This window comes from Paenibacillus harenae DSM 16969 (genome assembly GCF_000422465.1).
GTDB classification, from domain to species: domain Bacteria; phylum Bacillota; class Bacilli; order Paenibacillales; family Paenibacillaceae; genus Pristimantibacillus; species Pristimantibacillus harenae.
Window position 1 is genome coordinate 112,475 of sequence record NZ_AULV01000018.1, and the last position, 57,671, is coordinate 170,145.

Genomic DNA, 57,671 nt, shown 5'->3' on the forward strand with positions numbered 1-57,671 from the left:
TATATTTACCGGATTCGCGAGCATGGGCAGCCAAAATTATTTGAAAATCGGAATCATGCTTGTGTCCTGCGGTTTGCTGACCCATATGGTTATGTTTATGAGCCGTCAGGGCGACATGCAGGGAAAAGTGCAAAATAAAATCGCATCTATATTAACCGTAGGCGGCGTCGTTAATATGGTGCTTCACTCTTTTCTCGTGGTCGTGCGAGAGGGTGTGGAAACGGTCTTTTTCTTTGCCGCGATTACGGGAGGGGATATCCAGAAAGCGCTTGAAAGCTGGGGCGCGCTGGGAGGACTTGTTTTAGCCTTGGTCGTCGGGTATCTTTTTTTCAAAGGAACCAAAAAAATCAGCCTGCGCACGTTTTTCAGAATTACGTCCGTGTTTCTCATGATGATTTCGGCAGGGCTTCTGGTGCAGGCAGTCGGTATTATGCAGGATATTGGCATGATGGGCAGCATTTTTCGGACAGCTGGAGGGGAGATCGGAGAGGTTTATAATATTACGGCATTCATGCCGGAGCATCCGATCGACGAAACGCAATATATCCGCGATACCGGCAGCCGGCCGTTAATCAACGGACAAGTCGGAATTTTCATGAAAGCTTTTTTGGGTTATACCCAGAATCCTTCCGTGGAGGAATTTTTGTTGTATTGGGGTTATTATTTCTTTCTGTTTGTTCTGTTGGCCGTTCAGCGAAAACGGATTGTGATAGAAGCAGTCGAAAAATCAGCAGCCTAATATGGAGCGTGAACTGAAAATGAAGGTCGGCATTGTCGGATATGGTCATGTCGGAAAAGCGATGCACGTATTGTTCCCGGACGCAGCGGTTTATGATGAACCTTTACACTTGGGAAGCCGAGAAGATGTGAATCACTGCGATGTCGCGTTCGTTTGCGTTCCGACGCCGCAGCATCCAAGCGGGAAATGCGACTCTTCTATCGTAGAGGAGGTTTTGGCATGGCTGCAGGCGGAGGTTATTGTCGTCAGATCGACCATTCCGGTAGGATTTACGGATGATCAGAAACAAAAGACGGGGAAGCGGATTGTTTTCCAGCCGGAATACTACGGAGAAACCGCGGACCATCCCTTCGCAAGCCTTAGTCACCGAAAATGGTTGGCGTTCGGCGGGGCATCCGAAGATATAAGCATGGCGGTCCGGGCATATCAGAAGGTATACAATGCCGAGGTGAAGCTGGTGCTCACGGATGCCAAAACGGCGGAACTGGCGAAATATATGGAGAATTGCTTCCTGGCGCTGAAGGTCGCGTTTTGCAATGAATTCTATGATTTGGCCAAAGCTTATGAAATCAACTATGATGAGCTGAGGGAAGTTTGGCTTGAAGATCCGCGGATCGGCAGAAGCCATACGTTCGTTTATGAGGAGAGCCGGGGCTTCTCCGGGAAATGCCTGCCCAAAGATTTGAATGCGTTAATTGATATGGCCGATGAAAAAAACGTAAATGTCGATTTGATGAAGTCCGTCCGCGCAAAAAATGAGGATTGGCGGCGGTAAACAAGAACGAAAGGCTGATCGCATATGGAGACGAAGAGGATCGCGGCGGAGCGCGCGGTGGAATATATCGAGGACGGGATGGTCGTCGGTTTAGGCACGGGCTCGACTGCCTACTGGGCTATCCAAAAAATAGGCGCGCGCGTGAAGGAAGGCCTTCGGATCAAGGCGCTTGCCACTTCTATCGAATCGGAAGCGATGGCGGAGGCATTAGGGATTCCGATCATACCGTTTGCCGAGCTTTCGGGACCTATCGATCTTACCATTGACGGCGCCGATGAAGTCGATTCCATCAGCAATTTAATTAAAGGCGGCGGCGGGGCGCTGCTGCGGGAGAAAATCGTGGCGAAGGCGAGCGACCGGATGATCGTGATTGTGGATCAAAGCAAGCTGGTTACCCATCTGGGAGATTTCCCGCTGCCCGTCGAAGTTGTTCCTTTCGGCAACGAGCTGACGGTCAGACACTTGATCGGCCTTGGCTGCGAGCCGGTGATTCGAATGAAAGGCGAGGAACGATTTCTGACGGACAACGGAAATTACATTGCGGATTGCGCATTCGGCAGGATCATGGAGCCGGGGCGGTTGGAGATGCAGCTGAACGGCATTCCGGGAGTCGTCGACAACGGACTATTCGTGCAGATGGCGAGCAAAGTGATTGTCGGCTACGATAACGGCGAGGTCGGCGAACTATAATCGAATTGAATTCCGGATGGCTTGCATGGCAAGCGATTCGAGGTTAATGAAGCCCTTTGGCCACCCGCGGCCAAGGGGCTTCTGTTTGTTTTAAATCGCAACGGGCTGTTTCCTGATTTGGGAGTCGGACATACTGATAGGAGCCCCGTGTGCAAGCTTATTAAAACGATTGCCCCCTATTTTTTTACCGAGTGAAAAATAATGGGCTGCTCAATTGTATTACTAGTGAAAGGGGGACATCAGGTGCACGATTCATATGAGCTCAATGAATCCGTTCGCAAAGCCGTGGTCAATTATTCCGACAGTCTGGTTAAGATCGCGTTCGCTTATCTCAAAAACGTTGCCGACGCGGAGGAAGCGGCGCAGGACGTGTTCCTCGCTTATCTCCAGAAATCCCCCGTCTTCGAGAGCGGCGAACACGAGAAAGCGTGGTTGATCCGAACGACGATCAATAAATGCAAGAACATGCTGAAGACGGGCTGGTTTAAAAGCCGGAACCCGATACCGGATAATCTGTCTTACCTTCCGAAGGATGATTACATGGTCCTGCAGGCTGTATTGTCCTTGGACAAGAAATATCGTATCCCCATCCATCTGCATTATTACGAGGGCTATTCCTTGGAAGAAATAGCGGACATTCTCCATGCCAAACCTGCAACCGTAGGGACTTGGCTTGCGCGCGGACGTAATCAGCTTAAAGCGGTTATAGGAGGTGATTTGTGAAGATGAAAAAATCGGGTTACAAATCGGCCGTTTCCAAATTGAAAACGAGCGAGGACTTTCAGGAACGCACGCTTGAGCGGTTAAATCTTGAAGGGAACAAACGAATCGATATCGATAAACGAAGAGGAGAGATTTATATGAAAACAACGAATCCAACCGCTAAGAAAAGTAAGGCAGTGATCTGGACGGCGGGGATTGCGGCAAGCGCGGTACTGGCCTTGGGGATCTATGCGGTTAATCAAACCGGCAGCGGCACTGCCAATGATCCGGCTGTAAACAACCCGGGCAGCGGCATCGTAGAAAACAATGGCCCTGGAGCGGGCACGACGGCGAAGCGCCAGGTCAATATCGAAGGCGTAATTGAAGAAGTAGGCGCTGACGGCCAAAGCTTCCGGATCGGCGAGCTGTGGGTGGAGGTAAATGAAAATACGACTTACGGCATTACGGGCGACACGGCTCCGGATCAATCTGAGCAGCTGGTCAGCAAAGAGTTCAAAGTAGGTAACACGGTGTCCGGCTTCACCACGGGAGACGTTGCGAGCGGGAAAGTAACGGCCGACGTGATCTATAATAATTTTTAAGGTCCGCTGACAGAATAAACGCATCCTTATACGGATGCGTTTTTTTGTTGATCGAGGCCCAATTTTCGTTACATTTGAGAACGTTACCGTACAGTTATTTTACATCGATTCGAATCTCTTGTAGTATGACTATGATTTGATAATAACGGATTTCGAACTATATAAGTTGAACAAAAGAAATAATAGCGCGGAGCGGAGAGAGCAAATCGTTCTGGAGAAACGAAGTGGTCGCTTTTTGCAGTCCAAATGGGTACCCTAACAGGGTACCTATTCAAACCATTTGGCTGCAACAGCGATCGTAAGAATGATTTACTCTCGCAGCGATAGCAGCTTATGCAAATCATTTTGTTCAACTTATATAGCAATCGATGGCGGGGAAATAATCCGCCAAGCGGGAAGACGTTACGGATGAACCTCTATGAACTATGAAGAACGACGGCCGGTCGAGTTGGCTTCGCACATCAAATGCATCTGGCAATTAAACCGGACATACCGCGCGAATGAGGTGGGAGAAGTATTGTGGCCCGACGGCTGCCAGGAGCTTATTTTCCATTACGGGTCCGCATATTCGTTGCAGGGCCGGCCGCTTCCCCGCTTTTTTTATCGGCATGCTGGTGCCTTTTTATTCACAGAGGATTATTAACTATTCGATATGCGTACATACCTTCCTTTTTCTGGAGCTTTACTGCCGCAATAGAGGAAGGAGATAATACAGAGAGAAAGCGAAGCGGGTGAAGGATTCGGATTGGTAAAGAACGAGCGGTCACCTGAGAAGTTGTATCCGTTTTCGAACATAGCTGGATTAGAGGTTACGATTGTTTAGATTAGGGCATATACGCGAATTTGTCTCTTTTGCTACGATTATAATGTACACAGCAACGACATGAGAGAGGGGAATCGCTTTGAAAAGAAATAAATGGATCGCATTAGCGCTCGCAGTTATGTTGACTACGGTAGTCGGATGCTCTTCCGGAAATGGCAGCTCTAACGACGGAAACGTTTCCAATGTTCCCGGCGAGGGTGCGAAATCCGTACAAAACGCCGACGGAAAATTCGAACCGCCGATTACGATCACGACCGCCCGTCCGGTTGGCGGGGATTATACTTTCATCAATGGTGAAGATATCAACAATAATGTTCACAATAAATGGGCGAAGGACAAGCTGGGCATCGAAATCAAGGATCTGTGGAACACGACCGATAATGCCGCTTATCATACGAAGCTGAGACTTTCGCTGACGACGCAGGATCAGCTGCCGGACGTGTTCATCGTACAGGATCCGAACTTGATTGCCGACCTCATTCAGTCGGGCAAGGTGAAGGATATCTCGAAAGATTTCGAGGAATATGCCAGCGGCCGGATCAAGAAGATTTATGACGATAACAGCGCTTCCTTAAATCAAGTGAAGGATGGCGAACAGCTTCTCGGTCTTCCGATCTTCGCGGCCGGCGACGGAACGAATCCGGTCTTATGGGTTCGTCAGGACTGGCTCGATAAGCTGAATTTGCAAGCCCCCGCGACGATTGATGAATTTGAGAAGGTCATGGACGCGTTCACGAATCAAGATCCGGACGGCAACGGAGAAAAAGATACGTTCGGCTTCAGCTTGTCCGGCCGTAACGGATACGCCAACTGGATGTCCGACGCGAGCTTCGTCTTCGGCGCCTATACCGGCAAATTCATACCGGGCACCTGGCAGCAAGGCGACGACGGCAGCTTGAAATACGGCTCCGTGCAGCCCGAGATCAAGAACGGCCTCGGCAAGCTGCAAGAATGGTACAAGAAGGGCTACCTGGATCCGGAACTGGCAGCCATCGACGAAGTGAAAGCGACGGAAAGCTTCATTCAAGGGAAGTCGGGCATGATCGCCGCTCCGTTCTGGGCGTATGGCTGGCCGCTCGGAGACGTAAAGGGAACGAATCCGGATGCGAAGCTTGAAGCATATACGCTTCCGACCGGAACGGACGGCAAGTCGGCCCGTTATACGGGTTACGTCAATGAAGGCAAAGTCATGATGTTCAATAAAGATTTCAAGCATATGGATGCTTTCTTCTACTATATGGACAAAATATACGACAATCCATTCGAAACCGGCGAATTCAAGGACGGATTTTTTGAAGGCTACGATTACGCGATCGTGGACGGCAAGCCGGAGTACGATTCGAAGAAGTTCCCTACCCCGCTCGAAGCGGCGGCCTCGTCGAGCAAATACAACTTGTTCTGGAACGTGCCTGCGATTCCTTTCGCAGGATCCGCCAACTACGACTACATGTTCAACGGCGGCGAGCCGACAACAAGAGCGCATAGAGAAATAATGACTCAAGATCCGGAGATGGTGCGCGCCGGCGCGCTCAACTACCAGATGACGGGCATTAACGCGCCGACCGAGTTTTTGGGAGCGCCAACCGAAACGATGAGAAGCAATGGCGATAATCTCAAGACGATGGAGCTGGAGACGTTCGCCAAAATCATTTACGGAAACGAGCCGCTTGATCAATTCGATACCTTCGTAGCGGATTGGAAGAGCAAGGGCGGCGACAAAATCGAGCAAGAAGTCAATGAATGGTATAAGAGCGTTAATCCGTAAAGACGATAAAGGGGCTGCGCCGGGCATGTTGATTGCCCGGGCGCAGCCCTTTTTGCTTACCGTGCCGGAAGTTAGAAGTTTTCTCATCGTTATCGATTGCGAAAGCTCTGGGGCGTAAGCTGGTAGCACTCTTTGAAGATATGGATAAAGTACTGCGTCTTTCTATAGCCGACTTCCTTGGCGATATCGGAGACCTTCTTGTTCGTCGTCATCAGCAGCTCGGCCGCCTTTTCCATCCGTATCCGCGATATATAGGCGGACAGGCTTTCGCCGGTTTCTTTCTTATATAAGCGGGACAGATAGACAGGGTGCAGGTATACATGCTCGCTAACGCGGGTAAGAGAGACATCCTCATGAAGATGACGCCCGATATACTCGTGTATTTGCCGGATGATGTGGCTCCTGTTCGGCGTCGCTTCCTGCAGTGAGCGCTTGAACTGCTCAATGAGCGACAGCGCCCATTCCCTGATCGTATCGATCGATTTGAAATAATACGATTCGGGCTGCAAGGCAGGATGGCCGACCAGATCGGCAAACGAATCGCCTTGCTTGTGCGCGATGTAAGAGAAGCTGCTGAACAAATAATAAACGGCTTCCATGAGATGCTGCTGCGAGCGATATAGGGGGCTGTTCAATTCATCCAGAATAAGCTCCAGCTTGTCGGTTACTTCCTCCCAGCGTCCGGTCTCCATCAGCTGCTGAAAGGTAGGCGATTGATGGAGCTGCGTAAGCGGCTTCAGCTCCGGATCGGCAGCGTCTTCGTCAAGCGAGTGAATGACGCCGCTCCGCGTTCCGATTAATCGGCCGAAGGCGTTAAGCGCCTGCAAGTATTGACGATGAAGCTCGTGCCGATAGGTAAAGGAGCCTGTGATCAGGATAGAGACCGGCCGCTTCAAATAATGTTGAACGAGCTGCTGCAGTTCGGACATGCGGAGATGAAGCTGCTTCGGCTCGCCGAACAACCGGACCGGCAGAAGAATATTGACAAACCGATAAGAATCCTTGCATGACCAGAGGGAAGGAATTTCGTTTATTTGATTGAAAAAGATCTCCTCCGCCATATTCAGCAGCCCGTAGCTGAACAGCTCGAAATCCTCGCGCCGCGCTTCTTCCGTTCCCGTCTCAATGCGAATCAAGGCAAGCACGCATTTCTCATCCGGCCCAAGCGGCAGCTTGAGCGCATGAAGATGCCGCTGCAGCTCAGCCGGGCTGTATTTTTTGCCGAGCAGCAGATCCAGCATCAAATGCTCCCGCATTCGGGTAATGCCGAGCTTCAGCATATCGCTGGCAGCAGATAAGTTATCGCTTTGTCTCTTCTCCTCGTCGATAACGGCGATTACCTTCCGCAGGCAAGCGACGACTTCCGCCTCGGTAACAGGCTTGAGCAAATAATCGGCCGCGCCTTGCTGGAGCGCCTTCCGGGCGTACTCGAATTCGGAATAGCCGGATAGCAGCACCACCTTCGTTCCTTGATATTCATGCCGAAGCGCTGCGAGCAGCTCGAGTCCGCTTGTCTCCGGCATTTGGATATCGGTTACGACGATTTGCGGCAGGGTCCGTTCGGCGATTTCAAGCGCCTCCTCGGCGGAATTAGCCCGGTAAACCGTCATAACGCCAATGCTTGCCCAAGGGATTTGTTCTTCTAAAAAATCGAGCACATAATCCTCGTCATCCACTAATAAGACGTTCATCAGTCTTCCCCCTGCTCTCTTCGCGATAGTTGAAGATGAAGCGTTACCCGCAAGCCTCCCCATTCATTGGAAGAGAAGGACAAGCCGGAATGGCTGCCATACCGGTTGATTAACCGCTTGTGAACATTGCTTAGTCCGCAGCCCATTTCGCCGTCGGCTTGGCTGCTGCCGTGAATGCTGTCGATCAGCGACTGAAGCTTCTGTCCGGATAATCCGTTGCCGTCGTCATCGACGTGAATCAGATACTGATCGCCGCGCGCGATGCCTTGAATATGAACCTTGCCTGCCGTCCTTTTTTGCTCGATGCCATGCACGATCGCATTCTCCACGATCGGCTGCAGCAGCAGCGTGGGTACCGTAAGGCCGAGCAAAGCGGACGGCATATCGATTTCGTAAGCCAATCGCTTGTTTCGCAGCGACTGTACCTCCAAATAGCTTTCGATGAGTCGGAGTTCATCCTCGAGCGTCGTATTCGCTCCGGCCTTGCGTGTGATATAACGATAGAATTCGGCTAAATTTTTGGCCATGGAAACGACGGCCGCAGGTGATTTATTGGCCATGCTTACGATATAGAATAAGCAGTTATACAAAAAATGCGGATTGATCTGAGACTGCAAATGCTTATATTCCGCTTCCCGCGTCCTCACTTTTTCCTCATACACGTTCTCGATCAGCGACTGGATGCGAGAAGCCATTTCATTGAACCGCCCGAACAAATAGTCGAATTCATTGTTCGTCCTTACGGTCGCCCTGCTGGCGTAGTCTCCCGAGCCGAGCGCTTCGAGCTTTCGCACCAAGTAGCCGAACGGTTTGCGGAAATGGCTGTAAAACAAATAAGAGATCATAATACCGGCTATGGCGAGAAAGACTAGGCTTCCATTGACAAGCCAATTCACCTTTTGCAGCGGACCGAGAAACTCGTCCAATTGAATGTAGCTGACCAGCGTCCCGCCGAGCGAAGGACTGAAAATCGATTGAATCAGGTATTGCTCGCCGTCCGCCCGCATAACGGAAAGCTTCGGATGGGCGATTGCCGTACCGTCGAATTCACCCTCTGATGCCAAGTTCCTCGCGAGCTCCAAGTCTGCGGCATTGCTCCGAATGATGTCAGCCCCCGGAAAATAAAAAAACGACGTACCGTTGCCGGATGCGTCAAGTCCTGCGAGCACGGAGATCAAATAATCGTCGGATATCGCCGTCTCTACGACCGACACGATGTTGGTTAGATCGGGCGCCGCTATCGCCGGAAAGGAAAACAACAGGCGGAAGGAGAGCTTGCCCTCGTCATTGTCTACAATCCACCGGTTCATCGGCTTGTTGACAAGCTCCTCGTACCGGTAAGGAACGGTTCCCTCCGCCGTTATCGATTCCCCGATGGACGGCCAGTGCACCGTCAATTCCGAAATAAGGGGCTCGGCTTGACTTTGCAGCATCAGTTTCTCTTCGATCGTTTTGCGCATAAATAAATGGTTTAGATATTCGGAAAAATTCGCCGAGCTGGCATAACTTTTAATCGTGGAATCGTTGACCAGCATGAGCGTTTGCGTTTCGAGCTGCCGGAGCGACTGCTCCAGCTGCCGCATCGTGAATTCGAGCTGCTTGGACGCCGATTCTTCGAGCGTATGCTTGACAACGCCTTTGCTCGCTTCGTTGGCATAGGCGAACAATAGGGTTGCGGGAATGAGCAGCAGCGCCAGCATGGTGAGCAGCTTCTGAAATATTATATATTTTATCACGAAGGACACCGCCTAATTCGGATTTAACCAAAGAGGTTATGAGAGGGGTTATAGATGTTAAGACCTTATCATAGGTGGGCTCTCAGCCCATTGTTATAATAGTAGCAGAAGTAGATGGATGCGTAATAATGGGAAATTCAGAGAGGGGAAATACGAATGAAAAGCGGACTACAGGCGCAGGCGGCAACGCCTTCCGCGATCAACAGGAAGTCGAAGTGGATAAGGGGACTTACGAAGACATGGCCGCTGCACCTGCTTATTCTGCCGGCTGCGGTTATCGCGATCGTCTTTCATTATTTGCCTATCATGGGGCTCGTTATGGCCTTTCAAGATTATAAGCCGTGGCTCGGCTTCTTTAAGTCGGATTGGGTCGGATTCAAGCATTTCGAGTCCTTATTTCTGTTCGACGAGTCCGTGCAGGTTATCTGGAATACGCTCATTATTTCGGTGCTTAAGATCGTATTCGGGTTGTTCGTACCGATCTGCATCGCTTTGCTGCTTAACGAGATTCGCAAGACCGGAATCAAGCGCAGCGTTCAGACGCTTGTCTACCTGCCTCACTTCCTGTCTTGGGTTATACTCGGCGGCATCTTGATCGATCTGTTATCGGTGAAGGGCGGTCTGGTCAACCGGATGCTTACCGACTGGTTCGGCATTGCGCCGATCTTCTTCCTCGGAGACGGGGATTGGTTCCGGTTCGTCATCGTGGTCAGCGACATTTGGAAGGAATTCGGCTTCGCCATGATCATTTATTTGGCGGCGATCGCAGGCGTCAACCCGGCTTTGTACGAAGCGGCCGAGGTGGACGGCGCAACGCGCTTCCAGCAAACGATGAACGTGACGCTGCCGGTCATGCTGCCGATCATCGTCGTCGTGGCGACGCTCCAGCTCGGGAATGTGCTTAATGCGGGCTTTGACCAGATTTTCAACCTGTACAATCCGCTTGTGTACGACAAAGGCGACATCATCGACACGTTCGTCTACAGGTCGGCGATGCTCAAGGGCGACTTCAGCTTCGCGACGGCAGTCGGCTTGTTCAAATCGATCATCAGCTTCGTTCTGATCATCGTGTCGTACCGGCTCGCGTACCGCTTCGGAAACTATCGGATTTTCTAAAGAAAGGGGAGAGAGAATGTATCACAAATCAACCGGATATCGAGTGTTTAGCGCCTTCAATCATCTCTTCCTGATCACGTTGTCCTTGCTGTGCATCTTGCCGCTTATGCATGTGCTTGCGGTATCGTTCAGCGGCAAATCGGCGGCAACGGCGAATATCGTCAATCTGTGGCCGGTCGATTTCACGCTGGAGTCGTACGAGAAGACGATCAACAATCCGGCTTTCATCCGGGCGTTGTTCTATTCCGTGTACCGGACCGTACTTGGGACGGCACTCGGCATGGCGGTTATCGTATTTGCCGGATATGCGCTGTCGAAGCGCAACGCCGCGTTCAAGAGCCGCAACGTATACATGTGGTTTTTCGTCTTCACGATGCTGTTCTCGGGCGGACTCGTGCCCGGTTATATTCTCATTACGGAGCTGCATCTCATCAACACGATCTGGGCGCTTATATTGCCGTCGGCGCTAAGCGTGTACAATATGATTCTATTGATGAATTTCTTTCGGACGATTCCCGCGGAGCTGGAAGAAGCCGCGCTGATCGACGGCGCGGGCTTGTTCCGGATATTGTTCAGCATTCATTTGCCCGTGTCCATGCCCGCTTTGGCGACGATTACGCTTTTCACATTGGTAGGTCACTGGAACTCCTGGTTCGACGGGCTTATTTACATGATGGACACGAAGAAGTATCCGCTTGCGACCTTCCTGCAAACGGTCGTCGTGCAGCAGGATTTCAGCAAGATGAGCCTTAACCCGCAGGATATGGAGAACTTGTCGCAGCGAACGGTGAAAGCGGCGCAAATCTTCATCGGGGCGCTCCCGATCCTGCTGGTATACCCGTTCCTGCAAAAATATTTCGTCAAAGGCATCGTGCTAGGCGCGGTTAAAGAATAGACAAGGAGCTGGTAGCGCATGGTCTTTCAAATTCCGGCAGAGGCGTTTCAAACGGAATCGGGCACGGTCATGGAGACGCTGGGAGAAGGCGGATTCCGAATGATAACGACGCCTGGGGGCGGAGGCTTGCATTTGGATGCATCCGCATGTCCGGACGGCGTCTGGACGGACTACGATTACATGGGTGCCGACGTTTACCATGAATCCCATGATGTCCTCGTCCTGCTGTTCAAGTTCACGGATGTTTCAGGCAGATGGATTACCGTTCATTACGGAATCCTTCCCCGGATAAAAACAAGAATATGGCTGCCATTGTCGGCGCTTAACGGGGAGAAGCTGTTTCTTGAGCGATCGCCGGGGGTCATGCAATCTGTGCTGCGGGGAGATGCATTCGTCGACAGATACCGGATCGCCCTATTCGAACTGTCGACTATTCCCTCCGTTAAGCCTAGGAGCGTGCACATATCCGGCTTAATCTTAAGCGAGTCCGTCATTCCGCTCCAATATGAAGCCTCGCCCTATATCGATGAGTTAGGCCAATTGGTCGGCAAGGAATGGGATGGCAAAATGCAAGGCGCGGAAGAGCTCGTTCGTACCTTGAGAGAAGAGTGGCAGCTATCGCGGGAAGGCGATGTCGTTCTGCCGAATCTCGGACGTTACGGGGGCTGGAAACAGCTTCGCTTCGAAGCGTCCGGGTTTTTCCGAACGGAGCATGACGGAGAGCGGTGGTGGTTCGTCGATCCGGACGGTTATGCGCTGTTCAGCACGGGCATGGATTGCATCCATCCGGCCGAAACGATGCGCGTATCCGGCATGGAGCATCTGCTCCCGGAGCTGCCTGCCCGCGACGGGGAATTCCGCGACGCATGGAACAGTCACGGATATAGCTTCGGGATTGCGAATCTGATCCGGGCGTTCGGCGACAAGTGGCGGGACAAATGGGCCGATCTTACGGAATACCGCATGAAGTCATGGGGGATGAACACGATCGGCAACTGGTCGAATCCCGAGTATATCGACCGCTCGGAGCTGCCTTACGTCTATCCGATGGATGGATTTCCTTCCACGTCGAAGACGATATTTCGGGATTTCCCGGATGTATACGATCCGGAGTACGACGCGAATGCGGCAATGTTCGCGGGGCAGCTGACCGGCGTGCGGGACGATCCCCGGCTAATCGGATATTTCATGCGCAACGAGCCGCATTGGGCTTTCGTCGATAACTTGAATCTGACCGAGCAAATGCTCAGATCGCCCGTCCGTTTCACTAGTAAGGAACGCTTCGTGGACTGGCTGAAAGAGAAGTATGCTTCGTCTGTCGAGGCGTTGAACGATGCGTGGGGAAGCTCCTTTGACCGATTCGAGCAGTTGTGCGAGGGGGCAAGCTTCGAGTTGTGGCAGGGCAGCTCGGCGCGAAGCGAGGATTTCTCGGCATTCAACCGCCTTATGATCCGGCGTTACGTGGAAGTGCCGGCCAAATACTGCAAGGAAGCGGACCCCAATCATTTGAACCTCGGCATGCGCTATGCTTGGGTCGGAAGCGACGATATATTGGAAGGCTGCGAGGCATTCGATGTATTCTCCATTAATTGCTATCAATTCGAACCGGACCGGGCGTTCATTGACCATATCGGCAGCAAGTTGAATAAACCGCTCATGATCGGTGAATTCCACTTCGGAGCGGCGGATGCGGGCATGCTGGCGTACGGTATTCGGGCCGTGCCGACACAGGCCGACCGCGGGCTGGCGTACCAGTATTTCGTCGAGCATGCCGCTTCGATCCCGGATTTGATCGGGGTTCACTATTTCCAACTGAACGATCAGGCTGTGCTGGGCAGATTCGACGGCGAGAACTATCAGATCGGAGCCGTGGACGGCTGCCAGCAGCCTTATCGTCCATTCGTAGAAGCCATGAGGCGGACGCATAAGAGAATGTACGATATTCGATTAGGACATTTATCTCCCAGCGCTACTTGTCCGACTGAAATACCGAAGACGGGTTTTTGATGGGGAGATTTTTAAAGGGGTTGATTCCCAACTTTCAAGAACTTCTCTCCTTCCTCATTTTTTAGCGTTACAATATATTAAACTACTATTTAGGCACGGAAGCACCGTGTTTACAGCGGAATTACTGCTGTGAGCACGGTGCTTTTTTTGTCTGAAGAGAAGAGGAGAGGATGACATGTATGCTAAAGTCACATTTCCAAGAAAAGTGACGGAAAGATGGTTGAAGCGGGCGTTTGCTCCGTTGAGCGATTATTTGGAGAAGAAGCATCCGGAAGAGGGAGGCGAATGTTGGCCTACATGATGTTTATGTATAACACAGATCAGCGCTTCCACTACCGGAACAGCTGAACAAGGGATCGATTGTGATTGACCAAATGGGGAGGTTGATTTCCTGCGATGAGGACGCGCTGCATTACGAGTTCAAGCACCCAAATATGATCAAGGTGGAACGTCTACCAAGGGAAGAGCGATTTATCCACCCTAACGTGACGTCTTGGATGACAAAGAGGCTTAGCCGCAAGCATGATCGGAAATACGGCGAGGAAATTTGTATTTTCCTGCAGGAGTATTGGGGTCCGATCGTTAACTTCGATTTTAAGGACTTAAAGGTGGGATATCCGGAACGCGGCTCGCGTTTACCTTATTGCTTATATCTATGTCCTTCAGATTTCCCGAAGCAGCTTGCCATACAGTTCGTAGGAGATGAGATTGTGGAGAAACGGTGCAGCTATGAGCAGTACCGTAAGTACCAGAAAAATGAGCATAATTTGACCATTTGCGGCTGGTATGTAATCTCTATTATTCGGGAGATTCTCGATGAGAATCCGGACCAATTTAAGCTATTTCTGAATAAAGTTATTGAACAGGCTTTGCCAAGGGACCTGGTTTTTGAGTTGACATTGAGGGGACGAAGTGAAGCGATGAAGGATTAAAATCCATGATCCATACATCCTCCCTCATAATGGAACAGAAGACGCAACAGCATACGGGTTTCGTACACTGTTGCGTCTCCTGTATTCGCGCAGTTTATAGCTGCTTGTACAGCTGTGCCCTTTCCCACCGAGTCTAGCGGCAAGGAAAATAAGGAAAACGAGTATGTAAATAATGTTTCAGGTTTATACGGTCTCTTCAGCTATTTCGGTTTCTGCTCGTCCAAACGCTTGATGGTTTCCTCCCGCTTCTTGCGGTTTGCTTTCGCGATCTCTTCCTGCGTTTTGAAAGTGCCTTTCTTCGGTTTCTGAATGAACTGCAATACTTTCCGGCTTGCCATGCTAATATTCACCACCTGTCGGATGGATATCCTATTAGCCTCAGTGTTGCCGAATCTATGAAAATATAAGCAGTCCTATGAAAATAAAAAAACCTTGGCGGAGGCCAAGGTCATGAGATTTGAGATATTAACGTCTTTGAGGAGCATCAACCGTCGAAGCGACTTCTTGTTGAGCCGCCTTCAGTTGGTCGAGAACCCGCAGGACTTGCTCACGTTGACTGCGATTCTTCTCAACAATATCTCGCTGCGACACGAAGCTAATTCTCGTTGGCCGCTTGACTTGTTGTTCCATTGCCATCGTGGATTCCCTCCTTGCCCTCAATTTCGCGTTTTCGCAATACTAGGCAAAACGCGTGCACGAGTCGATAGACTTCTCGTATTTCTATAATATCATTTGATAGAGTCAGCTTCAATGCCTTGTCATTCGAATCATCAAAGTGGAAGTTCCAAATCCACGTCTCTTCAAAAACTTTCATCCGGTAAGACGCAACAGTCCGACCAGGGAAAGGATTGTTGTAAGAGAATGCCTCCTCCTCGTCCGGAAGCATCGCAACGTATACAGAAGCATATTTTGCCGCATTTGCTTCAGTGAGGGCGATCTTCCCTAGACTAGCACCGGTTGTGCCCTTGTCATGGATCTTGCGGATATAATCGCCTTCTACCTTATAAATCGTATACGCGCAAACGAAATCGAGCTCATAGAAGTTCATGCAATCATTAGCTAATCGATAGAGGGATTTATTGACGGATTTGATCACGTCAACCCAATACCCAACAACCTGTTCGTGCTTATCGACTTCCGCCTGAAGATAATCTCGAGCGCTCCGGTACTCCTCCTTCTCAGATTGCACGGCATCTACTTGCCCTTTCGTGTACTCGATGACGCTTTTCACGTCAACCCCTTCGCTCGGATTGAAAATCGGCGTAATGAAGTTTAGAAGTCCTTCGAAGTTCGCATTCTGTTTATACAGAAACGGTGCCCATATTTTGTATTCTAGTGAACGTTTCGATTTGAAAGCTCCGATATGGAAGTTGACATGCCCAATCGTCGCCATTTTATTGGTATGTATCATTACCATGAGCCAGTAGATGAGAAATACAACAACTACGGTAATGACGACTATTAACCAAATCGGTAGCTTTGCAAACATTCCACCTATCACGAGAAGGGCTGACTGATAACAGGAAGGGAGCCCCAGCCGATTTTACCGAGTGCACCGGCCGGGCGTATTAAACCCTTTAATGATCTGAACGGTCCCAACCAGGCTTGTCCTCTCCACGTCGAGGCATCCTGGTTCCTCATGGTAAATAGGACCGGATCAAAGACAGACTTCAATTCGGTAATGAAGCTATGGTAATTTATCTTGGTCTCCTCATGCGACAATTGCGTCACCACGCATTTCTTATAATCTCCGAAAATTTAGACCCGAACGGGGAAGTTGAACTTCTCTGACTACGCCATTCTACGGGCTAGTCTCCTGCAACGCGGGCTTGCCGGATTCAATCATCACTTTGTTTCGGCCCAGGAAAATAGCCAGTACGATGATGAGCAATCCCGTGCCCAGAAGCAGCCATTCTATTTTTATGATATCCGCAAGGGGGCCGAAAATAAGCATCCCGACCGGCATCATCGATGTTGATATCATCCCGAATACGCCGAATATCCGCCCTAAATAATTTTCCTCCACCTTCTGCTGAATGAGAACCGTTGTCGGGGTATTGAAAATAGGAATGGCAACGCCAAACACGGCCATGAAAATTAAATATATCCAAAAGATGGGAACAAGGCCGAGCGCAAACGTACAGATGCCCATAATGATGCTTGCAAACGTCATGGAATAAACCTTGTTTGGAAAGCCTCCCCACGACGCGATAATGGCTCCGCCCGCCATCATGCCGATCGAAAAAGCGATTTCGATGGCGGTCAATCGCCAGACGTCATCCCCGAAGCTGCGCGTCACCTGGAGCGGCGTTAAAAACGCGGCAGGCGCCATCAGTATAAAGAATACGGCGAAGAACAGAAAAAAGGTTTTCAGAAAATCGTGATTTTTAATGTAGATTACGCCTTGCTTGAAGTCATTGAAATAACTCGTTGTTTGCTTCTCGGCCGCCTTCTCATGCACCGGAACTTTGAAGAAGAGGAGTAGCGTCAGGATCGCGATCATCGCGGTTATGACATCGATAAAAAAAATCACTTCGATGGAAGTCGTCGTGAGCAGCGCCGCGCTAGCCATTGGCGCTACAAACATCATGACCGCTTGCAGCGTACCGTTGACGCCATTCACTTTGGTCAGTCTGTCTCCAGGTACGATTTGAGGCAAAATCGCGCCGACGGCCGGGGTTTGAATACCTGTCCCGAGGGCACGAACCGCAGCCATGACAAAGAGCAGCCAATTCGCGTCATATCCCATTAGAAAAACAATGGCGAGGATCAGTGTCGCTGCCGCAATCATGGCATCCGATAAAATAATGAGTTTTTTCCGATTGTAGCGATCCGCCCATACCCCCGCGAAAGGGGATAAAATAAAGGTGGGGATGAAGCCGCAAACGATAAACAACGTCATCATAACGCCTGACTGCGTGGTAAGCGTGATATACCACATAATCGCATACTGAACCAGGGATGAGCCAAAGAGCGATATGGTCTGACTGCTCAAGAACAGTACGATATTCCTTTTCCAATTTCCCGTTTCATGTGTATTTGCCGCATTCATTAGTTCTACAACCTCCCGTATTCTTCTTTCCAGTATTTCTACTTTCCTGTCACTTAATCCTTCGTGTATAGTAAAGAAAAAACCGCGGTGATAGAAATAGAGAATGATTTCAGCGGTTTATTTCGTGACGAGGAGGGGCAGCCCATGTATAAGGTTCTGTTGGTCGACGATGAAGGGTTTGTCCGGCAAGGGCTGAAAGAGCTGATCAATTGGACGGCGTGCGGGTTCGAAGTCATGGATGAAGCGGATAACGGGGAGGATGCCCTGGAAATTATTCGGCAAAGAAAGCCGGAGCTCGTCATTACGGATATTCGAATGCCCGTACTCGACGGCCTGGAGCTGATCCGCAAAGTCGTGCAGGAAGAAAAGCTGCCTACAAGTTTCATTGTTGTAAGCGGTTACAATGAATTTACATACGCCCAGCAGGCGGTTAAGTTCGGCGTATGCGATTTTATATTGAAGCCTATCGACGAGATCGTATTGGAGGAAGCCTTGATATCCTTAAATCAGAAGCTGCAGAGAGAAGCGGTTATGAAAGGGCAAAGCGATCAGCTGCGGAGAAGCGAGATCGTGAACTTGCTGATCAAAGGGGAATTCAGCGAGAAGCAGCTGCCGGAGTGGAGCGGCTGGCTGGGCATCCCGCCGGGAAGCCCGATTTTTTACCTGTTTGTTGAAGCAAACGATCTGCATCCGTGGAAAGAGCACAAGGAAGAGATGACGACGGCACAGATGATGGCCTTGGTCCGGAAAGCCGTATCGGACATCAGTCCGGCAGCCGGCCGGATCCACGTGCATGAGCATCGGGATCGGCTGGGCCTGGCGATGCCGACAGCGCATTTGCCCATGCGCTGCGATATCGGGAGCTTCGCAGCGTCATTGCACAAAAGGCTTACGGAAGCGGTGGGAGTTCCCGTCTCGATCTACGTCGGCAAAGAGGAAGACGGCCTGGCGAGGCTCAGAGAAGCTTATCTAAGCGCCAAGGATACGCTTCTGTACAAATTTACGAACGACGAACAGATGATCTATATCCATGCGAAATTGCACCATTTAACGCTGAACTACGTCGTTCTGGACAGCTCATTCTATCACAGGTTGAACGATTGCATGGAGGAGCATAATGAAATGGCCATTGCCCAGGCGGTTGATGCTATTTTCAATGAATTTCGCACCCGTCTGTACGCGCCGGAGGCGGTTAAAGCCAGCATTCACAAATGCGTGTCCGGTATTCTGACGACGCTTGCGAGGATGGGGGTCGAGCAGCGGTCGCTGCGCCATCTCGAGCCGATGATCGCCTGGCAGGATCTGAATATTTCGAATGGCGAGCTGAAGCGGCTTTTTATGAACTTCGTATGGGAATGCTCCCGTCTGATGGCGAGCCAACGAAAGGATGTATTAAAGGGCGGCATCCAGAAGGTTAAAGCCTACATTGATGCCAACTTTGCGGGAAATATCAGCTTGAAATCCATGGCAGCCCAGTTCTATATGAATCCCGTCTATTTGGGCCAATTGTTCAAAAAATCGTACGGCATTTACTTTAACGATTATTTGCTCCAGCTTCGGGTGGAGGAGGCCAAAAAACTGATTCGCCAAACCGACCTGCGCATTTACGAGATCGCGGAGAAGGTCGGCTTTAATAATGCGGAGTACTTTGTCACCCAATTTGAGAAGCTGGAAAATACGACTCCGACGGAGTACCGGAATAAATGGCGATGAGCGAGGTGGAAAGCGGAATGAAGCGGATTTTTAATTTAGATCATATCCGGCTGAGGAACAAAATGCTGATTGTATATACCCTGTGCGTATTTCTGCCGATTGTCATGACCAATATCGTGTTCTACCAGGTCACGAGCGAAAATGTAAAAAAACAAAAAATGCAGGATATTTCACGGGCGTTGGAACAAATGAATAATGAGTTTCGGGCTGAGATCGATGATGCGGTGAGCGTTTCATCGGTCTTTTTTACGGACAATAACTTGAACGAAATTCTCGAATCGGAGTACGCGCAGCCTGCGGACTATATTGAGGCGTATGACTCCTATTTCAGACGAATATTGAACAGCTATACACCCGTGTACACCTCGGTGCAGAACATTAAAATTTATTTGGACAACCCTACGCTCCTTCACTCGGGAGGAATCGGTTACTTATCGGATAAGGTCAGACAACTGGACTGGTATAAGAAGCTCGGTGACTATTCGGCTAACCAGCCCGTCTTCGCCAGATCGCCAAGGGAGGATTTGCTCGTCCGGGAGCAGGATGAGAATAACCGTGCCGCATTCAGCATCGTTCGCCGCATGAACTATTATGATTCATCGAATAAATGGGAAAAGATTTTAAAGATCGAGCTTAAGATGCAGACCATCCGGCAGATCTTCTCGAACCTGAATGTGGTGGGAACGATCTACCTGTTGAACGAGAAAGGGATGATCGAGTATTCGACGGATTCTCAGATGGATGGGTCCCGGAAGCTGATGGATTACGCATCGGTAGACCTTCCCTCCGATACGATTGAATTCAAGACCGGCGTTCCGGTCAGCAGCTACTTGGAAGGGTGGCAGCTCGTCGGCAGAGTTTCGGAGGATGAGGTGTTCCGGGAGGTCCGGCAATCGAGGGAATTTGTTATCTGGCTGGCGGCGCTTAACCTGCTTGTCTCGACGATTATTATCGTCTGGATATCCAAATCCATGCATGAGAGGCTCGGCAATATTTTGAAGCATATGAAGAAAGTAAAGCATCAGCAGTTCGATACGATCCGGCAGGAGGTTACGCGGGATGAGATCGGGCAGTTGACCGGAGAATTCAACCGGATGACGCTGCAGATCAAGAGCTTGATTCATGACGTATACATGGCGGATATACAGAAGAAGAGCCTGGAGCTCGAACGGCAGAAAGCGCAGCTCAACGCGCTGCAAAGCCAGATTAATCCCCATTTTTTATTTAACGCGCTGGAGACGATCCGGATGCGGAGCGTGATCAAGAAAGAATCGGAAACGGCAAAAATCATTCATAACATGGCCAAGCTGTTCCGCAGCTCATTGACCTGGAACAAGGATAAGGTGACGGTGAAGGAGGAAGTCGACTTCATCCTTTGTTTCCTGGAAATTCAGAAATACCGGTTCGGAGACCGGCTGAATTATCGCCTGCATATCGATCCGGCCGCGGAAGGCTGCATGATTCCTAAGCTGATCTTCTTGCCCTTTGTAGAAAACGCATGCATGCACGGCATCGAGAAGCTGAAGTTCGGCGGAGATGTCGAGTTGGAAATCGTGCTGGAGAGAGGCATCCTCTTGTTTGCCATTAAGGATAACGGTATAGGCATGAGCGCCGAGCAAGCGGAGAAATTTGAGCGGTATATGGATAAAGAAGAGGAGCTGGGCGAGAGGATCGGCGTCCAAAACGTGATTTACCGTCTGAAAATGATATACGGCAGCCGGTTCAAGTTCCAGCTGGAAAGCGGACCTGAGCAAGGAACAAGCGTGCGAATCGCCATACCGATGGAACCGGGCGGCACACAACTATGATTTTTGTAATAAATCCTTTAGTTTATTGGGTAAACAAAGATCGGATTGGATTATACAATGAAAGTGCTTTCAAATATAAGTGTCAGGGGGCTATACAATCGTGAAAAGAAAATGGATGCTTCTCGTTATGACCGCTGTGATGCTGCTATCCGTGGTCGCTTCCGCTTGTTCGAACAGCGGCGGTAACGGTAACGGCAAATCGGAGGGCAATAACGCGAATACCGGCACGAACAGCGCGAACGGCAACGGCGGCAGCGAAGAGAAACCGCCGGAGAAAGCGACGTTCACGATTTTTAACGGAGCCGGAGCGGCTAAGGACATCAACACGAACGAAACGACAATCGGCAAAATATTAGAGGATCAGACGGGCGTGAACTTTAAGCTTGAAAATTTGGTGGGCGACCTGAATACAAAAATCGGCACGATGATCGCCTCCAATAAATATCCGGACGCTATTATCCCGGATGCTGCGATCGATGAAGTGCTTGGCGCAGGCGCATTTATCGATCTAACGGATTTGATCGAAGAGCACGGCCCCAATATTAAGCGGGTTTACGGTCCTTATTTTAACCAAATGAAAGCGGCGGACGGCAAAATCTACTTCCTTCCGTTCTCCAATGTCGTCGGGGAATATGTTCCGGATCCGAATATTAACCAAGGCGCGTTCTGGGTTCAACGGCGCGTGTTGAAGGAAGCGGGTTATCCGCAGATCAAAACGTTGGATGAATACTTCAAACTCGTCGAGGATTATGTGGCGAAGCATAAGGAAGAGGATTTGACCGGCTTCATCTCGCTGACGCATGACTGGCGCTTCTTCGCTACGACGAACCCGCCGATGCATCTGATGGGTTATCCGAATGACGGCGAGGTTACCGTTGATTTGAACACGCTGGAAGCGAAGACGTATTCCAGCTCCGATGCGACAAAACGTTGGCTTTCGAAGCTGAATGAGCTGAATGCAAAAGGCTTGTTTGATAAAGCGTCCTTCGTTGACAACTACGACCAATACTTGGCGAAATTGACTTCCGGCAAGGTAGTCGGATTCTTCGATTACGGCTGGCAGATCGGCAATGCGCAGAACGTGTTAAAGGATGCGGCGAAAAAAGATCCTGCCAAGGATGATTTCGTATACTTCCCGCTGCCGGTTACTTTCGACGGCGAGAAGGACCAATACCTCGACCCTCCGGGCTTTGTTAAGAACCGCGGCATTGGCATCACGGTGAGCGCGAAGGATCCGGCGCGGATCGTCCAATACTTCGATAACCTGTTGAAGGAAGAGAATCAGGTTCTTAAGAGCTGGGGCATTAAAGGCGAGACGTATGAAGTGGATGAGAAAGGCCGCTTCTACCGCACGGCTGAACAGATCGCCAAGATCGACGAGGCGTTCAGAGAGGAATTCGGCTTTAAATACTATGACTGGAACTGGCCGAATTACGGCACGAACTCGACCCTTGCGGACGGCAATGCGTATGCGCCGGGCTTGCAGGCTGAGGTATTCCAAATGAGCTTGACTGAAGCGGATAAAATGATCTTGGATAAATACGGGGCAAAAACGTATGCCGAGATGTTCGCGGCACCGGATGAGCGTCCTTGGTTCCCGGCTTGGGGTATTCCGAAGGAGCAGGGCTCTCAGCCGCAAATCTACGAAACGAAGAAAACCGAGTTGACGAAAAAGTATTTCCCTAAGCTGGTGCTTGCGAAGCCGGCCGATTTTGAAAAAGTATGGACGGAATATCAAGGCGAATTCGGCAAATTGGATACGGCTGCTTACGAGAAGTTTATGACGGACGAAGTCAAGAAGATCGTAGAGCAAGTTAAACAATAATGTCATGAATGGTTTATTTGGTTAAAACACATGCGAAAGGCCGGCTTAACGTTCATGGCGTAAAGGGCCGGTCTTTCGTATCGCTTTCTGATTTCGTGCTGGAAGGAGATAGAGAAAGATGGAGAATAACACGGTAAGCGCAGCGTCATCCAGTGCGAGGAGCAAAAAACCGGCGGGACTCCCCAGGTTTTTCAGGCTGTTATTCCAACAACGCGCATTAGTCGTGATGTCTGTGCCTTTTCTGATCTGGTTGTTTATCTTTAAATACTTGCCGCTGTGGGGCTGGACGATTGCCTTTCAGAAATATAAGCCGGCTTTAGGTTTTTGGGATCAAGAGTGGGCGGGCTTCGAGCATTTCCGCTTTTTGTTTGCGGATGAACGATTTTTGCGGGTATTACGAAATACGCTCGCGATGAGCGGGATCAATTTGGTGCTCGGCTTCGTGACCGCCATTGTGCTTGCCCTGCTGTTGAATGAGGTTCGGAAGGTCATGTTCAAGCGGATCGTTCAGACGATCAGCTATCTGCCGCATTTTATCTCATGGGTCGTAGCGGCAGGCATTATACAAAGCACGCTGTCGCCGGACGGAATCATCAATGAATTGCTCGAGAAGTCGAACTTCATTCAAGAAGGCATTTTGTTTTTGGGAATACCGGAATATTTCTGGGGAATCTTCGGCGCAGGCACGGTATGGAAGGATGTAGGCTGGAACACGATCGTATATTTGGCCGCCATGACGATGATTGATCCCGCGCAATATGAAGCGGCGGAAATGGATGGAGCGGGGCGCTTCAAGCGGATGTGGCATATTACGCTTCCGGGAATCAAACCCGTCATTGTCGTTTTGTTAATCATGAATATCGGATATTTGATGGAATCGGGATTCGAGCCGCAATACCTGTTGGGTAACGGGATGAATATCGACTATTCCGAGAATCTTGATATATTTGTTCTGAAATACGGGATCGCCCAAGGCAATTTCTCATTGTCCATTGCGGCGGGAATGTTCAAGACGGTAGTCAGCTTTATATTGCTGTTTATAGCCAATAACATCTCGAAGCGTCTTGGCGAAGCCAGACTGTACTAGAAAGCGAGGTCATCCACGATGGCGGAATTAGCGGTTAAGACCAAAAAACCTAAACAGCGCCGGCCCACGTCGCTTGGCGACCGGATATTTGATTATGCCAATTATACGTTTCTTACTCTGTTGATGGTTGTTACCTTGTATCCCTTTCTGAATACGCTGGCCGTTTCCTTAAACGATGCCAACGATTCCATAAGGGGCGGCATTTATGTATGGCCGAGGGAATGGACCTTGGACAACTATAAATATGTGCTCGCAGAAGCGACGATCTTCCATGCGACGATGATCTCTATCTTGCGAACCGTAATCGGCACCATAGCAACCGTGTTCTGCTCGGCCATGGTCGCCTATACGATCAGCAGACAGGATTATGTGCTGCGCAAGTTTGTGACGGTCGCATTCATATTGACCATGTATATTAACGGCGGACTTATTCCCAACTTCCTGCTGATCCGGGATTTAGGCCTTATCGACAGCTTCTGGGTGTATATTTGGCCGGGCTTAATCGGCGTCTTTAACCTGATTATTATCCGTTCCTTTATCGAAGGACTGCCGGAGAGCATTCTGGAATCCGCGCGGATCGACGGAGCCGGCGAATATCGGAATTTCTTCAGTATCGTCCTGCCGCTGTGTACCCCGGTACTCGCGACCGTTGCGCTGTTTACCGGCGTGTATCAATGGAACCAATGGTTCGACGTGTTTTTGTACAATTCCTCGAATATTGATTTGAGCACGCTACAATACGAGCTGCAGAAAATATTGCAAAACTCCAATGCGTCTATGTCCGCCAAATCGGCCGGCGACGCGTTCGCGAGCGCAGGCAATCAGGATGCCAATGCGGTCACGCCGTTCTCGATCAGGGCGACCATGACGATCGCGGCTTCCTTGCCCATTATTATGGTGTATCCGTTCCTGCAGAAATACTTTGTGAAAGGCATGACGGTAGGCGGCGTAAAAGGCTGATTGGGGCATAATGTCAGAAGAAAAACGGAGGATAAACGATGGCGGCAGAAGGAGCATTTTACACGGGTCAATACCGCAATTTGCTTGCTGAGCTCGGCTATTCCGAGGAAGCGATCGGCAAGAGGCTGAACGAGGCCTGGGAAGCGCTGTTTGAAGGCGGCGAGGAGACTCGCATTTATTATCCGGTTGGCGAAGACCTGGGCTACATGCTGGATACCGGCAATCTCGATGTCCGTTCAGAGGGAATGTCCTACGGGATGATGATGGCCGTGCAGTATAATAACAAGGACGTCTTCGACCGACTGTGGAAATGGACTTATACGTATATGTATATGACCGAAGGCTTGCATGCCGGCTACTTCGCCTGGTCTTGCAATACGGACGGTTCCCGGCGTTCCAATGGTCCGGCTCCGGACGGCGAGGAATATTTTGCGATGGCTTTATTATTTGCCTCCCACCGCTGGGGGGACGAAGAAGCGCCGTTTAATTACGGCAAGCAGGCACGGGATTTGTTAAGCACCTGCATCCACAAAGGCGAGAACGGCTCGGGCTATCCCATGTGGAATCCGCAAAATAAGCTGATCAAGTTTATACCGGACTGCGAATACTCCGATCCGTCTTATCACTTGCCTCACTTCTACGAACTGTTCGCCCTGTGGGCGTATCCGGAGGACCGCGCGTTCTGGAAGGAGGCCGCGGAGGCGAGCAGGGATTACCTTCCGAGATCCTGTCATCCGGTTACCGGGCTAGCGCCAGAGTATGCGCATTATGACGGGCGTCCGAATAATGACAAGGGCTATGGCCACTTCTTCAGCGATTCGTACCGTGTCGCAGCGAACATTGGTCTGGACGGCGAGTGGTTTGGGCGCGATGAACGGCTCGGCGGGATCGTTAACCGCATTCAAGCCTTTTTTGCGGACAAAGAACCGGAGGATTACCGCAGATACCGCATCGACGGCGAACCGTTCGAGGAGAAATCGCTTCATCCCGTCGGCTTGTTGGCCACGAATGCAATGGCCTCATTAGCCGCTACGGGACCTCATGCGGAGACCGCTGTCCGTTTGTTCTGGAATACCCCTGTTCGGACCGGCGCAAGAAGATACTATGACAACTGCCTGTACTTGTTCTCCTTGCTTGCCCTAAGCGGCAGCTACCGCATTTGGAAGCCATCCGAATAAATGAGGGAAATGAGCTCTGTACGCATTTTTTTGCGGCAGAGCGGCGGAGGAGGCGGACGTAGACGAAGCGGCCTATAACATTTAGAGAACGGGGCTTTCTCGAAATAGGAGAAAGCCCCGTTCTCTTCTAGTTTCGAATGGGTTTAAGGGAAAGGGAAGCGATCAATTCGTCTTGCGTGAACGGTTTTTTTCTTCCCCATTGGATGACCCGGACCATGTAAGGAGCATCCGGGTTTTTCATATGATAGAAGCCGGGCACCCGCATCACTCTTGATAGATTGGTAATCATCGGATCGGCTCCGAACTTACTCGCTAATGCTTTCTGGATCGGAACGAATCGAGAGATGGAACCGCCTTGCATGACCCAATAAATATGAAAGCCGTTATTCGTTTCGATGATCATCGCGTTCTTGATCCTGTTCCGGTGCTTCTTCAGAAAATCCCTTTTCAGCTTGGCAATTCTCCCTTGTGTCCGATGAGCCAGCAGCCGGTATTGCCCTTGTTTATTCCTTGTGATTGCAAAAGATTGAATTTGCTCTGCAGGGTTAGACCGGATCGCGTTCATTCTCTGCATCGCTTGTTCCTTTGTGCCAGCAAGCACCGATATTTTATTCAGATCCACATCGATAAACTGCGCCCTGATCGCTTTAATCTCTCCGCTCTGTCCTTCCCTTCTGTTAATCTCCATGAAAACGGCATATCCCTTAGCGTTTTGGTTCAGCATATGCACAGGTTTTCCGCTGCCGGAATGCAGTGACATTTGAGTGACCTGACTTTCAATAAGCTTCAGCGGCTTATTCAGTTTAATTGCCGGCTTATGTCCGGACGAAGTGCTATGAGGACGGTTTCGTTTGGCGTCGTGGACGAATAAGAATCGTATCCGTTCGTTCTCCTTGCAGCCAAGCTTTCTAATGAATTGGTGCGTTTGTCTGGAGCTCTGTCGTATAAGGCGGGAATATTGGGGCGGCTTTAGTTTCATTAACCCACATCCTTCTTATAGGCTGGCCTCATTTGGCGGTTTCTGTTATACACAATCATATTCGGATTGGATATGGCAAGTGTAGACCGCGAAACCCATTTTTGCGTGTGTTGTATGTTACCGATCCGCCATAGGCTTCGCCCAGGTCCGGCTGCCGGTTAAATATTTTTCGGTCAGCACGGTGAGCAGCTGAATGCCGACTTCATTTTCTCCGCCTTCCGGGATAATAATATCGGCATATTTCTTGGACGGTTCGATGAACGCTTCATGCATGGGCTTAACCGTTCTCAAATATTGATCGTGAATCGATTGAATGGTCCGGCCGCGGTCCTCGATATCCCGCAGCACCCGCCTGAGAATACGGACATCGGGATCGGTATCGACGAACACTTTAATGTCGAGCATCTCTCTCAGCTTCTCGTCGGACAGCACATGGAGACCTTCGATAATCACGATGTTATTAGGCTCGAGCTCCACCGTCTCGACGGCAGAACGGGCATGAACGGTGAAGTCGTAGACCGGGGCATGGGCGGTTCGGCCGCTTTTTAGTTGGATGAGGTTCTCGATGAGCAGCTCATTGTCAAAGGCAAGCGGATGATCGTAATTGATTGCTTCACGTTCCTTCAAGCTGAGCGCCGGATAGTCCTTGTAGTAGTTGTCCTGGGATATAAACGTCACTTTCCCCGATCCCAGGCGTTCAATGACTGAGCAAGCTACCGTCGTTTTGCCGGATCCGGTCCCGCCGGCGATTCCAATAATGAGCATGTTGTTGAAATAAACCTCCCTAAGACTGTGCAATTGTAGCAATTGTAGTATTGTAGCACAGCTCATGCTTATTTTCCTCTACCCTCGGCTGTATGATAGTAGCATCTCAACAATGAGAAGGATTTAATCTTGCAGGCAATAGACATACTGGACGGTTAATTCAAATATACGTAATTAGTTGCGTCAAGAGCTATAAATAAGCGGGGTGATGTGAGGGATGCCGCAATTCATTGGTATTGGGGAAGCGTGGGACCCTGCTATCAGGGCAACTTTTCAAGCATTGGCGGATGCGATCATCCCGCCGAGCATAAGACATGCAGGAGAGATAGGGTTGGAGACAATAGCAGGAGCGGTTCAGCTCTGCGTGGATCAATTCGTGTCAGGGGATATCGAGCATTCGGAATTCGTTCCTGCAGGTACGGACCAGATTCCGATTTCTCTATCAAAGTCAACGGCTCACCTGCTGGATAGCGGGGCTGAGCAATTCATTCGGAGCGGAAATTCCCGGCAGCCGTTAAATAACCGGGCTTTTCCCGGTGGCGGGCTATTCGCCGCTTTGTCCCGAATCGACAGGCTGCAAGCCTTAGCATTGCTGGACCGGCTTGATCTCCCTCTGAATTCGCTGCTTCCTCCCTATCGTAACAACCCCGGCATCATTCAAACCATGATCGATTCATTAACTCAATTAACGATGTTTGGATACTACTCCGAATGGTTCGGGTACGGCACGACGCGCCTTTATCCGCCGGAATGCCGACGGATTGCGTTTTTCCCCCCCGGCTGGCGTTTATCCGGTTATCCCGGGCCGGCTTTCGGCTATCGTGATCTTCGCGGATATATATTGAAATATCCTCATGGTAAAGGGGGATGCCCTAATGGCTGACCCGGATGTCATCGTCATCGGTTCGGGAGGCGGCGGAGCCGTGATTGCCAAAGAGCTGGGTGAGAAAGGCTTACAGGTATTGGTTCTGGAAGCAGGCCCGTGGTACGGTCATTCGGAATGGCCGGAACCGAATAAGGAGCGGGGGGCGCAAAGCAGCTCCAGCGTAGAAGACTTGAATGTAACTTTATACAAGGAGCAATACAGCAAGCTTGAAGGTGAAATGAATGACTTAATCACGGGCAGGCTTCGCTGGGGGCCGGCAGACCGGAATCGGCCGCCTTGGTATCGGAATGTAACGGAGAGGGGTTTCGTTTGGCAAAATGCCGGTGTAGGAGGAACAACGCAATCTTATCTGGCTAATTGTCCCCGCGCATTTCCCGGGTCGGTTGATTCCATCTGGCCGATATCTTACCGGGATCTGATCCCCTATTACGAGAAAGTGGAGGCAACGCTTCCGGTAGAATTTGCGCCGGTGACGTCGAAGGAGGAGTTGTTCTTCTACGGGGCCATGAAAGCCGGCTGGCAATTGATTCCTGACTTGAATGTGACAACGCCAGGTTATCGCCCGCAGCCAAACGCCATTCTCCCAACGAATCGGCATCTGACGAATCCGGACTATTCGTTGGAGCAATTGTCCTGGATGACGGGCTGCACGCTTGCCGGTCATTGCATTAACGGCTGTCCGCACGGACCCTCGGTGGATAAAATCGCGAAACGTTCAACAAACGTCAGCTATGTGCCGCTTGCGTTACGTACAGGCCGCGTAACGATAAGACCCAACGCGTATGCCATTCGGATCTTGACGGAGCCGCATCCCTCGGAAGGGCAGCGCGCAATCGGCGTGCGAATACGGGATACGTGGACGGGGGAGACGGAAGAACTCATGGCAGACGTCATGGTCCTGGCTGCCGGTGCTATCGAAAGCCCGCGGCTTTGGCTCAATTCGGGTTTGCCTTCTAATCCGTGGGTAGGAAAAGGACTTGTGAATCATTATTTTGACTGGGTAACAGGCATGTTCGATGAAAAAGATTTAATCCCGATTTTGGGATGCCCGGAGATTAATCCCTTTGTAGGGCATACGTCAGGCGGAAGGCTCGATTATCCGGGTCTTGGATCCATTATGGTAACGGGGCTAAGCCCGGGACTCGCCGCTTCCATGAGCTTCGGCATAAGTCAGTCCGGATACAGCAACCTTCATCCGCCTTACGGCGGAATGCCATGGTACGCGCAAGGCCGCATTGCAGGGCCGGAGCTTCAGCATTGGATGGAAAACTACCGCAGAACGTTAAGCCTCGTGATATTCGCCGATGACGAGGTGGATATTCGGAACGGGGTTACGGTTGATCCATTAAATAAGGATGAACATGGTCCCGTCCCTAAAGTCAGATACGTTCCCGGTCAACAGGGTGAGAAGAACCGCCTCAAGCTGGTTCGGATCGCAGTCGATATTTTACGGAAGGCAGGGGCTCGAAAGGTGCTTCGCACGGATTGGCCGGCTTCCTTAATGATACATATGGAGAGCACGATGAGAATGGGATTTGTCGTCGATTCAAATGGTGAAGCCTATCAGGTGAAAAGGTTATATATCGCTGATAACAGTGTACACTTTAACGCTCTGGGAGGAGCGAATCCTACGCTGACTACGCAGGCGCTCGCCACCCGCACGGCTGAACAACTGGCCGAAACATATTTTTAAGCGATAAACCGCAATGAAATAATATTCATGCCGGAGGGTATTCTAACACAGAAAAGGAGGTGTGGGAATGAATATCTTAGAAGTATTTCGCGATGCGGTTAAGCCGTTTATGGATGGCGAGAAACCGCCCTTGAATGTCGGGGAGGTCATGAACTTGTGGTTTTACTTAACCGCAACGGAACAAACGATGCGCGGTGAACAGGTATCGTATAATATTGTTCAGGATCTTGATCTTAAAGAGTTGCTGAAGGTAGTTATTAACGATGTTCACGGACCGATCCAAAAGGAATTAACGGAGTTTCTAACTGCGGAAGGAGTGCCCCTCCCTGAGAGAACGCCGGATAAGCCCATCGGCGATTTCCGGAGCATTCCGGAAGGCTCTAAATTGTCTGATGAAGAAGTGGCCTGTCTTCTCAGCTTCAATATTGTGCTTGGGATTAATTATGCATGCCGGGGAGTAACGGAGTCGGTCAGGCCGGATGTATCGTTCATGTTCGCCAAATTTCAGATGAGGAAGATGACGTATTCGATCCAGCTCAGAGATCTGTTAATGAGAAGAGGATGGCTGCAGGTACCGCCTTATTATAAAACGGAAGCACTTGTGCCTTAGCGGAAAATCGGGAAGACTGCGTATAACGAAAGTCGGGAGAACGGCCAACGACTTCCAAAATATTTTCGCAACCGCTGCACTCATGGTATAATGAGGTGTTCCGATCGAGTAGGAACAGAGAGGTTGCTTTATATGCAAGAATTTAAAGACTGGAACCTTAAAGTGAAAGAAACCTTTAATGCGACTAGCAAAGAGGTTGTATTGACGGTAACGGAGGCAGGCAGGACGCTGGGTCTCTCGAAGGACAATATGAAGCAATATGTGGAGAAACACAAACTAACCAAGATTCCTATATCGAGAAGCGTTCATCGGTATTTGCTGTTGAAGAGCGAGCTGGATCAGATTTTGGATAACAGGTTCGACGATTACTCACTTTCGCCAAAGGATTCATTGCTTAATCGATGAAACTGTGCTATTGTAGAGAGATCGTATATGAGACCTGAAGTCACGAATTGGAAAGGGTTGCGATGCTGCCTTTTTCAGTGTGTGGCTTTTTTTAAAACAGTCCATGTAAAAATTAGCTTTTGGAGGTAATATTATGCAAACAGGTACAGTAAAATGGTTTAACGCAGAGAAAGGCTTCGGTTTCATCGAGGCTGAAGGCGGCACGGATGTATTCGTACATTTCAGCGCAATCACAGGCGAAGGATTTAAATCGTTGGACGAAGGACAACGCGTTGAATTCAACGTGGTTCAAGGCAACCGCGGACCGCAAGCTGAGAATGTCGTAAAGCTGTAATTTCAAACAGATGAAGAACCGCTCTTGACTCCGGTCAAGGGCGTTTTTTGTGCATAAAAGGGGAAATCTCTTGTCCAAAACATACACTTTTCAACCCAGCATGGATGGTTATACTTAGAAACAGGTATAAACAACTTCGAGGGTGTCGCTGGAATAGTGAGGATGGTAAATCAAGATGGGTGTAATAAAGCTGGTCAAACGTATGGATTTTCATCCCGTGGCCTGGGGGCTTCTTATGGGCACGTTCCTTTCGCGCATTGGCTTCTATATGACGATTCCGTTCCTGGGTATTTATTTAGGCAAGGTGAAGGGGATTGATCCGGCGGCGGTCGGAGCTATTTTAGCGGTGAGTTTTCTGGCAGGGACATTATGCAGCTTTGTCGGGGGAGCGCTGTCGGACAAGCTGGGGAGATACCCGGTGCTTCTTTCATCCATGGCCGCCTGGAGCCTCGTATTTATCGGGTTTGCCCTGGCGGACGAAACATGGCTGTACTTCGTATTAAGCGGCTTGAACGGCCTCTTCCGCAGCGTGTTCGAACCGACGGCCAGAGCGCTGCTCGCCGATGTAACGCCGGTTGAACGACGCTCGGACGTGTTTAATGCGAGATACTTCACCATTAATATTGGCGGGGCTATCGGGCCGTTAATCGGATTAAAGCTCGGGGCCGGCGGTTCTTCTCCGCTTATCCCGTTTATCGTAAGCGCCTGTATTTTTGCCCTTTATGCCGTATTGCTGGCGTTATTCATGCTGACCTTCAAGCACCGGGAGCAGGAGAAAGCGGCTTCCGTTCCGATGAAGCAGATGGTGCAAATCGTGTTTAAAGACAAAGTATTCCTTTATTTGCTTCTAGGCAATACATTCGTGGTCGGCGCATATTCGCATTTGGATACGACGCTGTCGCAATTTATCGGTCATGACCGGATCGAGACGTACTCCTTGCTTTTTATAATGAACACGCTGACCGTATTGGTATTCCAATATCCGCTGGCGAGGCTGATGAAGCGGTTTTCTGCTTTAACCTCATTAAAGGCGGGATGCTTTTTATTTGGTCTGGGCTTGTTCGGGTTCGGCATATTTGACCATGTGCTTCTGTTGATCTTGTCGATGGTTGTTTTCACGATCGGTGAAATTATTTCCTTTGTTACCGGGGATGTGCTTATCGGGGAAATTGCTCCCCCGCATTTAAGAGGGGCGTATTTTGGCGCGAGCGGGTTCGCGTTTATCGGGCAAAGCGTCTGCGCATGGGTCGGCGGACTCCTGCTTCAGACCTTGGGCTTCGGGAATGGCCCGCTCATTTTCTTCATCCTCATGTTATTAACCTTTATTGCGTTTCCGTTCTTCCGCAAAGGGCAGCAGTTGCGGGAGCATCGGCAGGCAGCTGATGAAGTGAATGGAATCACCGCATAAATTCATAGGTCTAAAGTTTTAGACGTACCCTGCCGATAGATATAATAGTTTGGAACTATTATTGTGGGGGAGTAGAACATGGAGAAAAGTCCAAAATCGTTTGTTGCTGCATTACTGCTTTGCTTTTTCTTGGGGACATTAGGAATTCATCGCTTCTACGCAGGAAAAATCGGAACAGGAATTTTGCAAATCATTACGCTTGGCGGTCTAGGGATCTGGGTATTGGTCGATTTCATTATGATCGTTATCAGCAAGTTTACGGATAGTGAAGGAAGAAGAATCACGCCATAAATAAAACGAGAAAGAGCGCCCGGATCGTTGCCGGGCGCTCTTTCTATTACCAGCGTTGCGGGACGACATTAATCCTTCCGCATCGCGATGCCGTGCATCAGGATGTCGAGCGTCCGGTCGATCTCCTCGTCTTCGTCGAAGGGAAATTCCGGAGCCAGAAACACGTGGAAGATAATCATGCCGATGAACATGCTGACGGAGGACCGCATGATACGCCAAGGCGGCGCTTCGATAATCTGTCCTTGATCCTGAAAATGCTTAACGACCTTCTCGAGTCTTTGAATGACAATGTTCGTCATCAAGCCTTTCACCTGCTCCATCAGCTCCGGTTGAAAGGGAACCTCGTGGATCAGAATCTTGATGAGCTTCACGTTTTTACGGGCGAACTGCAGTCTATCCTTGGCAATTGCCCGGAAGAAATCCTCGGTTTGGCTGTAAGGAATCTCCAGCAGCTTCGCAAAATCCCGCATGAAGAACGGAGCGATCAGCTTGGTTGCGATCGGCCCGGCAATAGAGAGAAGCAGGTCCTTCTTGGTTTTGTAATGACGGAAAATCGTCCCTTCGGCGACGCCTGCCCGCTGCGCGATTTCGCTTGTAGACGTGGCGGCGAAGCCCTTCTCCGAGAAGATCTCGACCGCCGCTTCCAATATTTGAATTTGTTTGTCGGTTTTCTTCTTCTCTTCGCCTTCGGTCAGCCGGATAAGCTCCTCCAGCCATTGATCCTTCTCGTCCGACATAGAGGCTTATCTCCTTTCTCGTACTCGTGCTAATGAGGTCTTGCACTAGATTACTATATTTTCCGGTGCTTGCGCAATGCGAGCACGTTGGCCGCCATGAAGAGGAGGGTGAGCGCCAGTAAAACAAAGACATCGGATGCGATCGCGCTCCAGCCTTCGCCGCGGATCATGACGTTCCGCAGCGCATCGGCGCCGTACTTAAGCGGCGTAATATAGGACAGCCAGCTTAGCCATGGCGACATGCCGTCCAGATCGAACAAGCCGGAGAAAAAAACTTGCGGCACGATGACGAGCGGAATGAATTGAATCATTTGAAACTCCGTGTTTGCGAACGCGGACAGGAATGTGCCGAAGCTGAGCGCCGTCAGGGACAAGAGCAGCATAATGAGCAGCACGTACCAGAACGATCCCGCCATCATACTTCCCAATACGCCGATCGTATATCCGGCAATCAACACACCCTGCAGACTGGTGAAGATGCCGAAGCCAACCATATATCCGGCAACAATCTCCCACCGGCGCAGAGGCGTGGCCAGAAGACGCTCCAAGGTTCCGCTGGTGCGCTCCTTCAGGAAGGAAACCCCGGCAATGAGGAACACGAAGAAGAAGGCAAATAATCCGATTAATACGGGGCCAAAATGATCGAAGGAAGACATGTCCTCCGAGCCGTGCAGATATTCGAATACCGGAGCGGGAAGTCCGGCGGCAGCCTGGTCGACGGCAGGCGCCCGCGCCTGCACAGCCTTCTGGATCAGCATCATGACGGCGCGGTTCTTGGCAGGGTCGCTGCCCTCCAACCTGATATGCGGCGAAGCGCCGTCAAGCCGGATGATCGCGTCTATCCTTTGATCCTTCAGCGCGGCTTCGGCTTCCTCTTGCGATTCGAAGACGGTTACTTCGGCATCGGCCGCGCTTAAGCTTTGCGTAATCGACTCCGGTACTTGTATAGTTCCGAGCTTGGGTTGATACGCGTCGCCGTTAAAGACCAGGTACATCAGAGACAAGACGAGCAGCGGCGCGGCGATCAGCAGAGCCATGGACCGTTTATCATGAATAAACTGACGGATAATACGAATGATGAGGGCCTTGATTCTCATGCTCATGCGCGTATACCTCCGTAATAAAGAAATGCTTCCTCGATCGTGGAGCTTCCGGTCTGCGCCTTCAGCTCGTCAGGGGAGCCGGAGGCGATCAGGTGTCCGTCGCGGACCATTCCGAGCCGATGGCACTTGTCCGCTTCGTCCATCACGTGGGTCGTGACGAGAATCGTCGTTCCTTTGTTGCTTAAATGCTGCAGCTCATCCCATATCGATTTGCGAAGGACGGGATCGATCCCGACGGTCGGCTCATCCAGTATAAGCACCTCCGGCTCGTGAAGCAGCGCGATGGCCAGCGATAAGCGGCGCTTCATGCCGCCGGAGTAGGAACTGACGGAGCGCTTCATGTGATCCGTCAGATTCACAAGCTCCATCACCCGCCCCATTCTCCTCTTCAGAGGCTCGCCGCGGAGGCCGAAGAGGGAGCCGAAAAATAACAGGTTTTCTTTAGCGGTCAGCTCCGCGTATAAAGCGTCCGATTGAGCCATATAGCCGATTCGGACCATCATCGCAAGCTTCGGCATCTGCGTGCCAAGCACCTCGATCCGACCGCCGGTCGCTTCGTCGATGCCGGCGATTATTTTGACGAATGTCGTTTTGCCGGATCCCGAGGGCCCTAGCAAGCCGAAAATCTCGCCTTTGCCGACCGTGAGGCTAATGTCGTGAAGGACCGTTTTGTCATCGAATTTACGTATGACGCCGCGGGCTTGAATGCAAATTTCATTTTCTTTGCTCATTCGTTTCACTCCTCCGAATAAAAAGTGAGTAATTACTCACTCTCGTTATTAAACCCAATATACTCCCGATCCGCCAATCGGTCAAGTGAGTAATCACTCGCATTTTTCAAATAAAAAAATGACGGCCTGTGATGCGCCGGCGAACGCCTTCCATTGCACGAACCGGGACGATCGTTATAATGGGTATAACGAAACGGGAGTTTGCCGGAATGAGAGGGGACAGGCTATGTTTTATTCGCTGAAAAGCCGGTTGATCGCGATTTTTTTTCTACTCTTCGTCTTATCCTTCCTTACGATGTCGATCTATTTGTTTAATCAATCCCGTGCCATTATCCGGTCTTATATCGAGTCCTCGGCACTGGAGAAGATGGATGAATACGGCTCCTACATTGATATGGTCCAGACGCAAATTTATGACCTGGCTTCCATCGTCTTCAACAGCGATATTTCGAAAAATTGGGATGCGGCAGCCTCCGATCCGGCCGCTTCGGGAGGGGAGAAAAATCTGGCCCACTACCATATGAGCCAGTTCCTGACGCGGACGACGAACAGCTACTCGAGCGTTTCTTCGGTTACGGTATACCGGCAGGAGGGCATGTGGCTGAGCAGCGGCAATATGGTCGTTACCGATCCCTCGTTTCTGGAGGAGAAGTGGTATCACGATTTTAAAAAGCAGGATCTGCGCTGGATTGCCGCACATACGGATGCCGCGGAATTGCGCAATAATAATAACAAACATCCCGTGATCAGCATGCTGATGCCGATCGGCTCGTTCGAGCCCTCCCTAACGAAAAGCGTAATGAAGATAAATGTAAGCGCAGACTATTTCCTCGAACCGCTGGGCCGCATTCATTTGGGCGAGAGCGGCACGATTTATTTATTGGATCAGAACGGGAATCCGATGCTGTCACAGACGGAATACGACGCGCACTCGGATATGCTCCGGCAGGTCGGGCAGATTCGCAGCGGCTGGAGAAAGCAGGGGGTCGTCTCCTTGACGAACGAGCAGGGCGGGAAGGAGATTCTGGTGTACAAGAAGCTGCCGCAGACGAATTGGCTGCTGGTCGGCTTCGTCTCCGAGAATGATCTGTACTCCAAGCTGTTCCAGCTGAGGCAAACGATTCTCATCGTCGCGGCTTTGCTGCTCCTGCTTTCCTTGATCCTGTCGACGTGGCTGTCGCACGGCATCACGAAACCTCTCTCGCGGCTGGTGCTCGCGATGCGGCACGTGCAGCGCGGGGACTTCGTCCATGCGGAGAGCCGGCTCGCGCCCGTGAGAAGTTTGCGTAATGAGGTCGGCTTCGCGACGGAGACGTTCCGCAACATGGTCATCCAGCTGCGGCAGCATATCAAAACCGAATTCGAGCTCAAGCTGCTCAGGCAGCAGGCGGAATACAAGGCGCTGCTTATGCAGATTAACCCGCATTTCCTGTTCAATACGCTGGAGCTGATGAGCAGCTTAGCGATGCAGAAGCGGACGGACGACACGGTGCAGGTCATTGAATCGCTTGGGAAAATGATGCGTTTCTCGCTGCGGATGAGCGACGACCTGATTCGTCTCGAGGAGGAGCTCCTCTATGTCCGCCATTATATGTCGATACTGACCATCCGATTCGGCGATCGCCTTCACATTTCGCTAGAGAAGGAAGGGGATCTGGAGCGGCTCACAGTGGCGAAATTTATTATCCAGCCGCTAATCGAGAATGCGGTGAAGTACGGTTTCCTGCATCAGCCGGAGGCGAAGGTCCGCATCCGTGTGCGCCATGCGGAGGGGCGGGTCCATCTGATTGTAGCCGATAACGGTCCGGGCATGGCGCCCGAACGGGTCAAGCAAGTGCTCGATTCCTCGGCTGCCGCGCAGCTGGATCATATTCTGACAAGCCGCGACAGCCAGATTGGTCTAGGGAATGTTCTATCCCGCTGCCGACTATATTATGAATCGTTGTTCGAGGTCCGAATTGATTCTGCAATTGGAGAAGGAACGACGATCGAGCTCATACTACCCGCACAGGAGGAACGCCATTATGTACCGAGTATTGATCGTGGATGATGAACCGGAAATCAGACAAGGGCTGCAGCTCAAGGTCGATTGGGAAGGTCTGGGCCTCCTCATCGCGGCGGAGGCTTCGAACGGCGTGGAAGCGATGGAGATCCTGACGGGCGAGGCGATCGATATCGTCATCACCGATATGAATATGCCGGTCATGGACGGGATGACCTTCCTGGATGCTTGCCATGACCAATATCCCTCTCTGCGTCTGATCGTTATAACGGGATATGAAGATTTTCAATATGCGAAAGCGGCGGTTAAAAACCATGCGCGGGATTATTTGCTGAAGCCGGTGGCGAGAGACGAGCTGACCATGGCATTAACGAATGTCAAGCAGGAGCTGGACAAAGAGCGCCGCAGCCAGGATCAGGCAGCGATGACAGAGTGGCGGCTTTCACAATATTACGCGAAAATGAAGGAGCATTTTATCGTTCATCTCGTGAAGGAAGAGCTGGAGAGGATAAGCGTCGTGAAGGACCGGGCCAGATTATTCGAGCTCGATGTCTGGGACGACCGCAAGGTAAGATTCATGACGGCCGGACTGAAGGATGCTGCAGCTCCGGAGCATCCTTCCGAGCGGTCGCCGGATAAATTCCGTCTCCCGTTCGACATTATTTCCAGGGAATGCGCGGACAAGCATCGAGGCTTCATTCAAGTGTTCCGCGACGCCAACTATCCCGGCCTGATGCATTTTGTCATGCTGGAGAATGAAGCGCTGGAGCGGGAATTTACCGGGGCGCTGCATCAGAATGTAAAGACCTTTATGGGTTTCGAGCTGCGGGTAGGCATCGGGCAAGCCGTGACCGGATTCGTGCAGTGGAAGGAAGGTTATATTACCGCCCTGCTGGCATGGAATCTGCCGAACGACAGGGAAACCGGCAAATCCCGGACCCCTGCCGGACAAGCGGCGCTGCCTGAGGATACGATCAAGGTTCTGAGGCGGTATTTGACCCGGGGAGAGCTCTCCAAGTTCAGTGAGGCGATCCGGCATGAATTGCGGGGAACGATCGGGTCGCAGCCCCGTTTTGTGAAAGTGATCTTTCAGCTTTATTTGATGTTGGAGTCGGTTGCGCATGAGCAACACATCGCGCTCGACAGCAGGGAGCAGTTGTGGCTGCGTCCGGAAATGTCGCTCAGCCTCGATACGGTAGAGAAGGCGGAGCCGTTTCTTATGCGGCTGGCCGCCAAGATCGAGCGGAAGCGGGAGATCGATTCCGGGGAGGGCGATCCTTCCCTGATCGAGGCGGCTCAGCATTTTATCGACGAGAATTACATGTACGATTTGAATTTAACGATGATTTCCGAGAAGTTTAATTATAACTCCTCTTATTTCTCTGAAATGTTCAAAGCGAAGGTCGGCAAGACCTTTATTCAATACTTAACCGAGGCGCGCATGAATCAGGCGGTGCGGATGCTCCGGACGACGACGCTCAGCCTGTGGGACATCGCGGAGCTGACCGGCTTCTCCAATGCAAGCTACTTCAGCTCGAAGTTCAAGCGGATGCACGGGCTCACCCCGTCGGAATACCGGCAGCAGTCATCTGAAAAAATTGATAGCGAACACCCGAAGAAATAGCATTCTTTCGGGCAGACCCCTCCCTTATGATGGAAGTACATCAATAGAGAGGGGGAATTGCGATGAAATCAAGCCGCAAGCCGCTTGCAAAAGGGCAGCATAACCTTACGGCGTATACATTTCTTCTGCCGTGGCTGCTCGGTTTTTTCTGCTTGACGCTCGGTCCGATGCTCGGTTCGCTGTATTTGTCGCTGACCAAGTATAATCTTCTGACGCCGCCGGAGTGGATCGGCTTTGCCAACTACTTAGACATCTTCATTGAAGACGATACCTTCTCGAATTCCTTATGGCTAACCGTCAAATACGTGTTTCTATCCGTGCCGCTCCGGCTTTCCTTCGCGCTGCTGGTTGCCATCGTTCTGAATAAAGGCATCCGGGCGCTTGGCATTTACCGGACCGTATACTACATTCCGTCCCTGCTGGGGGGAAGCGTCGCGATTGCGATCGTGTGGCGGCAAATCTTCGACGGCAGCGGCCTGGTGAATCAATTTCTAGGCTGGTTCGGCATTCAGGGACCTTCCTGGATCTCTCATCCCGATTACATCGTATACACGATTATTTCGCTGTCGGTCTGGCAATTTGGTTCTGCCATGGTTATCTTCCTCGCAGGCCTCAAGCAGGTTCCGGCCGATTTGTACGAAGCCGCTCAGGTAGACGGGGCGAACAAGGTCAGGCAGTTTTTCCGCATTACGCTGCCGATGCTGACTCCGGTCATTTTCTTTAATCTCGTCATGAGCATCATTAACTCCTTTCAGGCGTTCACGCCGGCTTTCGTTATCGGCGACGGCCGGGGCGGCCCGCTCGATGCAACGATGTTCTACACCTTATACCTGTACATGAAGGGCTTCTCGTTCTTCGATATGGGTTACGCTTCTGCCCTTGCCTGGATTATGCTGCTGATTATCGGTGCTTTCACGGCCGTTATCTTCGCAACCTCGAAATATTGGGTATTCTACGGCGACGGCAAGGAAGGGAGGTAAGACGGCATGACGACTGTAACAGGGTTAAAAGTCTTTACGAAGCATACGCTGATCATCATTTTCGGCTTCGCCATGCTGTATCCGGTTCTCTGGCTGATTAGCAGCTCCTTTAAACCGAATGACATCCTCTTCGCACAGCCCGGCTTGTGGCCGGCATCGTTCACGCTGGACAATTACATCAATGGGTGGCGCGGGTTTCAGGGCATCGCGTTCAGCAGGTTTTTCGCAAATTCGTGGCTGATTTCGATTCTGAGCGTGCTCGGCAACGTGATAACCTGCTCCTTCGCGGCGTTCGCGTTTGCCAGGTTGGATTTCAAGTTTCAGAAACTATGGTTTTCCTTCATGCTGGTAACGATCATGCTTCCTTATCACGTCACGCTCGTTCCGCAGTATGTCATCTATAACGAGCTGCAGTGGATTAATACGTATTACCCTCTTGTTCTGCCAAAATGGCTGGCGCATGATTCCTTCTTCATCCTGATGATGGTTCAGTTCATTCGCGGCATCCCAAGGGAGCTGGATGAGAGCGCGGTGATCGACGGCTGCAGCCAGCGGCAAATTTATTTCCGCATCATTATGCCGCTGCTTACGCCGGCGCTTATATCGGCTGCGATCTTCACCTTCATCTGGTCATGGGACGATTTCTTCAGCCAAATGATTTATTTGAGCGATATTAAGCTGTTTACGGTACAGCTGGGCATCCGGTCCCTATTCGACCCTACCGGTCAGTCCGACTGGGGAGCGCTGCTCGCGATGTCGACGCTGTCGCTCGTTCCGATTACGCTTATTTTCATGATCTTTCAGCGTTATTTCCTAGAGGGTATCGCAACGACGGGGTTGAAATAACGGGCGACCTGACGATATAAGTTGAACGAAAGAAACACACGCTCGGAGCGAAGAGAGCATAACGATCTGGAGAAACGAAGTGTTCGCTTTTTGCAGACCGAATGGTTACCCTGACAGGGTTCTTATTCTAACCATTTGGCTGCAACAGCGGTCGGAAGAATGATTTGCTCTCGAAGTGATAAGCACGTATGAATCATTTGTTCAACTTATAGCCGAAAAAATTAATACTCAATACCCGAAGGAATGAAATTCCGATCCGGACGAATGAAGGATAGCATAATAGGTGAAAGCGAATTCACTACATGCATAGGGGGAAACAAAGATGAACAAACGGATGCTTACGTTGATGTTAGGGATGCTGATGGTTTTTACGGCGGCATGCTCCGGCGGTACCGGCAGCGGCGGCGCAAGCAATGGCAATGCAGCTAACGGCAACGCCGCAGGCGGCAATGCGTCGGGCGAAGCAGAGCAGGTTGAGCTGCGCGTCATGTGGTGGGGAGATCAGAAACGGGCGGATATTACGAACGAGGCGCTTGGCATCTTCCAAGAGAAATACCCGAATATTAAGATCGTTGGCGAGTTCGCGCCATCAACCGGTTACTTCGATAAGCTGAACACCCAGCTTGCTTCGGGTACGGCGCCGGACGTATTCTTCCTCGGAGGCAACGTGGTCGATTACGCGAACAAAGAAGTGCTCCTTGACCTGGGGCCATATGCCGATAAAGAGTTGAATTTGAGCGATATGGATCAATCGATGATCGATTACGGCACGATCGGCGGCAAGCTGCTGCATATTTCTGCAGGCGCCAATGCACGCGGAGTGGTCGTGAACAAGACGCTCTTCGAGAAGGCCGGATTGCCGGTTCCGGAGGACGGATGGAACTGGGATGACTTCGCCCGTATCAGCAAAGAAATTTCCGAGAAGCTGGGCGAGGGCGTCTACGGCACTTATAACATGGTTATCGACGGAATGGACATTGGTTTGAAGCAGCAAGGCAAGCAGCTGTATGATATGGCGAACGGAACGCTTGGTTTCGAAGAAGCTGATGTGCTGAAGTGGTTCCAATTCTGGGATGCCGCATCGAAAGCGGGCGGTGTCGTGCCATCCGAGCTGCAGGTCTCCAACCCTCCGGGCGATACGAGCAAATCGTTGATCGTAACAGGTAAAGTCGCGATGAGTCTGATTCCGTCCAACCAATTGGCTGCGCATCAATCGCTAACGCAGGATGAGCTGATCCTGGTACAGCTTCCGCGCGGCGACAAGGGTACAGGCGTTGTGTTCGAGTCGAGCCAGGGTCTCTCGGGTTATGCGAAGACGAAACATCCGAAGGAAGTTGCGACGCTGCTCAGCTTCTTCATCAATGATCCGGAAGTAGCGAAAATTCTCGGAAGCGACCGCGGCGTTCCCGTAACGGCAGCTAACCGCACTTTGCTGGAAGGCACAGCGAATCCGGTAGAGAAGATCGTCTACGACTATACGAGCCGCGTATCCGAAGCGACGAAGACAGAACCTTTCGCCGTAAGCTACAACCCTCCGGGCTTCTCTGAATATTCCAAGCTGGCGGAGTCGACGATGTACGAGATCGGCTTCGGACGCAAGAGCGTGGAGGCTGCGGTTAAGGACTTCTATAACGGTACGCTGAAAATTTTCAAAAACAATCAATAATAGGGCAGTCGCAAGAGGAACTTGCCCTCGCAGCTAAGAACAGCAGATGTTCTATGGTGGCGGCCTGCAGGCCATGTGAGATTCGTTCAGTGAATATAGGAACAGGCTGCCTTGAGGCAGTCTGTTTTATTTCAAAAATCGGAAAGCGAGGCAGCCATGATGAAGGAATCATTGCTGAAGCAGCTTCGGGAGCTGTCGGTCGACGGGAAGGTTGGCGGGCTGAAGAAGCCGTCGGATCAGAAGAGCTTAGAGGAGTGGAAGCAATCTGGCGTACGCTTTACGGCGAGCTCCGGCAAGCTGGAGCAGGTCTATTACGCCGCAGTGCGGAATCTGCTTGACTGCATCGTGCCGACAGGCGGCGATGAACCGGTCCTGCAGGAAGGCGGCGTCTATCTCGGCTGCTGGCTGGAGAGCACGGGGACCATTAACGCCGAGCTGCTGTCGCGGTTCATGCCGTCCGTATCGGAGGCGACCTATCGCTCGTTCGCCGTGCATCAGCGGGAAGACGGGCTTCTGCCTTATAAGTTGACCGGGCAAGGTCCGTCCTACCGCCAGATTCAATTGGTGACGCCGCTCGCCCGCAGCGTCTGGAACCATTACATGCTGCATGCTGCTGACAAGAACTTCCTTCAGACGATGTATGAGGCGATGGCGCGTTACGATGAGTGGCTCGTTGCTTACCGGAATACCCGAGGGACAGGCTGCGTAGAAGCCTTCAGCACATTCGATACGGGGCATGACCTGTCGCCGCGCTTCTGGCATGTGCCGGATACGCCGCATCTTGGCGATGCGGCGCGGGTGAATCCGGACTCCCCGATCTTGCCTTTCCTTGCGCCGGATCTGACGGCCAACGTATATTGCCAGCGCATATATATGGCTCGTATAGCGGAGGAGCTTGGACAATCCGGCGAGCCATGGCTGGCTAAGGGAGAGGACAGTCTGGCCAGCTTGTTCCGTTATTGCTTCGACGAAGAGGATCATTTCTTCTACGACCGCGACCGGAATGACAAGCTTGTGCGCGTGCAATCCGACGTGCTGCTCCGGGTAATGGCGTGCGAGGTCGGAGACCGGGCGTTCTTCGATACGATGCTGCGGCGTTATCTGCTGAATACAAGCAAGTTTTTCGCTAAATATCCGTTTACCTCGATATCGATGGACGACCCGCGGTTTGACCCGAACTCCAGCTACAACAGCTGGGGGGGGACAAGCAATTTCCTGAGCCTGATCCGTACGCCGCATGCGTTCGAGCATCACGGCCGCCATGTGGAGCTGACCTGGGTGCTGTATCCGATTCTCTCTTCTTTCGCCAAGGCGTCCCGCTTTGCGCAGACGGTCAGTCCTTGGACCGGCGACGAAGGCTACACCGAGGCGTACTCTCCGTCGATTCTATGTCTGCTTGACTATGTAGAACGGTTATGCGGCATTTTGCCTACTCCGGAAGGGGAGCTTTGGTTTACGGGACTTGCTCCGTATGCGATGGACCACGGCGAAGAAATCGCGCCGGAGACGGGCTACGGCAGAAGGGTCGACGGCGATTCCTATGAGCTGCTGAATACACGTTCCGGTTCTGAGATCTATCGGAACGGCGAAAGCTATATCCGCTTCCCGAGCGGTATTCGCGTCGTGACCGGACGGGACGGCGGCTTGAGAAGCATCGTTGGCATGAGCGTCCGAACGGTAGAAGGAACGCTTCACTATCAGGGCAGCGACATCGCCTTCAGGGTGAAGGGGAATGAAGTGCTGGCCTTCGGGAGCGGCGCGTTCAGAAGCGTATCGGATATCGGAATTGTTCATCCTGCTTATCGTTAAGGGGAAAGGGCAGTCAGGTTTCTCCTTATTCAGACCATATGGCGAAAGCGGCGATCGGAAGAATGATTTTGCGTTTGCAGAGACAGCAGCTGTTGTAAATCGCTTATGCAGCAGGAAATCCTCCTGCTATTTTGTCGGTATGACGGCTGCTTCCCCATCCAGCAGGAAAAACTCCCTCTATATCGACCCGTTTAGACTGATACGCCTAATAATGACCGAATTAGAGGGAGAAATTCCAGTTAGAATTCTTCTAAACCAGCTTCCAGGCCATTTAGTGGAAGGAATTCCCTTTGATTTTGAAATTACGGCACTCACGATCTCATCCACAATCCTAAATGATTGTGGATTTTTTTTACTTTACGGATAATAATAAAAATCTGTCAGGTAATAGAAACTTTAGGGCGGGGCGTAGAGAGAGCTAATTGTTCTGGAGCAATGAAGTGCTCGCTTATTGCACAAAATGGGAGGAATTCAGGTGTATAAGGTGCTGTTGGTGGATGATGAGACCGATGTGCGGGACGGGCTCGTCCAGGAAATCGATTGGAAGGCCTGCGGCTTTACGGTCGCCGGTACGGCCGAGAACGGGAAAGAGGCCATGGAGCTGGCGGACCGGCTCGAGCTGGACGTCGTCATTACGGATATCAGCATGCCGTTCAAAGACGGGCTTCAGCTGTCCGAGTGGCTGAGGGCTCATTATCCGCTGGTGAAGATTGTGATCCTGACCGGCTATGACGAGTTCGATTATGCCCGCCAGGCGATCCGGCTCAGCGTCGACGAATATTTGCTGAAGCCGTTCTCCGCGGACAGCTTCACAGAGCTGCTGCTGAAGATCCGGCAAAAAATCGAAGCCGAGGTAGCCGAGCGCGAAGACGTCCGGCAGCTGAAGGAGCATTACCGGACCAGCCTGCCGCTGCTTCGCGAAACCTTCCTCGCCTCCTTGCTGAACCGCAAGCTGCCGAAGAGCAAGATCGAAGAAAAAGCGATGAATTACGGTCTTCATCTCTCCGGTTCAACCTATGCGGTGGCCGTCATTGCGCTTCACGCGCCCGAGGAGGTTGAACAGGCGGAAATCGATCACTCGCTGCGTTACTCCGGTGATCTCGATTTGATGCTGCATGCGATGTTGAATATTGCCAAAGAGATCTGGGACCTAAATCAACTTGGAAGCGCTTTTATCCATCAGGACGGCATCGCGCTGCTGGCGATCGGCGACGATAACCGGGAAGAGGCTTGGTTCCGACGCGTGCAGGAGACGCTCGATAATATTCTGAAGAGCATCGTTCACTACTTGAAGCTGCCGGTGACGATTGGCGTAGGGTCGGTCGTGACGGATATCGCGGACGTGAAATATTCGTACGGGGATGCGCTGCTCGCGCTGGATTACCGGCTCGTGCTGGGCTCGGAGAAGGTGATTTTCATTCATGACGTAGAGGATCGCCGATACGAGAAGCTCCGCTTCGACGAGCTGAAGGAGCAGGCGCTGACCCGCAGCCTGAAGGTAGGGACGGCGGAGGAGCTCGGCGAAGCGGTCGATGATATTTTCCACGGGCTGTACGAATCTGCTTTTGCTTATAGCGATATTCAAGTGTATCTGCTGGAAGTGGTCACGACCGTGATGCGCACGGCCAAGGATGCCGACATTAACCTGGATGAGCTGTTCGGCGCGGGTTTCCAGCTGCATGCGGAAATATTTAAATTTTCGGGCATGCAGGAGGCGCAGCGGTGGTTCCAGGATCTGTGCCTTCGCATTATGAAGCATATCGCAAGCAAGCGGCAGCATTCGTACAAAGACATCGTGGAGAAGGCGATTCACTATACGAAGGAGCATTACGGCGATCCGGATATTTCGATTCAGAGGCTCTGCTCCCATCTTCATATCAGTACCGGTTACTTCAGCGGCGTCTTCAAGAAGGAGGTCAAATTGACGTTTGTGCAGTATTTGATGCATATCCGGATGGAGGCCGCCAAGGAGCTGCTGCGGGCGTCGGAGCTGAAAGCTTTTGAAATCGCGGAGCGCGTCGGCTTCGCCGATCCGAATTATTTCAGCTTCTGCTTCAAGAAGCAGGTCGGCATATCGCCGAAGGAGTACCGCAGCCGCGTTCTGTCCGACGCGGGGGAGGAGGCACGCGATTCATGACGCTTTTCAGACGAAAGGTGACGCTGTCCGCCCTGAAGCGGTGGATGGAAAGTCTGCGCGCAAGCAGCATCCAGTCGATTATTATGTGGTCGTTCTCGGTATTTATTCTCATCATCGTTGTTCTTGTCGCAGTACTGCTATACAACAAGTTCTCGCGTACCGCGGAGCAAAACGTATTTCTGAGCACGCAGCAAATCGTCGATCAGGTCAGCTATAATCTCGAGGATTACGTGGACGGCATGGCGCAGCTGTATCAGGCGATTGAAGAAAATATGCTGGCAGAGGGCCAGTGGGACGATGATCAAGTTACGGAGCAGCTGGATACGATTATGAGCAGCCGCGACGATCTGGTGTCGATTGCGCTGTTCGACGGGAGTGGAAAGCTGCTTAGGAATCACCCAACGCTGCCGGTCAGGGAGAGCGCCCGGGTATCGGAGCAGAGCTGGTTTCATTCCGCCATGCGGGTGCCGGATCATCTCAGCTTCTCGCTGCCGCATGTCCAGAATTTATATGACGGCACTTACATTTGGGTTGTGTCTATGAGCAAGGGAATTACGGTTATCCATGAAGGGAGACCGGTGAACGTTGTCCTCCTCGTAGATATCAACTTCAAGAAGATCGACGAGCTCAGCAGCCGGATCAGCCTCGGCAAGCGGGGCTATGTCTATATTATCGACGAAGGCGCAGGCAATATCGTATACCATCCGCAGCAGCAGCTGATCTATATGGGGCTGAGGAATGAAAGCGTCGAGAAAGCGTTAACCTCATCGGACAGCTATATGGATGAATCGTCCGGGGTGAAGCGGCTGAATACGGTGAAGTCCGTCGTCAATATCGGCTGGAAGGTTGTCGGCGTTTCTTATTTGGATGAAATCATGACGACCCGCGAGGAAGTGAACCGTTACTTGGTTCAGGTCGTTGCGGTCGTGTTGGTGCTCTCGGTTCTGATCTCCATCCTGCTCGCAGCGGTGCTAACCCGGCCGATCAGGCGGATGGGGAAATCGATGAAGGCGGTCGAACGCGGCGATTTCAACGTCGAGCTGCCGATGAGAGGGCCACTGGAAGTCGTTCAGCTGTCCAGCCGCTTCAATCTCATGCTCGATAAGATCAGGCAGTTAATGAAACAAATTATCGTCGAGCAGGAGTCGAAACGGAAATATGAGCTGGAGGCGCTGCAGGCGCAGATTAACCCTCATTTTCTGTATAACACGTTGAACTCGGTGGTCCGGATGGTCGGAATGAGCAAGAACGAAGAGGTGATCACGATGATTACGTCCTTGTCGAAGCTGTTCCGCATCAGTTTAAGCAAAGGGAAGACGTCGATTACGGTAAGCGAGGAGCTGGAGCATGCCCGGCATTATTTGACGATTCAGCAGATGCGGTTTAAGAAAAAATTTGATTTTACAATCGAGGCGGAGGAAGAGGCGTTAACCTGCTACACGCTAAAGCTTGTCCTGCAGCCGCTCATTGAAAATGCGATCGTACACGGAATTGAGTTCATGGTGGATGAGGGCTGGATTCGGATCCGCGCCTTCGTGAAGGAGGATCTGCTGGTGCTGGAGGTCGAGGATAACGGCGTAGGCATGTCGCCGCAGAAGCTGAAGAGCATATTGGCGGAGATGAATGCCGGAGGGGACAATGCTGCCGGACATGCCGGTGACAGCGGCACGGGCGCAGGTTCACGGGCAGGTTCCGGCTCAGGTGTAGCCGTCCGGAACGTGCATGATCGAATAAGGCTTTATTATGGCGCCCAGTATGGCTTGACCTATGAAAGCGAACAGGAAGAAGGAACGACGGTCCGCGTATATATGCCGGTTATGCGGCAAAGTATGGAGGAGGCTGGGCATGGTGAATAAATCTCGTACTTGTCTAAAAAGATTCGTGTTAATCGCGGCGGCCTCTCTGCTCGCTGCGGCGGCGCTTGCCTCTTGCACATCCCCCGAGCTCGGAGATGCGGAAGAAGCAGCGCTCCGCATTGCGCTAGTCGCTCCCGTCCATGCCAGCGAGCAGGGCGATGCGATGCGGCTTGGCGCCGAAGCGGCGGTCAAGGAGTTCGGAGCGGAGCTGGAATATATCTCGTTCGAGCCCGATGAGGATGCGATAGAGCAGCTTCAAGCCGCGCTTGCTATTGTTGAGAACGGGGCCTCGGCGGTCTTGATCGATCCGGCGGACGAACGCGTGCTGACGGAGCTTGCCGGAAGAGCATCGGCCAAAGGAACGCCGATTGTCACCCTTAACGATGAACGGACAGCCAAGGGCGTGCTCACTTCAGTATCGGCGGACAATGAGAAGGCCGGCCGGCAGGCGGGCGAGGCGATGGCGGAGCTGCTCGGCGGGAGCGGGAATGTAGCGATCATCCGGTCGGATCGGAGCGACCCCGATCTGGAGCGGCGTGAAGCCGGAGCCCGGGCCGTTCTTGAGGAATATGCGGGTATTCAAATAACGGACAGCGCCGCATGCGGAAATCTGCGGGACGCCTGCTGGCAGGCCGCGAAGCAGCTGCTTGATCATGCCCGGTTGGACGGCGTGCTTGCCCTCGAGGCATCGGCCTCGCTGGGATTATCGGATGAAGTGAGAAGGCGCGGCGAGCAGGGGAAGCTGAAGATCGTCACGTTCGGCAGCGAAATGGATCAGCTCGAGCTTCTTCAGGAAGGCGTTCTTCATCAATTAGTCGTGCTGAACGCCTTCAGCACCGGGTATCTTGGCGTGAAGCAGGCGGTTGCGCTGTTGTCCGGGGAGCGGGTCGACAAATCGATCCTGCTGGAAACGAATGTCATCGACGCGGACAATATGTTCTGGATGAATAATCAGAAGACGCTGTTCCCGTTTGTGAAATAAACGGGATTGTGCCGCCGCAAATCGGTTGAACAGCCGTTTTACACGGTAACTGATGAGAATTTTGATAGAAAGCATGAGAATATTGAATTCGAATGAGGCCGGCAATCCTTCATAATAACAGTAGACGCTTAAGCGCGGCGGCGAGCTGCGAATGAGCGGAAACCGAAAGTAATCTGGGAGGTCTATACAAGATGAAAAAGAAATGGTTGCTTGTGCTTATGACAGGAATTATGCTGACGGCTGCGGCTTGCGGCAACAACAGCGGCGGCAGCAATAGCGGAAGTAACGGGGAAGCCTCGAATACAAACGGAACGCCGCAGGTCGGAGTAGCGATTTATAAATTTGACGATACGTTCATGACCGGCGTAAGAAACGCGATGTCGGATTCGGCGGAAGGCAAAGCGAAGCTGGATATCGTAGACAGCCAGAATGCGCAGCCGACGCAGAACGAAAAAGTCGATCTGTTCATCTCGAAGAAATATGATGCGTTGATCATTAACCCGGTTGACCGTACGGCTGCGGGCGTTATCATCGACAAAGCGAAGGGCGCCGACACTCCGGTCGTCTTCCTGAACCGCGAGCCGATTGCCGAAGACATGAATAAATGGGACAAAGTATTCTATGTAGGCGCGAAAGCGGAAGAGTCCGGCACGATTTCCGGCCAGCTGATCGTAGACTACTGGAAAGCGAATCCGGCCGCGGATAAGAACGGAGACGGCAAGCTTCAATACGTTATGCTGACAGGCGAGCCGGGACATCAGGACGCAGAGCTGCGCACGAAATTCTCCGTTCAGGCAATCCAGGACGCAGGCATCGAAGTGGAGGCGCTGGCTGAAGATACGGCAATGTGGGATCGTGTAAAAGGCCAAGAAAAAATGCAAACCTTCCTTGCGTCAAACGGCGACAAAATCGAAGCGGTTCTAGCGAACAATGACGACATGGCGCTCGGCGCGATCGAAGCATTGAAAGCGGCGGGCTACTTCTCGGGCGACAAATATATGCCGGTTGTCGGCGTTGACGCAACGGCTCCGGCGATCCAAGCGCTGCAGGACGGCACGATGCTTGGAACGGTCCTTAACGACGCGAAGAACCAAGGCGCTGCTTCGGTAGCGATTGCGGCTGCGCTCGCAAAAGGCGAAACGCCAACGAAAGATAACACCGGCTTTGATATCACGGACGGCAAATACGTGTGGATCGCGTACAAGAAAATCACCAAAGAAAACGCAGCCGACGCGCAATAGATTTGTTAGGGAGTGAGGGGCAGCGGCATGTAAGTGGCGTTGTCCCTCATCCAGTTTAGGAGGGAAGATGGAATGGCGGAGCAAAACGTACTGGAAATGCGGGGAATTTCAAAAGCCTTTCCTGGCGTACAGGCGCTAAAAGACGTAACGCTTAAGGTAAAGCCGGGAACCGTTCATGCGCTTATGGGCGAGAACGGCGCGGGCAAATCGACTTTGATGAAATGCTTATTCGGCATCTATAAGCCGGATGAAGGCGAAATTTTTATAAACGGAAGCAAGACGGCGATCAACAACTCGAAAGATGCGCTAAACAGCGGTATTTCTATGATTCATCAGGAGCTGCATCCGGTTCCGCACCGGAATGTCATGGAGAATATATGGCTTGGCCGATTTCCGATGTTCGGCTATGGGCCCTTCAAGCTTGTTAATGAAAAGCGAATGTATGAGGATACGCTGGAATTATTCCGCGACCTTGAGATTGATATAAATCCGCGGGCAAGAACGGGCTCGCTATCGGTATCGAAGATCCAGTCGCTCGAAATCGTGAAGGCGGTTTCGTTCAACTCGAAGGTGATCGTGATGGATGAACCGACATCCTCCCTGACCGGCAATGAAGTCGAGCAGCTGTTCGGCATCATTAACCGGCTGCGCAAGCGCGGGGTATCGATCATTTACATTTCTCACAAAATGGAAGAAATTTTGCGGATTTCCGACGAAGTGACGATTATGCGGGACGGAAAATATATCGGCACTTGGCCGTCCGCCGAGCTGACAACCGATCTCATCATCACGCGGATGGTCGGCCGGGATTTGACGGAGCGGTTCCCGGAGCGCACCAATGTGCCGGGGAACACGCTTCTGAAGGTGGAGAAGCTGTCCTCGCCGAATCCGAAGTCCTTCCAGGACGTGTCCTTCGAGCTTCGGCGCGGAGAAATTCTCGGCTTGGGCGGACTCGTAGGCGCTCAGCGGACAGAGCTCGTCGAGGCGCTGTTCGGACTGCGGAGCGTGGCATCGGGCTCTATCTCGATCGATGGGAAGCCGGTTAAGATCAAATCGCCGTCCGACGCGAAGAAGCATAATATCGCGCTTCTGACGGAGGAGAGACGGGTAACGGGTATCTTCCCGGTGCTGTCGGTCTACGAGAATACGATTATCGCCAATCTGGGCCGTTATCAGAATAAGGCGGGCCTGCTGAACGAACGCAAGGGCAAAGAGGAAGCCGCGTTGAACGTCGAGAAACTGCGGACGAAGACGCCTTCGGTCAATACGCAGATTCGCAATCTGTCGGGCGGCAACCAGCAGAAGGTTCTGCTCGCTCGCTGGCTGCTCACGGAACCGGAAATTTTGCTGCTGGATGAACCTACCCGGGGGATCGACGTCGGTGCCAAATATGAAATTTATACGATTATTACCGAGCTGGCCAAGCAAGGAAAGAGCATTATAATGATTTCCTCTGAAATGCCGGAGCTGCTAGGCATGTCCGACCGGATTATGGTGATGAGCGAAGGCCGCATGACAGGCATAGTGGAAGGCAAGCAGGCAACAGAGCAGGAGATCATGCGCCTGGCCGCGCAGCAGCGGTCGGTTGAATCAGGAGGGAATAAAAATGAATTTGCAAGCACTGTTTAAAGTAAAAGATTATTTGGCGCAGCGGGCCATCTTCGTCGTATTGGTCCTGCTCGTTATTGGTATCGCGATTGCGGACCCGAACTTTTTAGCTTTTTCCACACTGCGGGATATTATGCAGCAATCGTCCACGAGGCTGATTATCGCGCTGGGCGCGGCATTCATCTTGATCACGGGCGGTACCGACTTGTCCTCCGGGCGAGTCGTCGGCCTGACGGCCGTCATCTCGGCTTCGATGCTTCAGATTGATACTTATGCAAGCAAGTTTTTTCCCGATCTTCCGCATTTATGGGTAGGACTTCCCATTATTGTCGGGATTGTCGTCGGCCTTCTCGTCGGCCTGGTGAACGGTCTGATCGTAGCGAAGCTTCACGTGCCGCCTTTTATCGCGACGCTTGGAACAATGGTCGGCATTTACGGGCTTAACTCCCTCTACTTCGATATGGAGCCGAACCAATCGCAGCCGATCGGCGGCCTTCGTCCGGACTTTACGAAGTGGGGCTCCGGCTTTATCGATCTGGGCGGCGGTTACACCATCCCGTATATCGTCATTATCGCGGTAGTTGTCGCGCTCATCTGCTGGGTTGTTTTCAACAAAACGCGTCTTGGCAAAAACATGTACGCCATCGGCGGCAACGTTCAGGCTGCGCATGTATCGGGTATTAACGTAGCCCGCAACCTTATCCTTATCTACGCGATTTCCGGCGCGCTTTACGGTCTTGCCGGCGTAATGGAAGCGGCGCGGACCGGCGGAGCGACGAACAACTACGGCAATATGTACGAGCTTGATGCGATCGCAGCCTGCGTTGTCGGCGGCGTATCGACGGCCGGCGGCGTCGGTACCGTACCGGGCGTTGCGGCGGGCGTTCTGATCTTCGGCGTTATCAACTACGGCTTGACTTATATCGGCGTCAGTCCATATTGGCAGCTTATTATTAAAGGTCTAATTATTGTTGCTGCGGTTGCCTTCGACATCCGCAAATATATGGCTAAAAAATAATTGAAAAACAGCAATGATATGAATAATTAATTCGGTTAATAATCAAGCAAGGGCCGCAGGTATGATCTGGCGGCCTTTGTTTTTTATGAACAGATGGGGGAGACTTGGTTATGAAAAATAATAAAACGGATGCCGTCAAGCGGGGTATCCGGTTCTCGCTCGGCCGCAAGCTGACTGCGGCTTTCTTCGCGGTATCGCTTCTCGTCGGCGTGACGGCAGGCGCGGCCTATATGTCCATGAAGAAGCTGGAGCGGAATTATGCGTCCTTGCTCGAGAAACAATCAGCCGCGAATGAACGGGCTTCCAAGATCGAGACGGGTACGCAGCTTCAGAACAGCCTGCTCTTCGGCTATTTGGTAGAGCCTGTACCGGAGAAGGAGGAGCTGCTGTTTAAGGGTAACGGGGAGCTGGGAACGCTGATCACAACCACGGTAAGCGCTTCCGAAGATGATGAGCGGGAACAGGCCGTCCGTTTATTATCCGAATCGAATGATACGTTCGCGAGATTGCTTGTGAAGGTACAGGATTACATAAAGCAAAACCGCCCGGATCTGGCGAAGGCTGAGGCGCTGATGTGGTCGATCCCGCTTACCGATACGATGAATCATGCAGCGAAGCAGCTTCGCGAAGCGGAGAAGGCAGCGCTGCAGAACGAGCTGAACCGCTATCGGAAGGCATCGGAGGCGACAACGCGCACGTTGATTCTATGCAGCGCAGCGGCGCTAATTATTGCCGTTTCCATCGGCATTCTATTAACGCGGCTTATTGTGAGGCCAATGGCGGCAATGGTGCGAACGGCGGGAGAGATGGCCTCCGGCGACCTGACCGCAGCTTCCGTGGAGGTGAAGAACCGGGATGAGATCCGTGAGCTCGCGTCCGCCTTCCATACGATGAAGAGCAGTTGGCACGGAATGATCAGCGAGCTGGGGCGGCATGCCGGGAGAGTGGCTCATTCGGCGGAGAAGCTCCGTCAGCAGTCGGATCAGTTCCGGTCGTCTTCCGAACAAATTTCCGCCATTATGGAGGAAATATCCGTCGGGTCGGAGGAGCAGGCGCAAAGCGCAGAGCTCGGCGTATCGAAGGTGGAGGGCATGTCGGCCGGCGTCGCTGAAATTACTGCGCTCGCGGGCCAAGCCGACCGCCAGTCTGCTCATGCGCTTCAGGAAACGGCGGCCGGCGAGCGAATCGTAGCGCTGACAGCGGATCAAATGAAGGCGATTCAGCAGAAAATGAACGAATTGACGGCATTCATTGAGCGGCTCGACTTACGTACCGGGCAAATCGTCGATGCCGCGGCGCTCATCGAGCATATATCGCGGCAGACCCAGATGCTGGCGTTGAATGCTTCCATTGAGGCGGCAAGGGCCGGGGAAGCCGGCAAAGGCTTCGCGGTCGTTGCGAATGAGGTGCGCAAGTTGTCTGTGCAAACCGGTACCGCAGCTTCGGAGGTGCAGGCGCTCGTTGACGGCGTCCGCAACGAGACCGGACTGGTGGTCGAAGCGGCCAAAGCCGGCTCGCTGGAGGTAGCCGCCGGCCTGACCAAGGTCGGACAGGCCGGGGAAGCCTTCTTCAGCATACGGCAAGCGGTGGAGGAGGCGGCGGGCCAGATCGGCAGAGTGCTCGAGCAAGCCGAACGCTTGTATCGGCAATCGGACGACGCCGTAGACGCGATCCGCTCCATCGACCGCGTTGCCCAGCAGACGGCGGACGGCTCCCGCGAGGTGTACGCCCATACCGAGGAGCAGCATGCCGGCGTACAGGAGATGACCGCCGCTATGGATGGGTTGAGTCTCCTGTCGGAGGAGCTGCAGGGGATGATCGGCAAGTTTAAAGTGTGAGATAGAATCCGGATTTTCTTGAGCAAACGATTCATTATCAGACCCCGTTAGATAAGTTTGATGAAATTGCAAAGTATGGACGGAAGCGTCTATCCTGGCAGAATGATGCTTGCTATGACATTAATGTCATACTATATACTTTGGAAAAATGACGAAAGGGGATTATCTGAGGTAGAAGCTAAAGCCCCCCTTTTTGCAATACCGGATTCATTTGAAGCAACTTTCTCGGTGCACTTGCGTGAAACTTTCGGACAACGTTCCAAAAACTGGACTTTGTCTACAGCCTGGGGCCATCCGGATATTACGGATGGCTTTTTGAATGTACAAGACAATATAAGTATAGCACTAATAATAAGTTTATTTTTCTCTGCGAAAACGGTTGATCCTCCGGCTGGAACGCCGAGAGGCGTTTCTGCTTGACTCAGCCCATCCCGCAGAGGGATTGTCCCTTTCAATAATTGGCTATACCATAGATGGAGCAGCTCCATTGCGGAAAGGACGGATGAGAACATCATGAATTTCATTAAAAGCAGCGCGTATCAGAACCTTTCTCTCAAACGGAGGATCGTCATCCTCTTTATCGCAGCCTCCCTGATTCCATTCGTCGGGATCGGGTTAATCTCCTATTTCACCATCGATTCGATCTTGTTTAACAAAATTCAATTGGGCATCCAGAGCAACGTCAGGCAGGTTCAGCTCTCCCTGGAGAATACGATTAACAACATGAACCATGTGTCGCAGCAGCTTTCTTTTGACGGCAGCGTGGGAAAGAAGCTGGATCAGTACCTTCTCGGGGGGGAGCCGTACCATCAAGCGAGTCTGGTCAGCGAAATAAAGAACGAAGTAAGCACGATCAGCTTCACCAACCCCAATATCGGCTTGACGATGTATTATATTCAAAAGGACGGGTCCCATCTGTTTGAAAATTTGGTCGTGAGCGAACAGTTCGATCCGAACACGCTCCCCCGCCTGGCCGTTTCGAACAAAATCACGTATCATTCCCCGCATATCAGCCAAGACGGATTAAATAATCATAACGTACTGTCTGTATTAAGAAAGGCGGGCATCCCGGAGCGCGACGATATTTATATTTACATCGAATCGGGCTTTAAGCTGACGCAAAATATATTAGACACCGATCAAATCAGTCAAAATTCGCATCATCTGCTTCTAAATAAAGAGGGACAAATTGCGTTCAGCGAAATTCCGGACATTTTTCCGGCGAACAGCGCGTTTCCTCTGGAAGACGCCCGTGTCGACCACGGCACCTATAATCATTATTACTGGTTTAAAGGGACAAGCAAACAGGGCTGGAGCATTGTCTCGGTAATCCCCGAAGCGGAATACAACAAGGAAAGAAACCGATGGCTGATTCAAATCGTCTTCTTCTCGCTCCTGGTGCTGGCCATCAGCGTCATGCTGGCCTGGCTGCTCTGGAAAATGGTCTATCGTCCGCTGACCAACTTCCATAAGGAAATGAAACGGGCGGGGCAAAGCGACTTCCAATCCGCGCCTGTGAAAACGTACATCCCGGAATTTGACTATCTGCTGCGGGAATTCGGGGACATGAAGCAGCAGATCGGGGAATTGTTCCTTGAAGTGGAGCTTAAGGAGAAGCGTAGGGCGGATCTGGAGATCGAGAAGCTGCGCTACCAGATAAACCCGCATTTTCTGATGAATACGCTGGATACTGCGCACTGGTTAGCCGTGATGAACGGACAGAACGAGATTGACCAGCTCGTTGTCTCTCTTAACAAATTGCTGTACTACAATCTGGGCAAGCTGGGCGAGCAAGCTACCGTAAGGGAAGAGCTTGATGCCTTGAAGGAATATTTAACGCTGCAGCAAATCCGCTATGACTTCCAGTTTAACGTGCGGGTCGAAGCCGATGAGCATGTGCTGGACATGATCATTCCGAGGTTTATTTTGCAGCCTCTCGTAGAAAACGCGTTATATCACGGCTTGAACGATCAAGGGAGCATCCGCGTGGATGTCAAATATGACGGCTTTATCGAGCTGGCCGTCC

At 51.6% G+C, this 57,671-nt stretch carries 51 protein-coding genes (2 of these 51 running past the window's edge); 40 read left to right on the forward strand and 11 right to left on the reverse strand.

From position 1 onward, the window contains the following. The 7 genes from H581_RS0106300 to H581_RS0106330 form a co-directional block, all read left to right on the forward strand. Positions 1 to 739, forward strand: the 3' portion of a protein-coding gene (locus tag H581_RS0106300) for an FTR1 family iron permease (RefSeq protein WP_028609272.1). It extends 176 nt beyond the left edge of the window; 739 of the gene's 915 nt are visible here — the last part of the coding sequence; its start codon lies beyond the left edge, outside the window; it ends in the stop codon at positions 737 to 739. Position 740: 1 nt separating this feature from the next. Next, a complete protein-coding gene (locus tag H581_RS0106305; protein ID WP_084134488.1) occupies positions 741 to 1,514 on the forward strand; it encodes a Rossmann-fold NAD(P)-binding domain-containing protein in 774 nt (257 codons plus the stop codon). Between the two features lie 24 nt (positions 1,515 to 1,538). Then, positions 1,539 to 2,204 (forward strand): ribose-5-phosphate isomerase RpiA, encoded by a 666-nt coding sequence (gene rpiA / locus H581_RS0106310; protein ID WP_028609274.1) that lies wholly within the window; start codon positions 1,539 to 1,541, stop codon positions 2,202 to 2,204. Between the two features lie 243 nt (positions 2,205 to 2,447). Next, entirely contained in the window at positions 2,448 to 2,927 is a 480-nt protein-coding gene (locus tag H581_RS0106315; protein ID WP_028609275.1) for an RNA polymerase sigma factor, read from the forward strand. Further along, a complete protein-coding gene (locus tag H581_RS36285) occupies positions 2,924 to 3,508 on the forward strand; it encodes a hypothetical protein (protein WP_156889514.1) in 585 nt (194 codons plus the stop codon). The genes H581_RS0106315 and H581_RS36285 overlap by 4 nt, the downstream gene beginning before the upstream one ends. 418 nt (positions 3,509 to 3,926) lie before the next feature. Then, entirely contained in the window at positions 3,927 to 4,151 is a 225-nt protein-coding gene (locus tag H581_RS39595) for a DUF6597 domain-containing transcriptional factor (protein WP_028609276.1), read from the forward strand. 259 nt (positions 4,152 to 4,410) lie between these two features. Then, positions 4,411 to 6,096: an extracellular solute-binding protein gene (locus tag H581_RS0106330; protein ID WP_028609277.1), complete on the forward strand. Its 1,686-nt coding sequence runs from the start codon at positions 4,411 to 4,413 to the stop codon at positions 6,094 to 6,096. Between the two features lie 89 nt (positions 6,097 to 6,185). On the opposite strand, the gene H581_RS0106335 is transcribed toward H581_RS0106330, so the two are convergent. Both H581_RS0106335 and H581_RS36290 read right to left on the reverse strand, forming a co-directional pair. Then, a complete protein-coding gene (locus H581_RS0106335; protein WP_028609278.1) occupies positions 6,186 to 7,787 on the reverse strand; it encodes a response regulator in 1,602 nt (533 codons plus the stop codon). Then, the gene (locus H581_RS36290; RefSeq protein WP_051250498.1) at positions 7,787 to 9,523 is read right to left on the reverse strand and encodes a sensor histidine kinase; all 1,737 of its coding nucleotides are present in this window, start codon (positions 9,521 to 9,523) and stop codon (positions 7,787 to 7,789) included. Before H581_RS36290 ends, H581_RS0106335 begins: the two co-directional genes overlap by 1 nt. Before the next feature lie 156 nt (positions 9,524 to 9,679). On the opposite strand from H581_RS36290, the gene H581_RS0106345 reads away from it, so the two are divergent. The 5 genes from H581_RS0106345 (at position 9,680) to H581_RS0106365 (ending at position 14,473) form a co-directional block, all read left to right on the forward strand. Continuing rightward, on the forward strand, positions 9,680 to 10,639 hold the full coding sequence (locus tag H581_RS0106345; protein ID WP_028609279.1) for an ABC transporter permease: 960 nt from the start codon (positions 9,680 to 9,682) through the stop codon (positions 10,637 to 10,639). Positions 10,640 to 10,655: 16 nt separating this feature from the next. Continuing rightward, a complete protein-coding gene (locus tag H581_RS0106350; protein WP_028609280.1) occupies positions 10,656 to 11,534 on the forward strand; it encodes a carbohydrate ABC transporter permease in 879 nt (292 codons plus the stop codon). An 18-nt stretch (positions 11,535 to 11,552) separates the two neighbouring features. Further along, positions 11,553 to 13,541, forward strand: a complete 1,989-nt coding sequence (locus tag H581_RS0106355; RefSeq protein ID WP_028609281.1) for a beta-galactosidase — start codon at positions 11,553 to 11,555, stop codon at positions 13,539 to 13,541. 175 nt (positions 13,542 to 13,716) lie between these two features. Next, positions 13,717 to 13,842: a hypothetical protein gene (locus tag H581_RS39250; RefSeq protein WP_281169513.1), complete on the forward strand. Its 126-nt coding sequence runs from the start codon at positions 13,717 to 13,719 to the stop codon at positions 13,840 to 13,842. A 61-nt stretch (positions 13,843 to 13,903) separates the two neighbouring features. Beyond that, a complete protein-coding gene (locus tag H581_RS0106365; protein ID WP_028609282.1) occupies positions 13,904 to 14,473 on the forward strand; it encodes a hypothetical protein in 570 nt (189 codons plus the stop codon). Positions 14,474 to 14,673: 200 nt separating this feature from the next. Here H581_RS0106365 and H581_RS37725 read toward each other — a convergent pair whose 3' ends face one another. The 4 genes from H581_RS37725 to H581_RS0106380 all read right to left on the reverse strand — a co-directional run bounded on the left by H581_RS37725 (position 14,674) and on the right by H581_RS0106380 (position 17,525). Further along, positions 14,674 to 14,811 (reverse strand): hypothetical protein, encoded by a 138-nt coding sequence (locus H581_RS37725; RefSeq protein WP_156889515.1) that lies wholly within the window; start codon positions 14,809 to 14,811, stop codon positions 14,674 to 14,676. A gap of 127 nt (positions 14,812 to 14,938) precedes the next feature. Then, positions 14,939 to 15,109, reverse strand: a complete 171-nt coding sequence (locus H581_RS37730; protein WP_156889516.1) for a hypothetical protein — start codon at positions 15,107 to 15,109, stop codon at positions 14,939 to 14,941. After that, positions 15,069 to 15,962, reverse strand: coding sequence for a hypothetical protein (locus tag H581_RS0106375; protein ID WP_028609283.1), 894 nt, complete (start codon positions 15,960 to 15,962; stop codon positions 15,069 to 15,071). The genes H581_RS37730 and H581_RS0106375 overlap by 41 nt, the downstream gene beginning before the upstream one ends. Before the next feature lie 312 nt (positions 15,963 to 16,274). Continuing rightward, positions 16,275 to 17,525 (reverse strand): MFS transporter, encoded by a 1,251-nt coding sequence (locus H581_RS0106380; protein WP_028609284.1) that lies wholly within the window; start codon positions 17,523 to 17,525, stop codon positions 16,275 to 16,277. Between the two features lie 144 nt (positions 17,526 to 17,669). Between H581_RS0106380 and H581_RS0106385 the strand changes: the two genes are divergently transcribed. The 6 genes from H581_RS0106385 (at position 17,670) to H581_RS0106410 (ending at position 26,096) form a co-directional block, all read left to right on the forward strand. Continuing rightward, positions 17,670 to 19,238, forward strand: a complete 1,569-nt coding sequence (locus H581_RS0106385) for a response regulator transcription factor (RefSeq protein ID WP_028609285.1) — start codon at positions 17,670 to 17,672, stop codon at positions 19,236 to 19,238. Then, positions 19,229 to 21,046, forward strand: coding sequence for a sensor histidine kinase (locus tag H581_RS0106390; RefSeq protein ID WP_245599945.1), 1,818 nt, complete (start codon positions 19,229 to 19,231; stop codon positions 21,044 to 21,046). The genes H581_RS0106385 and H581_RS0106390 overlap by 10 nt, the downstream gene beginning before the upstream one ends. Positions 21,047 to 21,143: 97 nt before the next feature. After that, positions 21,144 to 22,871 (forward strand): extracellular solute-binding protein, encoded by a 1,728-nt coding sequence (locus H581_RS0106395; RefSeq protein WP_425414585.1) that lies wholly within the window; start codon positions 21,144 to 21,146, stop codon positions 22,869 to 22,871. A gap of 118 nt (positions 22,872 to 22,989) precedes the next feature. Continuing rightward, positions 22,990 to 23,958: an ABC transporter permease gene (locus H581_RS0106400; protein WP_028609288.1), complete on the forward strand. Its 969-nt coding sequence runs from the start codon at positions 22,990 to 22,992 to the stop codon at positions 23,956 to 23,958. Between the two features lie 18 nt (positions 23,959 to 23,976). After that, positions 23,977 to 24,918 carry a carbohydrate ABC transporter permease gene (locus H581_RS0106405; protein WP_028609289.1) on the forward strand — a complete coding sequence of 314 codons (942 nt, stop codon included), beginning with the start codon at positions 23,977 to 23,979 and terminating at the stop codon, positions 24,916 to 24,918. Between the two features lie 38 nt (positions 24,919 to 24,956). Continuing rightward, on the forward strand, positions 24,957 to 26,096 hold the full coding sequence (locus H581_RS0106410; protein WP_028609290.1) for a family 8 glycosyl hydrolase: 1,140 nt from the start codon (positions 24,957 to 24,959) through the stop codon (positions 26,094 to 26,096). Between the two features lie 127 nt (positions 26,097 to 26,223). On the opposite strand, the gene H581_RS0106415 is transcribed toward H581_RS0106410, so the two are convergent. Further along, complete coding sequence (locus tag H581_RS0106415) at positions 26,224 to 27,075, reverse strand: DNA-primase RepB domain-containing protein (protein WP_028609291.1); 852 nt, start codon at positions 27,073 to 27,075, stop codon at positions 26,224 to 26,226. A gap of 117 nt (positions 27,076 to 27,192) precedes the next feature. Continuing rightward, entirely contained in the window at positions 27,193 to 27,840 is a 648-nt protein-coding gene (gene udk / locus H581_RS0106420; protein ID WP_028609292.1) for a uridine kinase, read from the reverse strand. A 331-nt stretch (positions 27,841 to 28,171) separates the two neighbouring features. On the opposite strand from udk, the gene H581_RS0106425 reads away from it, so the two are divergent. The 7 genes from H581_RS0106425 (at position 28,172) to H581_RS0106455 (ending at position 33,467) form a co-directional block, all read left to right on the forward strand. After that, positions 28,172 to 28,723, forward strand: a complete 552-nt coding sequence (locus H581_RS0106425) for a hypothetical protein (protein ID WP_245599946.1) — start codon at positions 28,172 to 28,174, stop codon at positions 28,721 to 28,723. Next, complete coding sequence (locus tag H581_RS0106430) at positions 28,716 to 30,419, forward strand: GMC family oxidoreductase N-terminal domain-containing protein (RefSeq protein WP_028609294.1); 1,704 nt, start codon at positions 28,716 to 28,718, stop codon at positions 30,417 to 30,419. The genes H581_RS0106425 and H581_RS0106430 overlap by 8 nt, the downstream gene beginning before the upstream one ends. Before the next feature lie 67 nt (positions 30,420 to 30,486). Next, positions 30,487 to 31,029 carry a DUF3231 family protein gene (locus H581_RS0106435; RefSeq protein ID WP_028609295.1) on the forward strand — a complete coding sequence of 181 codons (543 nt, stop codon included), beginning with the start codon at positions 30,487 to 30,489 and terminating at the stop codon, positions 31,027 to 31,029. Positions 31,030 to 31,161: 132 nt separating this feature from the next. Then, entirely contained in the window at positions 31,162 to 31,434 is a 273-nt protein-coding gene (locus H581_RS33265; RefSeq protein WP_051250499.1) for a MerR family transcriptional regulator, read from the forward strand. Positions 31,435 to 31,567: 133 nt separating this feature from the next. Continuing rightward, positions 31,568 to 31,768, forward strand: coding sequence for a cold-shock protein (locus tag H581_RS0106445; RefSeq protein ID WP_028609296.1), 201 nt, complete (start codon positions 31,568 to 31,570; stop codon positions 31,766 to 31,768). 202 nt (positions 31,769 to 31,970) lie between these two features. After that, complete coding sequence (locus H581_RS0106450; RefSeq protein WP_051250504.1) at positions 31,971 to 33,176, forward strand: MDR family MFS transporter; 1,206 nt, start codon at positions 31,971 to 31,973, stop codon at positions 33,174 to 33,176. A gap of 78 nt (positions 33,177 to 33,254) precedes the next feature. Further along, entirely contained in the window at positions 33,255 to 33,467 is a 213-nt protein-coding gene (locus tag H581_RS0106455; protein WP_028609298.1) for a TM2 domain-containing protein, read from the forward strand. A gap of 68 nt (positions 33,468 to 33,535) precedes the next feature. On the opposite strand, the gene H581_RS0106460 is transcribed toward H581_RS0106455, so the two are convergent. From H581_RS0106460 to H581_RS0106470, 3 genes are read right to left on the reverse strand one after another with little or no spacing between them, the layout of a single operon-like run. Continuing rightward, positions 33,536 to 34,204 carry a TetR/AcrR family transcriptional regulator gene (locus H581_RS0106460; RefSeq protein ID WP_028609299.1) on the reverse strand — a complete coding sequence of 223 codons (669 nt, stop codon included), beginning with the start codon at positions 34,202 to 34,204 and terminating at the stop codon, positions 33,536 to 33,538. Between the two features lie 53 nt (positions 34,205 to 34,257). Next, the gene (locus tag H581_RS0106465; RefSeq protein ID WP_028609300.1) at positions 34,258 to 35,301 is read right to left on the reverse strand and encodes an ABC transporter permease; all 1,044 of its coding nucleotides are present in this window, start codon (positions 35,299 to 35,301) and stop codon (positions 34,258 to 34,260) included. Between the two features lie 2 nt (positions 35,302 to 35,303). Continuing rightward, positions 35,304 to 36,038 (reverse strand): ABC transporter ATP-binding protein, encoded by a 735-nt coding sequence (locus H581_RS0106470; RefSeq protein ID WP_051250500.1) that lies wholly within the window; start codon positions 36,036 to 36,038, stop codon positions 35,304 to 35,306. Positions 36,039 to 36,264: 226 nt separating this feature from the next. Here H581_RS0106470 and H581_RS0106475 point away from each other — a divergent pair, with 226 nt between their 5' ends. The 15 genes from H581_RS0106475 to H581_RS0106540 form a co-directional block, all read left to right on the forward strand. Continuing rightward, entirely contained in the window at positions 36,265 to 38,088 is a 1,824-nt protein-coding gene (locus tag H581_RS0106475) for a sensor histidine kinase (RefSeq protein WP_028609302.1), read from the forward strand. Then, positions 38,063 to 39,664: a response regulator gene (locus H581_RS0106480; RefSeq protein WP_036717946.1), complete on the forward strand. Its 1,602-nt coding sequence runs from the start codon at positions 38,063 to 38,065 to the stop codon at positions 39,662 to 39,664. Before H581_RS0106475 ends, H581_RS0106480 begins: the two co-directional genes overlap by 26 nt. Before the next feature lie 62 nt (positions 39,665 to 39,726). After that, positions 39,727 to 40,644 (forward strand): carbohydrate ABC transporter permease, encoded by a 918-nt coding sequence (locus tag H581_RS0106485; protein WP_028609304.1) that lies wholly within the window; start codon positions 39,727 to 39,729, stop codon positions 40,642 to 40,644. Between the two features lie 6 nt (positions 40,645 to 40,650). Continuing rightward, positions 40,651 to 41,490 carry a carbohydrate ABC transporter permease gene (locus H581_RS0106490; protein WP_028609305.1) on the forward strand — a complete coding sequence of 280 codons (840 nt, stop codon included), beginning with the start codon at positions 40,651 to 40,653 and terminating at the stop codon, positions 41,488 to 41,490. A 322-nt stretch (positions 41,491 to 41,812) separates the two neighbouring features. After that, positions 41,813 to 43,156, forward strand: a complete 1,344-nt coding sequence (locus tag H581_RS0106495; protein ID WP_028609306.1) for an ABC transporter substrate-binding protein — start codon at positions 41,813 to 41,815, stop codon at positions 43,154 to 43,156. 159 nt (positions 43,157 to 43,315) lie between these two features. Beyond that, positions 43,316 to 44,965 (forward strand): MGH1-like glycoside hydrolase domain-containing protein, encoded by a 1,650-nt coding sequence (locus H581_RS0106500; protein WP_028609307.1) that lies wholly within the window; start codon positions 43,316 to 43,318, stop codon positions 44,963 to 44,965. 475 nt (positions 44,966 to 45,440) lie between these two features. Beyond that, positions 45,441 to 47,102 (forward strand): response regulator, encoded by a 1,662-nt coding sequence (locus H581_RS0106505; RefSeq protein ID WP_028609308.1) that lies wholly within the window; start codon positions 45,441 to 45,443, stop codon positions 47,100 to 47,102. Continuing rightward, positions 47,099 to 48,958, forward strand: coding sequence for a cache domain-containing sensor histidine kinase (locus H581_RS0106510; RefSeq protein ID WP_245599947.1), 1,860 nt, complete (start codon positions 47,099 to 47,101; stop codon positions 48,956 to 48,958). Before H581_RS0106505 ends, H581_RS0106510 begins: the two co-directional genes overlap by 4 nt. Next, entirely contained in the window at positions 48,948 to 49,940 is a 993-nt protein-coding gene (locus H581_RS0106515) for a substrate-binding domain-containing protein (protein ID WP_036717949.1), read from the forward strand. The genes H581_RS0106510 and H581_RS0106515 overlap by 11 nt, the downstream gene beginning before the upstream one ends. Positions 49,941 to 50,131: 191 nt before the next feature. After that, complete coding sequence (locus H581_RS0106520; RefSeq protein ID WP_028609311.1) at positions 50,132 to 51,181, forward strand: galactose ABC transporter substrate-binding protein; 1,050 nt, start codon at positions 50,132 to 50,134, stop codon at positions 51,179 to 51,181. 72 nt (positions 51,182 to 51,253) lie between these two features. Further along, positions 51,254 to 52,810, forward strand: a complete 1,557-nt coding sequence (locus tag H581_RS0106525; protein WP_028609312.1) for a sugar ABC transporter ATP-binding protein — start codon at positions 51,254 to 51,256, stop codon at positions 52,808 to 52,810. Continuing rightward, the gene (gene mglC, locus H581_RS0106530) at positions 52,788 to 53,807 is read left to right on the forward strand and encodes a galactose/methyl galactoside ABC transporter permease MglC (protein ID WP_036717951.1); all 1,020 of its coding nucleotides are present in this window, start codon (positions 52,788 to 52,790) and stop codon (positions 53,805 to 53,807) included. The genes H581_RS0106525 and mglC overlap by 23 nt, the downstream gene beginning before the upstream one ends. Before the next feature lie 110 nt (positions 53,808 to 53,917). After that, positions 53,918 to 55,645 (forward strand): methyl-accepting chemotaxis protein, encoded by a 1,728-nt coding sequence (locus H581_RS0106535; RefSeq protein WP_051250501.1) that lies wholly within the window; start codon positions 53,918 to 53,920, stop codon positions 55,643 to 55,645. Positions 55,646 to 55,705: 60 nt separating this feature from the next. Further along, positions 55,706 to 56,065 carry a hypothetical protein gene (locus H581_RS37735; RefSeq protein WP_156889517.1) on the forward strand — a complete coding sequence of 120 codons (360 nt, stop codon included), beginning with the start codon at positions 55,706 to 55,708 and terminating at the stop codon, positions 56,063 to 56,065. 93 nt (positions 56,066 to 56,158) lie between these two features. Further along, on the forward strand, positions 56,159 to 57,671 hold the 5' portion of the coding sequence (locus H581_RS0106540) for a sensor histidine kinase (RefSeq protein ID WP_028609315.1). It continues 224 nt past the right edge of the window; only the first 1,513 of its 1,737 coding nucleotides appear in the window; it begins with the start codon at positions 56,159 to 56,161; its stop codon lies off the right edge, out of view.

Bases quoted from the DNA above. Each gene is read 5' to 3' on its own strand.
- H581_RS0106305 (WP_084134488.1), top strand. From the start codon at position 741: ATGGAGCGTGAACTGAAAATGAAGGTCGGCATTGTCGGATATGGTCAT.
- rpiA (WP_028609274.1), top strand. From the start codon at position 1,539: ATGGAGACGAAGAGGATCGCGGCGGAGCGCGCGGTGGAATATATCGAG.
- H581_RS39595 (WP_028609276.1), top strand. From the start codon at position 3,927: ATGAACTATGAAGAACGACGGCCGGTCGAGTTGGCTTCGCACATCAAA.
- H581_RS0106335 (WP_028609278.1), bottom strand. From the start codon at position 7,787: ATGAACGTCTTATTAGTGGATGACGAGGATTATGTGCTCGATTTTTTA.
- H581_RS0106345 (WP_028609279.1), top strand. From the start codon at position 9,680: ATGAAAAGCGGACTACAGGCGCAGGCGGCAACGCCTTCCGCGATCAAC.
- H581_RS0106350 (WP_028609280.1), top strand. From the start codon at position 10,656: ATGTATCACAAATCAACCGGATATCGAGTGTTTAGCGCCTTCAATCAT.
- H581_RS0106355 (WP_028609281.1), top strand. From the start codon at position 11,553: ATGGTCTTTCAAATTCCGGCAGAGGCGTTTCAAACGGAATCGGGCACG.
- H581_RS39250 (WP_281169513.1), top strand. From the start codon at position 13,717: ATGTATGCTAAAGTCACATTTCCAAGAAAAGTGACGGAAAGATGGTTG.
- H581_RS37725 (WP_156889515.1), bottom strand. From the start codon at position 14,811: ATGGCAAGCCGGAAAGTATTGCAGTTCATTCAGAAACCGAAGAAAGGC.
- H581_RS37730 (WP_156889516.1), bottom strand. From the start codon at position 15,109: ATGGCAATGGAACAACAAGTCAAGCGGCCAACGAGAATTAGCTTCGTG.
- H581_RS0106375 (WP_028609283.1), bottom strand. From the start codon at position 15,962: ATGTTTGCAAAGCTACCGATTTGGTTAATAGTCGTCATTACCGTAGTT.
- H581_RS0106380 (WP_028609284.1), bottom strand. From the start codon at position 17,525: ATGAATGCGGCAAATACACATGAAACGGGAAATTGGAAAAGGAATATC.
- H581_RS0106385 (WP_028609285.1), top strand. From the start codon at position 17,670: ATGTATAAGGTTCTGTTGGTCGACGATGAAGGGTTTGTCCGGCAAGGG.
- H581_RS0106390 (WP_245599945.1), top strand. From the start codon at position 19,229: ATGGCGATGAGCGAGGTGGAAAGCGGAATGAAGCGGATTTTTAATTTA.
- H581_RS0106400 (WP_028609288.1), top strand. From the start codon at position 22,990: ATGGAGAATAACACGGTAAGCGCAGCGTCATCCAGTGCGAGGAGCAAA.
- H581_RS0106405 (WP_028609289.1), top strand. From the start codon at position 23,977: ATGGCGGAATTAGCGGTTAAGACCAAAAAACCTAAACAGCGCCGGCCC.
- H581_RS0106410 (WP_028609290.1), top strand. From the start codon at position 24,957: ATGGCGGCAGAAGGAGCATTTTACACGGGTCAATACCGCAATTTGCTT.
- H581_RS0106415 (WP_028609291.1), bottom strand. From the start codon at position 27,075: ATGAAACTAAAGCCGCCCCAATATTCCCGCCTTATACGACAGAGCTCC.
- udk (WP_028609292.1), bottom strand. From the start codon at position 27,840: ATGCTCATTATTGGAATCGCCGGCGGGACCGGATCCGGCAAAACGACG.
- H581_RS0106430 (WP_028609294.1), top strand. From the start codon at position 28,716: ATGGCTGACCCGGATGTCATCGTCATCGGTTCGGGAGGCGGCGGAGCC.
- H581_RS0106435 (WP_028609295.1), top strand. From the start codon at position 30,487: ATGAATATCTTAGAAGTATTTCGCGATGCGGTTAAGCCGTTTATGGAT.
- H581_RS33265 (WP_051250499.1), top strand. From the start codon at position 31,162: ATGCAAGAATTTAAAGACTGGAACCTTAAAGTGAAAGAAACCTTTAAT.
- H581_RS0106445 (WP_028609296.1), top strand. From the start codon at position 31,568: ATGCAAACAGGTACAGTAAAATGGTTTAACGCAGAGAAAGGCTTCGGT.
- H581_RS0106450 (WP_051250504.1), top strand. From the start codon at position 31,971: ATGGATTTTCATCCCGTGGCCTGGGGGCTTCTTATGGGCACGTTCCTT.
- H581_RS0106455 (WP_028609298.1), top strand. From the start codon at position 33,255: ATGGAGAAAAGTCCAAAATCGTTTGTTGCTGCATTACTGCTTTGCTTT.
- H581_RS0106460 (WP_028609299.1), bottom strand. From the start codon at position 34,204: ATGTCGGACGAGAAGGATCAATGGCTGGAGGAGCTTATCCGGCTGACC.
- H581_RS0106465 (WP_028609300.1), bottom strand. From the start codon at position 35,301: ATGAGAATCAAGGCCCTCATCATTCGTATTATCCGTCAGTTTATTCAT.
- H581_RS0106470 (WP_051250500.1), bottom strand. From the start codon at position 36,038: ATGAGCAAAGAAAATGAAATTTGCATTCAAGCCCGCGGCGTCATACGT.
- H581_RS0106475 (WP_028609302.1), top strand. From the start codon at position 36,265: ATGTTTTATTCGCTGAAAAGCCGGTTGATCGCGATTTTTTTTCTACTC.
- H581_RS0106480 (WP_036717946.1), top strand. From the start codon at position 38,063: ATGTACCGAGTATTGATCGTGGATGATGAACCGGAAATCAGACAAGGG.
- H581_RS0106485 (WP_028609304.1), top strand. From the start codon at position 39,727: ATGAAATCAAGCCGCAAGCCGCTTGCAAAAGGGCAGCATAACCTTACG.
- H581_RS0106490 (WP_028609305.1), top strand. From the start codon at position 40,651: ATGACGACTGTAACAGGGTTAAAAGTCTTTACGAAGCATACGCTGATC.
- H581_RS0106495 (WP_028609306.1), top strand. From the start codon at position 41,813: ATGAACAAACGGATGCTTACGTTGATGTTAGGGATGCTGATGGTTTTT.
- H581_RS0106500 (WP_028609307.1), top strand. From the start codon at position 43,316: ATGAAGGAATCATTGCTGAAGCAGCTTCGGGAGCTGTCGGTCGACGGG.
- H581_RS0106510 (WP_245599947.1), top strand. From the start codon at position 47,099: ATGACGCTTTTCAGACGAAAGGTGACGCTGTCCGCCCTGAAGCGGTGG.
- H581_RS0106515 (WP_036717949.1), top strand. From the start codon at position 48,948: ATGGTGAATAAATCTCGTACTTGTCTAAAAAGATTCGTGTTAATCGCG.
- H581_RS0106520 (WP_028609311.1), top strand. From the start codon at position 50,132: ATGAAAAAGAAATGGTTGCTTGTGCTTATGACAGGAATTATGCTGACG.
- H581_RS0106525 (WP_028609312.1), top strand. From the start codon at position 51,254: ATGGCGGAGCAAAACGTACTGGAAATGCGGGGAATTTCAAAAGCCTTT.
- mglC (WP_036717951.1), top strand. From the start codon at position 52,788: ATGAATTTGCAAGCACTGTTTAAAGTAAAAGATTATTTGGCGCAGCGG.
- H581_RS0106535 (WP_051250501.1), top strand. From the start codon at position 53,918: ATGAAAAATAATAAAACGGATGCCGTCAAGCGGGGTATCCGGTTCTCG.
- H581_RS37735 (WP_156889517.1), top strand. From the start codon at position 55,706: ATGAAATTGCAAAGTATGGACGGAAGCGTCTATCCTGGCAGAATGATG.